Origin of the sequence: Corynebacterium sp. HMSC14H10 (genome assembly GCF_001807105.1) — a bacterium.
GTDB classification, from domain to species: domain Bacteria; phylum Actinomycetota; class Actinomycetes; order Mycobacteriales; family Mycobacteriaceae; genus Corynebacterium; species Corynebacterium jeikeium_D.
In genome coordinates this window covers 1-57,671 of sequence record NZ_KV787451.1, presented here as the reverse complement: position 1 = coordinate 57,671, position 57,671 = coordinate 1, and the positions used below count along the sequence as shown (strand labels likewise).

50 protein-coding genes and 2 tRNA genes are annotated in these 57,671 nt (G+C 58.1%); 17 read left to right on the top strand and 35 right to left on the bottom strand.

Going from position 1 to position 57,671, the window contains the following annotated elements; all coding sequences use genetic code 11:
- Positions 1-70 precede the first annotated feature (70 nt).
- The 5 genes from HMPREF3135_RS10205 to pgm all read right to left on the bottom strand — a co-directional run bounded on the left by HMPREF3135_RS10205 (position 71) and on the right by pgm (position 3,906).
- Entirely contained in the window at positions 71-505 is a 435-nt protein-coding gene (locus HMPREF3135_RS10205; protein ID WP_070439561.1) for a pyridoxamine 5'-phosphate oxidase family protein, read from the bottom strand.
- 134 nt (positions 506-639) lie between these two features.
- Positions 640-715, bottom strand: a tRNA-Ala gene (locus HMPREF3135_RS10200).
- A 175-nt stretch (positions 716-890) separates the two neighbouring features.
- Entirely contained in the window at positions 891-1,622 is a 732-nt protein-coding gene (locus HMPREF3135_RS10195; protein WP_049182178.1) for a DsbA family protein, read from the bottom strand.
- Between the two features lie 133 nt (positions 1,623-1,755).
- Positions 1,756-2,196 carry a MauE/DoxX family redox-associated membrane protein gene (locus HMPREF3135_RS10190; RefSeq protein ID WP_038627975.1) on the bottom strand — a complete coding sequence of 147 codons (441 nt, stop codon included), beginning with the start codon at positions 2,194-2,196 and terminating at the stop codon, positions 1,756-1,758.
- Positions 2,197-2,250: 54 nt separating this feature from the next.
- Positions 2,251-3,906: a phosphoglucomutase (alpha-D-glucose-1,6-bisphosphate-dependent) gene (gene pgm, locus HMPREF3135_RS10185; protein ID WP_070439557.1), complete on the bottom strand. Its 1,656-nt coding sequence runs from the start codon at positions 3,904-3,906 to the stop codon at positions 2,251-2,253.
- A 289-nt stretch (positions 3,907-4,195) separates the two neighbouring features.
- Here pgm and HMPREF3135_RS10180 point away from each other — a divergent pair, with 289 nt between their 5' ends.
- From HMPREF3135_RS10180 to HMPREF3135_RS10170, 3 genes are all read left to right on the top strand, one after another.
- Positions 4,196-4,615 (top strand): fluoride efflux transporter FluC, encoded by a 420-nt coding sequence (locus HMPREF3135_RS10180; RefSeq protein ID WP_224792265.1) that lies wholly within the window; start codon positions 4,196-4,198, stop codon positions 4,613-4,615.
- Positions 4,612-5,037: a fluoride efflux transporter FluC gene (locus tag HMPREF3135_RS10175; protein ID WP_038627971.1), complete on the top strand. Its 426-nt coding sequence runs from the start codon at positions 4,612-4,614 to the stop codon at positions 5,035-5,037. The genes HMPREF3135_RS10180 and HMPREF3135_RS10175 overlap by 4 nt, the downstream gene beginning before the upstream one ends.
- A gap of 69 nt (positions 5,038-5,106) precedes the next feature.
- Positions 5,107-6,534, top strand: a complete 1,428-nt coding sequence (locus HMPREF3135_RS10170; RefSeq protein WP_038627968.1) for an alanine/glycine:cation symporter family protein — start codon at positions 5,107-5,109, stop codon at positions 6,532-6,534.
- A gap of 37 nt (positions 6,535-6,571) precedes the next feature.
- Here the strand turns inward: HMPREF3135_RS10170 and HMPREF3135_RS10165 are convergent, their stop codons facing one another.
- A complete protein-coding gene (locus HMPREF3135_RS10165; RefSeq protein WP_038627965.1) occupies positions 6,572-7,645 on the bottom strand; it encodes a YlbL family protein in 1,074 nt (357 codons plus the stop codon).
- A gap of 139 nt (positions 7,646-7,784) precedes the next feature.
- On the opposite strand from HMPREF3135_RS10165, the gene HMPREF3135_RS10160 reads away from it, so the two are divergent.
- On the top strand, positions 7,785-9,287 hold the full coding sequence (locus HMPREF3135_RS10160; protein ID WP_038627963.1) for a zinc-dependent metalloprotease: 1,503 nt from the start codon (positions 7,785-7,787) through the stop codon (positions 9,285-9,287).
- Positions 9,288-9,291: 4 nt separating this feature from the next.
- On the opposite strand, the gene HMPREF3135_RS10155 is transcribed toward HMPREF3135_RS10160, so the two are convergent.
- Positions 9,292-9,822 carry a YgjP-like metallopeptidase domain-containing protein gene (locus tag HMPREF3135_RS10155; RefSeq protein ID WP_016422236.1) on the bottom strand — a complete coding sequence of 177 codons (531 nt, stop codon included), beginning with the start codon at positions 9,820-9,822 and terminating at the stop codon, positions 9,292-9,294.
- A 68-nt stretch (positions 9,823-9,890) separates the two neighbouring features.
- On the opposite strand from HMPREF3135_RS10155, the gene HMPREF3135_RS10150 reads away from it, so the two are divergent.
- Positions 9,891-10,826 carry a TOMM precursor leader peptide-binding protein gene (locus HMPREF3135_RS10150; protein ID WP_224792266.1) on the top strand — a complete coding sequence of 312 codons (936 nt, stop codon included), beginning with the start codon at positions 9,891-9,893 and terminating at the stop codon, positions 10,824-10,826.
- Positions 10,827-10,852: 26 nt separating this feature from the next.
- Here the strand turns inward: HMPREF3135_RS10150 and HMPREF3135_RS10145 are convergent, their stop codons facing one another.
- The 7 genes from HMPREF3135_RS10145 to HMPREF3135_RS10115 all read right to left on the bottom strand — a co-directional run bounded on the left by HMPREF3135_RS10145 (position 10,853) and on the right by HMPREF3135_RS10115 (position 23,169).
- Positions 10,853-12,922 (bottom strand): ATP-dependent DNA helicase UvrD2, encoded by a 2,070-nt coding sequence (locus tag HMPREF3135_RS10145; protein WP_052155631.1) that lies wholly within the window; start codon positions 12,920-12,922, stop codon positions 10,853-10,855.
- A 119-nt stretch (positions 12,923-13,041) separates the two neighbouring features.
- Entirely contained in the window at positions 13,042-14,109 is a 1,068-nt protein-coding gene (locus HMPREF3135_RS10140; RefSeq protein WP_049182182.1) for a potassium channel family protein, read from the bottom strand.
- Between the two features lie 115 nt (positions 14,110-14,224).
- Complete coding sequence (locus HMPREF3135_RS10135; protein ID WP_038627960.1) at positions 14,225-17,719, bottom strand: ATP-dependent helicase; 3,495 nt, start codon at positions 17,717-17,719, stop codon at positions 14,225-14,227.
- 2 nt (positions 17,720-17,721) lie between these two features.
- The gene (locus tag HMPREF3135_RS10130) at positions 17,722-21,072 is read right to left on the bottom strand and encodes an ATP-dependent helicase (protein WP_246818341.1); all 3,351 of its coding nucleotides are present in this window, start codon (positions 21,070-21,072) and stop codon (positions 17,722-17,724) included.
- A 103-nt stretch (positions 21,073-21,175) separates the two neighbouring features.
- The gene (locus tag HMPREF3135_RS10125; protein WP_038627955.1) at positions 21,176-22,027 is read right to left on the bottom strand and encodes a TIGR02569 family protein; all 852 of its coding nucleotides are present in this window, start codon (positions 22,025-22,027) and stop codon (positions 21,176-21,178) included.
- A 9-nt stretch (positions 22,028-22,036) separates the two neighbouring features.
- Positions 22,037-22,945, bottom strand: a complete 909-nt coding sequence (locus HMPREF3135_RS10120; protein WP_038627952.1) for a DUF3152 domain-containing protein — start codon at positions 22,943-22,945, stop codon at positions 22,037-22,039.
- Positions 22,945-23,169 (bottom strand): DUF3107 domain-containing protein, encoded by a 225-nt coding sequence (locus HMPREF3135_RS10115; RefSeq protein ID WP_246818340.1) that lies wholly within the window; start codon positions 23,167-23,169, stop codon positions 22,945-22,947. Before HMPREF3135_RS10115 ends, HMPREF3135_RS10120 begins: the two co-directional genes overlap by 1 nt.
- Before the next feature lie 94 nt (positions 23,170-23,263).
- Here HMPREF3135_RS10115 and HMPREF3135_RS10110 point away from each other — a divergent pair, with 94 nt between their 5' ends.
- A complete protein-coding gene (locus tag HMPREF3135_RS10110; RefSeq protein ID WP_070439547.1) occupies positions 23,264-24,628 on the top strand; it encodes a DEAD/DEAH box helicase in 1,365 nt (454 codons plus the stop codon).
- 69 nt (positions 24,629-24,697) lie between these two features.
- Positions 24,698-26,029, top strand: coding sequence for an Rv3212 family protein (locus tag HMPREF3135_RS10105; RefSeq protein WP_070439544.1), 1,332 nt, complete (start codon positions 24,698-24,700; stop codon positions 26,027-26,029).
- Here the strand turns inward: HMPREF3135_RS10105 and HMPREF3135_RS10100 are convergent.
- A complete protein-coding gene (locus HMPREF3135_RS10100; RefSeq protein WP_224783785.1) occupies positions 26,026-26,484 on the bottom strand; it encodes a hypothetical protein in 459 nt (152 codons plus the stop codon). The two genes, HMPREF3135_RS10105 and HMPREF3135_RS10100, sit on opposite strands and share 4 nt — an antisense overlap.
- A 100-nt stretch (positions 26,485-26,584) precedes the next feature.
- On the opposite strand from HMPREF3135_RS10100, the gene HMPREF3135_RS10095 reads away from it, so the two are divergent.
- From HMPREF3135_RS10095 to HMPREF3135_RS10085, 3 genes are all read left to right on the top strand, one after another.
- Positions 26,585-27,691, top strand: coding sequence for a diacylglycerol/lipid kinase family protein (locus HMPREF3135_RS10095; RefSeq protein ID WP_224783784.1), 1,107 nt, complete (start codon positions 26,585-26,587; stop codon positions 27,689-27,691).
- Between the two features lie 485 nt (positions 27,692-28,176).
- Positions 28,177-28,446, top strand: coding sequence for a WhiB family transcriptional regulator (locus HMPREF3135_RS10090; RefSeq protein ID WP_016422223.1), 270 nt, complete (start codon positions 28,177-28,179; stop codon positions 28,444-28,446).
- Between the two features lie 515 nt (positions 28,447-28,961).
- Positions 28,962-29,034 (top strand) — tRNA-Ala (locus HMPREF3135_RS10085).
- 150 nt (positions 29,035-29,184) lie between these two features.
- Here HMPREF3135_RS10085 and rsrA read toward each other — a convergent pair.
- Both rsrA and HMPREF3135_RS10075 read right to left on the bottom strand, forming a co-directional pair.
- Positions 29,185-29,469 carry a mycothiol system anti-sigma-R factor gene (gene rsrA / locus HMPREF3135_RS11670; protein WP_038629430.1) on the bottom strand — a complete coding sequence of 95 codons (285 nt, stop codon included), beginning with the start codon at positions 29,467-29,469 and terminating at the stop codon, positions 29,185-29,187.
- A gap of 20 nt (positions 29,470-29,489) precedes the next feature.
- On the bottom strand, positions 29,490-30,119 hold the full coding sequence (locus HMPREF3135_RS10075; protein WP_016422221.1) for a sigma-70 family RNA polymerase sigma factor: 630 nt from the start codon (positions 30,117-30,119) through the stop codon (positions 29,490-29,492).
- A 98-nt stretch (positions 30,120-30,217) separates the two neighbouring features.
- Here HMPREF3135_RS10075 and ybaK point away from each other — a divergent pair, with 98 nt between their 5' ends.
- Positions 30,218-30,730 (top strand): Cys-tRNA(Pro) deacylase, encoded by a 513-nt coding sequence (ybaK, locus tag HMPREF3135_RS10070; RefSeq protein WP_070439541.1) that lies wholly within the window; start codon positions 30,218-30,220, stop codon positions 30,728-30,730.
- Positions 30,731-30,769: 39 nt separating this feature from the next.
- On the opposite strand, the gene HMPREF3135_RS10065 is transcribed toward ybaK, so the two are convergent.
- On the bottom strand, positions 30,770-31,465 hold the full coding sequence (locus HMPREF3135_RS10065; protein WP_070439538.1) for an SOS response-associated peptidase: 696 nt from the start codon (positions 31,463-31,465) through the stop codon (positions 30,770-30,772).
- A gap of 71 nt (positions 31,466-31,536) precedes the next feature.
- Between HMPREF3135_RS10065 and aroA the strand changes: the two genes are divergently transcribed.
- Genes aroA through HMPREF3135_RS10050 form a run of 3 tightly spaced genes read left to right on the top strand, consistent with a single transcriptional unit; the run spans position 31,537 to position 35,436 of the window.
- Positions 31,537-33,015 carry a 3-phosphoshikimate 1-carboxyvinyltransferase gene (aroA, locus tag HMPREF3135_RS10060; protein WP_070439535.1) on the top strand — a complete coding sequence of 493 codons (1,479 nt, stop codon included), beginning with the start codon at positions 31,537-31,539 and terminating at the stop codon, positions 33,013-33,015.
- Between the two features lie 2 nt (positions 33,016-33,017).
- A complete protein-coding gene (gene rsgA / locus HMPREF3135_RS10055) occupies positions 33,018-34,064 on the top strand; it encodes a ribosome small subunit-dependent GTPase A (protein WP_049172822.1) in 1,047 nt (348 codons plus the stop codon).
- On the top strand, positions 34,051-35,436 hold the full coding sequence (locus tag HMPREF3135_RS10050; protein WP_070439532.1) for a chloride channel protein: 1,386 nt from the start codon (positions 34,051-34,053) through the stop codon (positions 35,434-35,436). Before rsgA ends, HMPREF3135_RS10050 begins: the two co-directional genes overlap by 14 nt.
- Here HMPREF3135_RS10050 and HMPREF3135_RS10045 read toward each other — a convergent pair.
- From HMPREF3135_RS10045 to HMPREF3135_RS10030, 4 genes are all read right to left on the bottom strand, one after another.
- Positions 35,433-36,773, bottom strand: coding sequence for a fatty acid desaturase family protein (locus HMPREF3135_RS10045; protein ID WP_070439529.1), 1,341 nt, complete (start codon positions 36,771-36,773; stop codon positions 35,433-35,435). The genes HMPREF3135_RS10050 and HMPREF3135_RS10045 overlap by 4 nt on opposite strands.
- Before the next feature lie 69 nt (positions 36,774-36,842).
- Entirely contained in the window at positions 36,843-37,907 is a 1,065-nt protein-coding gene (locus HMPREF3135_RS10040) for a flavin reductase family protein (protein WP_070439526.1), read from the bottom strand.
- 329 nt (positions 37,908-38,236) lie between these two features.
- Positions 38,237-38,728 (bottom strand): DUF6912 family protein, encoded by a 492-nt coding sequence (locus tag HMPREF3135_RS10035; protein ID WP_070429792.1) that lies wholly within the window; start codon positions 38,726-38,728, stop codon positions 38,237-38,239.
- Positions 38,728-39,138 (bottom strand): HAD-IA family hydrolase, encoded by a 411-nt coding sequence (locus tag HMPREF3135_RS10030; protein ID WP_038627918.1) that lies wholly within the window; start codon positions 39,136-39,138, stop codon positions 38,728-38,730. The genes HMPREF3135_RS10035 and HMPREF3135_RS10030 overlap by 1 nt, the downstream gene beginning before the upstream one ends.
- A gap of 287 nt (positions 39,139-39,425) precedes the next feature.
- On the opposite strand from HMPREF3135_RS10030, the gene HMPREF3135_RS10025 reads away from it, so the two are divergent.
- Positions 39,426-40,049 (top strand): hypothetical protein, encoded by a 624-nt coding sequence (locus HMPREF3135_RS10025; protein WP_070439523.1) that lies wholly within the window; start codon positions 39,426-39,428, stop codon positions 40,047-40,049.
- Between the two features lie 3 nt (positions 40,050-40,052).
- Here the strand turns inward: HMPREF3135_RS10025 and secA are convergent, their stop codons facing one another.
- The 9 genes from secA to HMPREF3135_RS09980 form a co-directional block, all read right to left on the bottom strand.
- A complete protein-coding gene (gene secA, locus HMPREF3135_RS10020; RefSeq protein ID WP_070439520.1) occupies positions 40,053-42,755 on the bottom strand; it encodes a preprotein translocase subunit SecA in 2,703 nt (900 codons plus the stop codon).
- A 161-nt stretch (positions 42,756-42,916) separates the two neighbouring features.
- Positions 42,917-43,576: a ribosome hibernation-promoting factor, HPF/YfiA family gene (gene raiA / locus HMPREF3135_RS10015; RefSeq protein ID WP_016422210.1), complete on the bottom strand. Its 660-nt coding sequence runs from the start codon at positions 43,574-43,576 to the stop codon at positions 42,917-42,919.
- A 161-nt stretch (positions 43,577-43,737) separates the two neighbouring features.
- Complete coding sequence (locus tag HMPREF3135_RS11235) at positions 43,738-43,995, bottom strand: hypothetical protein (RefSeq protein WP_141737802.1); 258 nt, start codon at positions 43,993-43,995, stop codon at positions 43,738-43,740.
- Between the two features lie 493 nt (positions 43,996-44,488).
- Positions 44,489-46,330, bottom strand: coding sequence for an LpqB family beta-propeller domain-containing protein (locus tag HMPREF3135_RS10005; protein ID WP_070439517.1), 1,842 nt, complete (start codon positions 46,328-46,330; stop codon positions 44,489-44,491).
- Positions 46,331-48,004, bottom strand: coding sequence for an MtrAB system histidine kinase MtrB (gene mtrB, locus HMPREF3135_RS10000; RefSeq protein ID WP_070439514.1), 1,674 nt, complete (start codon positions 48,002-48,004; stop codon positions 46,331-46,333).
- 78 nt (positions 48,005-48,082) lie between these two features.
- Complete coding sequence (mtrA, locus tag HMPREF3135_RS09995; protein WP_048731669.1) at positions 48,083-48,757, bottom strand: MtrAB system response regulator MtrA; 675 nt, start codon at positions 48,755-48,757, stop codon at positions 48,083-48,085.
- A 54-nt stretch (positions 48,758-48,811) separates the two neighbouring features.
- Positions 48,812-49,441, bottom strand: a complete 630-nt coding sequence (locus HMPREF3135_RS09990) for a dTMP kinase (RefSeq protein ID WP_070439509.1) — start codon at positions 49,439-49,441, stop codon at positions 48,812-48,814.
- A gap of 45 nt (positions 49,442-49,486) precedes the next feature.
- Positions 49,487-50,941: an adenosylhomocysteinase gene (ahcY, locus tag HMPREF3135_RS09985; protein WP_070439506.1), complete on the bottom strand. Its 1,455-nt coding sequence runs from the start codon at positions 50,939-50,941 to the stop codon at positions 49,487-49,489.
- 67 nt (positions 50,942-51,008) lie between these two features.
- The gene (locus HMPREF3135_RS09980; protein WP_038627901.1) at positions 51,009-51,383 is read right to left on the bottom strand and encodes a DUF4259 domain-containing protein; all 375 of its coding nucleotides are present in this window, start codon (positions 51,381-51,383) and stop codon (positions 51,009-51,011) included.
- Between the two features lie 350 nt (positions 51,384-51,733).
- Between HMPREF3135_RS09980 and HMPREF3135_RS09975 the strand changes: the two genes are divergently transcribed.
- Entirely contained in the window at positions 51,734-52,492 is a 759-nt protein-coding gene (locus tag HMPREF3135_RS09975) for a hypothetical protein (RefSeq protein ID WP_070439503.1), read from the top strand.
- Here the strand turns inward: HMPREF3135_RS09975 and manA are convergent.
- The 4 genes from manA to HMPREF3135_RS09955 form a co-directional block, all read right to left on the bottom strand.
- The gene (gene manA, locus HMPREF3135_RS09970; protein WP_070439500.1) at positions 52,489-53,691 is read right to left on the bottom strand and encodes a mannose-6-phosphate isomerase, class I; all 1,203 of its coding nucleotides are present in this window, start codon (positions 53,689-53,691) and stop codon (positions 52,489-52,491) included. The genes HMPREF3135_RS09975 and manA overlap by 4 nt on opposite strands.
- A gap of 86 nt (positions 53,692-53,777) precedes the next feature.
- Positions 53,778-54,794 carry a hypothetical protein gene (locus HMPREF3135_RS09965; protein ID WP_049193299.1) on the bottom strand — a complete coding sequence of 339 codons (1,017 nt, stop codon included), beginning with the start codon at positions 54,792-54,794 and terminating at the stop codon, positions 53,778-53,780.
- Between the two features lie 38 nt (positions 54,795-54,832).
- Positions 54,833-56,212 carry a phosphomannomutase/phosphoglucomutase gene (locus tag HMPREF3135_RS09960; protein WP_141739593.1) on the bottom strand — a complete coding sequence of 460 codons (1,380 nt, stop codon included), beginning with the start codon at positions 56,210-56,212 and terminating at the stop codon, positions 54,833-54,835.
- A gap of 117 nt (positions 56,213-56,329) precedes the next feature.
- Positions 56,330-56,737 carry a DUF3499 domain-containing protein gene (locus HMPREF3135_RS09955; RefSeq protein ID WP_005509890.1) on the bottom strand — a complete coding sequence of 136 codons (408 nt, stop codon included), beginning with the start codon at positions 56,735-56,737 and terminating at the stop codon, positions 56,330-56,332.
- Positions 56,738-56,909: 172 nt separating this feature from the next.
- Here HMPREF3135_RS09955 and HMPREF3135_RS09950 point away from each other — a divergent pair, with 172 nt between their 5' ends.
- Entirely contained in the window at positions 56,910-57,392 is a 483-nt protein-coding gene (locus HMPREF3135_RS09950; protein WP_070439494.1) for a metallopeptidase family protein, read from the top strand.
- The last annotated feature ends 279 nt before the right edge of the window (positions 57,393-57,671 follow it).

Below are 57,671 nucleotides of genomic sequence, written 5' to 3'. Positions count from 1 at the left end.
TTGCACGCTGCTAGCTTTGCTTTACGACGGAGCCTCCACCGTCGTAAAGCAAAAGCACCGTATGCCGCCGCTACACTTCGTAGCGATTCGGCTCCTCACCGAGGTGGAAATGGCGACCGGAAACATTGTTCGGGGTAATGCGCACGTAGTTGTACTTCAACGTCGGCAGCCAGGGCTTCAGTGACAGCTCGTCTGCAGCGTTAATATCAGCGCGGGAGGTGAGAACCTCTGCGTCACCCTTTACGATGACCGACCATGCCTTCTGGGCATCCTTGTCCACAAAGTCGGCCTCAAAAAGAACATCGTGGTTCAGAGAAACAGTAAAGAGCTTCGACCCCTCGGCAGTGCGGAAGTAAATGCTCCCCTCATGAACGACGTAGTTCAGCGGGAAAAGATCCATATCATCTTTACGACGAACAACCAGGCGCCCAAAAGTCTGCGTAGCCAGCAGCTCGAGGGATTCTTCGGTGGACAGTTTCTGGATAACGGAGTCGTTGTGTGCCATACCCCCAGTATTCCACCGTTTAGACAAAGTTGCTACAGCCATACGGATTACCAATCACTGAGGTAAACGGCGAGCACACTACCCAGGGCAGATACAAGAAAACCCCCGGCCATTTCGACCGAGGGATTTTCTACTGGTGGAGCTAACGGGACTCGAACCCGTGACCCCCACACTGCCAGTGTGATGCGCTACCAGCTGCGCCATAGCCCCAGAATCAACATCGAAGTGGCTTTCACCCTCCGCTGTGGACTCCTCAAAGGCTACATGGCACTGTCATGTATCACCAAATCCGCATGTAGAACACTCTTTTACGCATTCGCCGAGTACCCCAAAGCGGATCTGCCGAACATGAACTGAAGATGAATCGTGTGAGCGTGCACGGATCCTAGCGCAGGGCCACCTTGACCCACTGCCCCAGTCCGCCATCACCGGAAATGTTCTCCAGAATATCCTTGCCATCGACAAAGACATGCGGCGAGGAAACCTTGCCCAAGCGCTTCTCAAGGTCATCGAAGTTAGCGTCTGCGCTTGCCTTGGCCTCGGTGGTGTCGATGCCGGAGCGGACTTCGCTGACAATTTCGTCAGCGACACCGAGCTGCTCCAGGCGGTCAGCCAGCTCGTCATTGCTCCACGTGACGGAGTTCTGCTGGTCAACCATCATCATTGTGCGGAAGTTCCAATATGCGCGAGCATCCCCGGTCTCAGCAATCTTGCGGGCAGTCGCGTAGATGCGAGTGGAGTGACCGTCACGCTGCTCCTTCTCCTGACCATCCAGGAAGTTCAGCGTGCGGTATTCAGCGACTAGCTTGCCGTCATTTAGCGCCTTGAGCTCATCATCGTGGCCCTCTTCGCTCATCTGAGCACAGTAGTGGCACGAGAAGTCCTCAAAAATCGTGGCTGTTTTAGCCCCTTCGGCGCCGTCCTTGCTTAGCCGGATGACATCACCGTCGAGTGCGACGGAGAAGTCGACGTCCTCATCTGGAAGTCCCTCAATCGGCTGCGACCGGCCGATGTAGATAACTCCGCCGATAACAACAACAACGACAGCAAGAAGGGCAATCAGGCCAACGACGAAGCCACTGCCCTTTTCATTTGGGTTCTTAATCTTCTGACTCACACCGCTTACGATAGCGGTGTTTTCTTGCCAATGACACAATTGTGCCTGAGAAAACGGGAATGGTTGCTAGACCCCATCGCCTTACTTCAGCCCACTTGCCCTATTGCTTAGGCTTAAAAATCTAGCGGGCGGGCTAGGCGTAAATGGCAAACTTCTTCCACGGCCATACGTACACAAATACAGCCAACGCCAAAAAACCTATGTCTCGGGCAATTGACTTGAGATATGAAACTGCGTCAGCGTTCTCGTCGTAGCCACCGCCACCAAAGCAACCGCAGTCAATCTGCAGTCCGCGCGCCCACGCCGAGATAATGCCTCCGACGAACACCAGCAAGAGCGCTCCTGACAATACTGCTACCGGACGCAGGAAAAGCCCCAATACCAGTAAGAGTCCAAGGATGACTTCGAAGGCGGGCAGCGCAACCGCTACCATCGGCACCAAGTCGCTCGGCAGCAGTTCATAAGCTTGCACTGCCTGACGCGATTCCAGCGGGTTCAGCAGTTTGATAAGACCCGAGTACAACCAAACTGCAGCTAGGCCGAATCGGGCCACCACGCCTACGAAATTCTTCATACACAGAAATATTAGTACAGGTTAACTGCTTACAGTTAGCCCAACGGCTACCGATTATCCGTTCAGAACTGCCGCGACCACGTCCTGTGCCTCAACCTGAACCTGTGCCAGGTGATCCGCTCCCTTGAAGGACTCCGCGTAAATCTTGTACTTATCTTCAGTGCCCGACGGGCGTGCTGCGAACCAAGCGTTCTCCGTAACCACCTTGAGGCCACCAATCGCAGCGCCGTTACCCGGCGCTTCAGTCAGTTTGGCTGTGATGGTCTCCCCAGCCAGGGTGTCGGCCTTGACCTGCTCCGGCGAGAGCTTCTTCAGGATTGCCTTCTGCTCACGGGTTGCGTCCGCATCGGTGCGGGCGTAAGCCGGGGCACCGTACTTATTGGCGAGCTCTGCGTAGAGCTGCGATGGAGTCTTCTCGGTCACGGCCTTGATCTCGCTGGCCAGGAGGTCCAGGATGATGCCGTCCTTATCGGTAGACCACACAGTGCCGTCGTGACGCAGGAACGATGCGCCGGCGGATTCTTCACCACCGAAACCGATGGTGCCGCCGAGCAAACCCGGGACGAACCACTTAAAGCCGACTGGAACTTCCACTAGCTTGCGACCCAAATTGGCGACGACGCGGTCAATCATCGACGAAGACACCAGCGTCTTACCGACCGCGGTGTCCTGCGACCAGCCCGGGCGGTGTGCGAAGAGGTAATCAATGGCAACGGCCAGGTAGTGGTTCGGGTTCATCAAGCCTGCGTCCGGTGTCACAATTCCGTGACGGTCCGAGTCCGCGTCATTGCCGGTGGAGATGTCGAACTTATCGCGGTTACCAATCAGGGACGCCATCGCATTCGGTGAGGAGCAGTCCATACGAATCTTGCCGTCTGTATCCAGCGTCATAAAACGCCAGGTCGCATCAACCAGCGGATTGACCACAGTCAGATTTAGGTTATGCGCATCGCCAATTGCACCCCAGTAATCCACCGACGCACCACCCATTGGGTCAGCGCCGATACGCACGCCGGCATCACGGATGGCGTCGAGGTTGACAACATTCGGCAGGTCCGACACGTATGCGTTGAGGTAGTCGTGCTTTACGACGAGGTCAGCGGCCTTATCCACCAGCTGGCGCTTAACCCCATCCAGGCCCTTAGCCAGGTATTCATTGGCACGAGCTGCAATCCAGTCCGTCGCATCCGCGTCCGCCGGACCACCGGTCGGCGGGTTGTACTTAAAACCACCATCTCGTGGCGGATTGTGGGAAGGGGTAATCACGATGCCGTCGGCACGCGCGGAGCTACTACCCGTCGGACCGCCCTCCACGTCGCGGTTATACGTCAGAATCGCGTGACTGACGGCCGGGGTCGGCGTGTAGCGATCCTGAGCGTCAACCATCACGGTAATGCCGTTGGCCGTGAGCACCTCGAGGGCGGAAATCATTGCCGGCTCGGACAGGCCGTGGGTATCGCGGCCAACGTACAGTGGGCCTTCAATGCCCTGGCCCTTGCGGTAATCCACGATGGCCTGAGTAGTGGCGTGAATGTGGTCTTCGTTGAAAGCGCCGTCGAGGGAGGAACCGCGGTGACCGGAAGTACCGAAGACGACCTTCTGGTCGGGGTTATTCGGGTCCGGGTGCTTTGTGTAGTAGGCAGTGACCAGTTCCGCGACATCGATAAGGTCGGATGGCTGGGCCAATTGCCCGGCGCGCTCATGAGCCATTGTGGGTATCCTCCTGCTAAATCGGCGAACTGCGCAACCGCCGATTTCATTGCCGACCAACCGGCCGAGACAAAGAAACCGAACTTAGATGCGCTTCCTCCTCTCCAGTGTCCCCGTTTTAGGGACAGCGCGCATGGCAAGAACCACTCGGTAAGGCAAACTCGCCCCTGCAATAGGGTGCATCAGATAGATTGCCGCGTGCCGACGGGAGCACCTTCTCGAAAGGATTCCGGGCTGCCGGCACCTGTCTCCTGTCCCCCCCTTTAGCCGCTGTGCTAGCGTTTTCACCGTGAATGAGGAATCTGTTGCTCCGAAGCTGCCATCAGCAGGACGAGCGCAGGGTCTGACAGCTCTGGCCGTGGCCGGCGGCGCCGCTGTTGGCGCAGTAGGTCGCTTTCTGTTCGGAGCGGCGATCGATGCAATCGTTGGCTCGGGAATTAGCGCAATCTCGACGACTGTCATCAACTTACTGGGCTGCCTTCTCTTCGGCCTGGTCAGCAGTATCGCGTTTGCTAATCCTCGGCTTTCCGCTTTCTGCGGTACTGGCTTTTGTGGCGGCTTCACCACTTTCTCCGCCTTTGTCATTCTCCTATTGGCACAGGCGGACACGTCAGTCGTGCTGATTGTGAGCGTTGGGCTTATTCACCTGCTGTGTTGTCCCCTCGCCTACTGGTTGGGAACCAAGTGTGCGCGGGAGGTTGCGGAATGACCGGCGATCTCCTCAGTTCTTTTCCCTCGGCGCTCTCTGCCATTCTCGCTATCGCAGTTGGCGCCGCAGTAGGTGGAGCGCTGCGCTATACGCTGGCCGAACTTGCGGTGAAGTGGGCTGATTCCAAACTGCCCGGAACGTGGACCGCGAATATGATTGCCTGCTTCGTCGCCGGTGCCGCTGCTGTGGTGTGGTCGCGGGGAACGTCGACAAGCGACGGCATGACCCCTGCCCTGGCCTATGCGACGGTGATGATTGGCTTCGCCGGCGGCCTGTCGACGTGGTCCACACTCGCCGGAGAGATCACACGCCTTAAAAACCAACACTTTTGGAGGGCATGTGGGTACGTTGCTCTCACACTGATTGGCGGAATGATCTTTGTTTTCGCCGGAATGCGTTTACCCCCACTTGTGGCGAATTAGTAGCGCAATAATCATTTTCTGAGAATTTAATGATTGGGTTTAGGCTTTCTACCAGTAAAGTTCCACAGCATGGAAAGCTTCAGCGATTTTGTCTCAGCGGCGGATAGTTTTATTTGGAGTCCGTACCTCCTCATCCCCGCGCTGATCGGCACCGGAATCATCTTGACCATTCGCCTGGGCGCAATTCACCTGGTCAAACTCGGCTCGGCACTGCGCCTCGGACTCATCGACCGTAACGACGACGACGCCGAGGGAGATATCACCAACTACCAGGCGCTGGCGACGGCTCTCGCGGCAACTGTCGGTGTCGGCAACATTGTCGGTGTCGCTACCGCAATCGGCTTAGGTGGACCCGGTGCGCTGTTCTGGATGTGGGTAACCGGCCTGCTAGGTATGGCATCGAAGTACTCCGAGGCATTCCTGGGCGTGAAGTACCGCCAGACCGATGCAGCTGGCGAACAGTCCGGTGGTCCGCAGTACTACCTGCGCAAGGCCATCCCGAATGGTTTTGGTAAGACGCTGGGCATTCTCTTCGCCGTCTTCGCTGCGCTGGCGGCGTTTGGTATCGGCAACCTAACCCAGGGCAATGCCGTGGCCTCGAACCTGGAAAACAGCTTCGACATCGATCCGACGCTCTCCGGCATGATTATGTTCATCCTGGTAGGTGCAGCTCTGATGGGTGGCATTAAGTCGATTGGCCGCATCACCGCCAGCTTTGTGCCGATGATGATTGTGCTCTACATCGGTGCGGCCGTGTGGGTGCTCGTCGCCAATGTCTCGGCGCTGCCCGAAACCTTCAAGCTCATCTTCACCGATGCTTTCACCGGCACCGCGGCCGTTGGTGGGTTCGCAGGATCCACGCTCATTCTCGCCCTGCAGATGGGTGTTGCCCGCGGTCTGTTCTCCAACGAGTCGGGCCTGGGTTCCGGTGCTATCGCCGCTGCCGCCGCATCGACGACTCACCCAGTTCGTCAGGGTTTGGTCTCCATGACTCAGACCTTCATTGACACCATCATCGTCGTGTCCTTCACCGGCCTGGTTATCATCAGCACCGGTGTTTGGCAGGATGGCAACGTCGACACTGGCGCTCTGACCGCTGAGGCATTCTCCCGCGGTCTGCCGGGCCACTGGGGTGGCACCATCGTCACGCTGTCGGTTGTCTTCTTCGCATTCTCCACCATGCTGGGCTGGTCCTACTACGGTGAGCGCGCCTTCGAGTCCCTGGTCGGTCGCCGCGGCACCGGCCTCTACCGTGCGGTCTTCACCTGCGTGGTCTTCGTCGGCGCGGTAACTCAGCTGGAAACCGTCTGGTCCGTCGCCTCGGCCCTCAACGGCCTGATGGCGCTGCCGAACCTCATCGGTCTGATTGTCCTGTCCGGGCTCATCGCGCGTGAGACAAAGGCATACCTCGAATTTGACCCTCAACTTCGCGCAACGGCTGCGGAAATCGACAAGTGGCAGTCTCAGCAAGACTTCGAGGCTTTCAGTAAGAACTAACTGAAACTACCTGCTGCCCGTAAGGGCTACGGCAAAACTACGAGCAGGTCTGCGCGGTCTCCGGCTTTTCGATTGCCGCAAGCGCGTCGTCAAGCACAGAGACCTTTACCAACTTCATATCGCCTCGGTCGGCAGTCACAGCTTCTGCGCAATTGCCTTCCGGCACGAAGAACATCTCGGCGCCCTCATCTCGGGCAGCCGAGATTTTGTGTGTAATGCCACCGATTTCGCCCACGTTGCCGGCAGCGTCAATAGTGCCAGTGCCAGCGAGGTGCTGCCCCTCGGTCAGATCGCCTGGACTCAGCTTGTCAATCACTCCAAGCGTCATCATGAGACCCGCCGACGGACCTCCAATGCCGCTGAGCTGGTACTCAACTTTGGTGTCGTCCGCGGATTGCGCCCCCATCCCCACGCCGAGCAGCGCGGCATTCTTTTGATGCGGGTTTTCCGCCAGTGTCACAGAAATATCGACGGCTTTCTCGGGGGCAGAGTCCTCGCCCTTAGCAGCCTTCTGCTTATCGACGGTCGCAGGCTTGACCCTCAACGTGACAGTATCGCCCGGGTTGCGTCCGGCAATAATCGCCTTGACTTGCTCGGGCTTGCTTACTGCCACCCCATCCACTGCGAGAATCACATCGTCTTCATGCAGTCGCCCATCGACGGGACTATCCGGCACTGTGTAGGCGACGGTGACTTCCATCGGCAACCCGAGATGTGCCAGTGCAGCGGAGGTGGCGTTGGCCTCCGACTCGGTGAATGCAGCCTTGTTCTCCTCTTCCACCTCGTCCTGGCTCTGGCCCGGAGGGAAGACCGCCTCAATGGGGACGATATCGTTGTCACGATCAAACCACAGGCCAATGACCTGCGGCAATGTCAGGTTATGCCTGACTGCGACGGTTGTCATATCCAGCGTGCCCTTAGAGCGTTCGGAGTCCGCAGCACTGCCGCTGACCGAGATAATGCTCTTTCCCTCGACATCGCTGAGGACGTCGAAGACCGGGCCAGGCCCCTGCGCGGCATAGGGAACTGTCAGCGTTGGCAGCGAAAGCACAGTTGCCAACGCGGCGATGGGCACAGCGCCCGCAACAAGAGTTTGGGTACGACGATTCACAAATAACACCCTACATTCTCGCTATCTGCCTACTGGACACCTGATGAATGTTGTTCGTGTCTGTTCGCTGGGCGCGAAGTTGCCAATAAAGTGGTGCTTTTAAGTACTCACGCGGGTCATTGCCCGGTACGGTGGGAGCATGAGTTCTAACGGATTTGGCTTTGGTCCGAACGACAATGATGACGATCGTGACGACGCTGGCAACAATGACTCCGGCCAGGGCGGTCAGGGCGGCCAGGGCGGTCCTTTCGGTTTCTTCGGGTTCCCCTTCGGTGGCATGGGCGGCGCCGGTGGCTTCGGTTTCGGCGGCCCCGGGCAGCCCGGCAGCGGCGCCTCTGGCAAAGGAGAACAGCCGAACTTGGGCGATATTCTCAACCAGTTCGGCGAGATGTTCTCCGGCATGGGGCAGCGATTCCAGGAGTCTAACTCTGGCCCTGTCAACTACGACGCGGCCGAGCGCGTTGCGCGGACCCGTCTTGGTAACCCAGCTCCGGTGAAGGACTCGGCCCGCGAGGCGCTGGCTGATTCCTTGCGCCTGGCCGAACTGTGGCTAGATGACGTCACCTCCCTTCCCGCTGGTGTCAACCGCGTAGAAGCGTGGAATAGCCTGCAGTGGTTGGAGAACACCAAGTCGACATGGACTCGCCTTGTCGATCCCGTCGCCAGCCGCATGAGTGATGCCTCCCTCGAGGGCGTTCCAGAAGAAGCTCGCGAGATGATGGGCCCGATGCTGGGCATCATGCGTCAGATGAACTCGATGAGTTTCGGTACTCAGCTAGGGAATGCGCTGGCTGAATTGGCACAGACGAGCCTGACTGGTTCTGACCTCGGGCTGCCGCTACACACCACTGGTGCGGCGGTACTGCTGCCAACACATCTAGTTACTCTCGCAGAGGAACTCGAGGTTCCAGCGCGCGATCTGTTTATCTACGCCACTGCCCGCGAAGCTGCACACCAACGTCTTTACGACCGCGTGCCATGGCTGGCTGAACGCATGATTTCCTCTGTCGAGGAGTACGCCGCTGGCATCGTCATCGACTACTCCGCGATCGAAGAGGCCGCCCGCGGTCTGGATATTGAGAACATGCAGGATCCGCAGCGTATGCAGGAGGCTATGAGTCAGCTGCAAAATATGGATCTGAGTCCGAAGATTCGTTCTCGTAACGAGAATGCTCGTACTCGTTTCCAGACGCTGCTAGCACTGGTCGAAGGGTGGGTGGACATGGTTGTCACCGATGCCCTCGGTGAGCGTCTACCGGGTGCCGCACAATTGGATGAAGCCTGGCGTCGTCGCCGCGCCACCGAAGGTGCTGAGCAGGCGCTGGAGAAGGCCACCGGCATTGACCTCGGCTCCCCCAAGGTGCGTGAGGCAACCAACTTGTGGCACCGCCTGACCACCGCTGTGGGCATCGAGCAACGTGACAAGGTCTGGGATCACCCGGACTTCCTGCCCGTAGCAGAAGATTTGGATGAACCCGCGGCCTTTATTGACTCGGTTCTTGGCGGTTCGGACAACGATGACTTCGACCCGATCGCAGAGCTTGAAGAGCAGCTGCGCAAAGAAGCCGAAAAACGCGCGGCTGAGGGCAAGGACAGTGACACCGACGAGGACAATTCTGGCGACACCGATGACGATAAGTAGCTAGTTAGCTCTGGGTTCCCCAGCGCTGATACGCCTCTAAATAGCCCCGTGCCCGTTCGTGGTACGGGGCTTTTGCCGCCCAATACCAGAACTCTTCGGTATGACCCCCGTCGACGAAAGTGTGCACCAGTTCGTGCACAATGACATCGTCGAGGACGTACCCCGGGACGTCGGCAAGCCTGTGCGAAATGCGAATACGTCCCGGACTATCGACGCCGCCGGTGACCGATGCCCACCTGCGCGACATGTTCTTGACCCATTTGATTGACTCAAACCGCGGGCGATCTTCCAGCACCGTACGCGAGAGCAGCCGTGCGCGGCGCTCCAGCTCGGAATTATCCAGGTTGCTGCCAACTTTCTTCCGCACTCGCGCCACAATTTCATTGACCTGCTGTTTTTCCGCAGCGGCGCTGAGGTCGTCCGGAACCATGACAATGATTCGGTTTCCCTCCGCGCGGGCGGACACAGTACGGCGGCGGCGCTTCGAGCGCCGAACCTCAACATCCGGGCCGTACTCAGGTCGCTTGGTGCTCATGCTTTTTAAGCGTATATGCTCTGCCCTGCGATTGCGTAAAAGCTGGCCCCGGGGTAAAAGATATTTTTATGGGGGAATACAGGGATACGTCTCGGGGGCGGGATGGTACGGCTGGCGTAATAGGTTCGGACGCACCCGCAGCACAAACGCTTGCCGCGCCTACCACGGACTACGCGCTGCGCCCGGAGATACCGATTATCATGCGCCCAGGCGCGCGGATTCAGTTCGGCGTGGAACCGGAGCGCAGCATGATTCTGCCGCTTTCCGACGGCACCCCGCCGGGGCCTGTCTTCTCGGCACTTCTTGCAGCTCATAGAGGTAGCACCTTAAGCGAGGCCTTTGCTGACAGTCACGACAAACTGTCACCGCAGTTCATTACAGCACTTATCTCCGACCTTCACCGAGCAGCACTGGTCCAAAAACCACCGACACGACGGAGGATTACGCTGATCGGTCGGGACAGTTTGCGCACTGGACTTTTAAAAGAGCTTCGTCGCACGGGTTGCGGTAGTTGGACGAAGGCAATGTCGCCCACTCGCAATGCGACGCTGAAAATATCTCAATCCACGCCGGAAGACATCGGGCTCGCGGTGGTCACGGGCATGGAAGTACCGAGCATGCCCTTGGTTCGCGCTCTGTTTCATCGTGGAATTGAGCATCTGCACACGCATTTCCGCGATGGAGCACTGATTCTTGGGCCGCTTGTTCAGCCAGGTCAAGGGCCCTGCTCGATGTGTTTCGAAGCTTATCGACGAGACCGCGACCCCGTCCGGGCACTGATTGCGCTGCAGCTTCGCACTTTTACGCCCGTGACCGCACCGGAATGGCTGAACACAGCGGTGCCGCTGTTGGTTGGGCAGCTGCGGCGACCGGACCTCTCAGATCTATGTGCGACAGAGGTGCGCATAGATCTGGAAAGCCTCGATATCACCCGCACTACGGTTGCTCCCCACCCGCAGTGCCCAGTGTGTGGTCATGGCAACTCGCAGATGCAGTTCATGTAATTCGAAGTTCCTTGAGCAGAATCTGACTAGGAATTCACAAAAGAATTGACGATTCCCAAGATGCCTTCGCCGAAATGATTGAGCTTCGCCTCTCCAATTCCGGGAATCTGCAGAAGTTCCTCCGGCGTAGTCGGTTGCTGCTCACCGATGGCCAGAAGGGTCGCATCGGAGAAGATCACGAATGCGGGGACAGTCATTTCTCTCGACATTTCCAGGCGCCATGCACGCAATGCTTCCAGTAGCGCAGGATCCGCACTGACCGGGCACTCTTCACAGCGCCCTGAGATCCGCTCCGCATCGGTGTGCAATGGCTTAGTGCAGCCCTTGCACTGTTTGGACTGCTGACGCTTACCACGGGAACTAGAGCTCCTTGAGCTTCGCTGTGCCTCCGCCGAGTAGTCAGAGACATCAATGTCGAGTTCATCGAGGAATCGTGTGCGGCGACGTGACCTGCGGCCGCCTTCTGTCCGCGACAATGACCAAGATAGCTCCAGATGTTCACGGGCTCGAGTAATGCCGACATAGAACAGACGGCGCTCTTCTTCGATGGCTTCCGCTCCCTGTGCAGGAGATCGGTCGAATTTATTCAGCGAATGTTGGATAGGCAGCGAACCGTCGGTAAGCCCAACGAGGAACACCGCATCCCACTCCAGCCCCTTGGCTGCATGCAGGCTAGCCAACGTCACGCCATCCAGCGTCGGCGGATGCTTGGCCTGCTGCCGAGTGTGCAATTGGCCGAGGAGCGCCTGGATATTGACCTCGGTGTTGGCATGAACGATGTCCTTACACAGGTCGAATAGGGCGCGCAGTGACTGCCAACGTTCCCTGGCACCAGTGCCTTCCGGCTCTTGGTCAGTCATGCCAAGACCCGCGAAAACCTGCTTGACCAAATCCAACAGATTCGTGCCCTGCAATGTCGGAACAGTCCGTGAGGAACGGGAAACTCGCACAAGTGCTGCGATGGCATCGCGGATCTCGGGACGCTGGTAGAAACCGTCCCCGCCACGAACCTGGTAGGCGACTCCTACCTCGGACAAAGCCTGCTCAAAAACTGCGGACTGTGCGTTAATCCGGTACAAAACGGCAATCTCCGATGCCGGCGTACCTGCGTCGATAAGTCGCTTGATGCTGCGCGCGGTCGCGCGAGCTTCCATTGGCTCATCGTCGTACTGATTGAAAGTCGGCTCCGGGCCGTCTTCACGCTGCCCAATCAGCTTCAGCCGCGAGCCGGCGATACGTCCCTGCGCACGGCCGATGACATTGTTGGCCAGCCCGACGACCTGTGGGGTCGATCGGTAGTCCCGCTGCAGGCGGACCACTGTGGCTTCCGGGTAGTCCCGAGAGAAGTTCATCAGGTATTGCGGAGTCGCGCCTGTGAAAGAGTAAATCGTCTGGTTGGCGTCCCCGACAACTGTCAGGTTGTCACGGTCTCCCAGCCAGGCGTTGAGAACTCGCTGCTGTAACGGGGTGACATCCTGGTACTCATCGACGACGAAGCACCGATACTGGTTGCGGAATTCCTCCGCCACTGCACGGGAATTCTCCATCGCACCGGCGGTGTGAATGAGTAGGTCGTCGAAGTCGAGCAATAGCCCGTCCGGGGTGGTTTTTATGTCCTCGTAAGCGCGATAGCAATCGACAATTTTCTCCGCGGACAACGGCGCCGTGCGCCCATGCTCCCGCAGCGCGGCTTGGTACTGATCCGCACCGGCCAGAGTGGCCTTCGCCCACTCAATCTCGCCCATGACATCTCGGATTGTTTCCTTAGAGGTGTCCAGGCCCACTCGACGTACTGCTTGGGCGACAACACGGAATTTCTTGTCATCCAACAGCTGCCAGGGCATATCACCGGCGACTTGGGGCCAGAAGTAGCGCAGCTGGCGAAGTGATGCCGAGTGGAAAGTGCGCGCCTGGACTCCAGGCGTTCCCATCTTTGCCAGGCGGTCGCGCATCTCCCCTGCGGCACGCGAGGTAAATGTCACCGCTAATACCTTTTGCGGCTGCACAAACCCCTGGTCAATGAGGTACTTGATGCGATGAGTAATTGTTCGGGTCTTACCTGTACCGGCTCCGGCAAGAATGCACACCGGCCCCATCGGAGCCGTGGCTGCCTCACGCTGATCTGGATCCAGCCCAGCTAGATATTCCGGCTCGTTCACATCCGCCTCTGAGTAAGTCAAAAGTTGTTAGACCCCATTTTTAAACTTGTCGAGTGCTATTCGTCATTGCTGTAGACACGGCGGACGTACAGCAGCCGGTCGCCTGGCTCCACCGATTCACACTCCGGTGAATCAATTCGGTACAGCTCACCCGAGCGCACCACACCGAGTGCAATATCCGCGAGGTGCCGTGGGCTGGCACCGATTTCCTCTTCGGTGACGAGCCTCTCTGCAACAGAGAATCCTTCATCCGGGCTCAGGAGGTCTTCCATCATCTCCACCACCGAAGGAGTCACCGTGGCCAGCCCCAGCATTCGGCCGGCGGTTTCAGAAGAAATGACCACTTGGTCTGCACCTGACTGCGTCAACAAGTGGCGGTTTTCTGATTCACGCACTGAAGCCACAATTGAGGCACCCGGTGCCAACTCGCGGACAGACAACGTGACCAGCACCGCTGTGTCATCTTTGTTCGGTGCAACGACTATAGAGCGGGCACGCTGAATACCAGCTAACTTCAGCACATCAGATTTAGTAGCCGACCCATGCACCGTCGCCAAGCCTTGATTCGAAGCGTGGTCGAGTGCTTCCTTGTCCGTATCAATAACAACGATTTCTGCCGGATCTACGCCGTCCGCGAGAAGAGCTGCAATGGCAGAACGACCCTTGGTGCCGTATCCGATAACGACGGTGTGGTTGCGCAACTGTCTCCTCCAGCGCTGAATTTGCAGGGTTTTCCGAGACTCTTGGGTCAAAACGGTCAGAGTAGTACCGACCAAGAGAGCAAGGAAGGCCACACGCAGTGGCGTAATGATCAAAATATTGAGTAATCGAGCCCTCTGTGTGACCGGCGTGATGTCACCGTAGCCCGTCGTCGACAGGCTGACAGCCGAGTAATACACCGCATCGATGAAGGTGAGAGGCTCCGTGTATCCGTCGTGATCGTAGTAGACCACGACGGATGCAATCAGCAGCAAAAACACGGCGTAGTTCAAACGACGTATGATTAGCCGCCAAGGATTCTTCGGCGCGGACTCAGGCAGACCAATGACTCCCAGCAGTGCATGCCCGGGAAGATCATTGAGCCCGGTTTCGTATCCCGAAGATTTCCGAATTGGATTACGCAACCGCTCCTCGCCTGCCTTTCATGAAAACTCCTCCCGGTGAAAAATAGCGCATACAAACTGCTGCTTTCACCTGGATAACTGGCCACGGCCACGCGGCAGTTACATACGTAGATGATTATCCAATCAGCTCGCGCATTTTCCTGTCCAACTCTATCCTGCTTGGCAGTAGCGCTTCATCTGGTATTAGCGTTCGTCCTGCCGAAACATAGAAGAACCCGGCTTCAATGTCTTCGGGGGCCGTTTCCACTCCCATCTCACGCAGCCTATCCGACCACGCCAAGCGGTAAATCGCCAGCTGTAGCGCCGCTACTTCCCTTTCCTTTCCGCGCGGCATCTGGCCTGTCTTCCAGTCAATGACGCTCCACTTCCCGTTGTCCTTAAACACCGCGTCGATTCGGCCGACGACCCGCCGTTGCCCAATGGCAATTTCAAACGGCACTTCCACATGCACTGGCGTGCGGTCAGCCCACTCGGATGCCTCGAAATTCGCCTTCAACTTCTCAAGTTCGCGTTCGGACGCGACTTGTTCTGTGCCGAGGAAGTCATCCAGTTGATTCCCGAAGAGATCCTCATCGTCCAGCAGGCTGTGTGCACCGAAGCGATTCTCCAACCAAGCGTGGAATGCCGTACCTCGGCGCGCGAATCGGTTTGGCTTAAACGGCACCGGGCGTGCTTTCCGACGAGCAAACGCGACCGGATCCGCAATCATGGCTTGGTATTCGCTAGTGGACATGCTTGTCGGCATTGGTAGATGAATCTCCGCGGCCTTAGCTCGACGGATTTCATCCACGAGAATGGTCGTTTCCGTTTCCCATACCTCAGACAGGTCACCTGCAATGGGGCGCTCATCCTGGTCTTCGCCCATGTAGCGCATGACGCTTTCGGCTGCTCGCTGCACACTATCTCGGCGGTTGCCCAGGGTATCGACGGGCCAGACCACCCCATCAACCGCAGTGTCGCAGTCCAGATCGACTTCGGTGTCCTCTACCTCAGGGTCCTCCCCATCTGTCCACGACACCACATAGTCGCTGAATTGCGTGGCGATGGCTGCGAAGTCCGCCGACACGTCGGTGGGTTTCTTCAAGCTCGGATTAGGCCGCCTGCTTGCAGTGACAATGAGCTTTTTCGCGGAGCGAGTCATGGCAACGTAGAAGAGGCGCTGTTTTTCTTCCCTCTCCACTTCTCGCAGCTCTTCCTTGTAGGCTTTGATTACCTTGTTGAGGTCGGTTTGGTTATCTGCGCCTGATATGTCCAGTTCGGGGGCATTGCTATCGACAGAATCAGCGACGGGAGCCCAATCGCCTGCTGCAAGCTGTGTTGCATCCCCTGTTGTTTCTGCACTAGCCGTTAGCGGATCCACTTGGGTAATTGCACCAGGAGGAAGCTGAACTGAATTGGTGAGCCACGATGACAAATCAACTCTGTCGAACTTGCTGGTGGTGATGCCCGGGACAGCAACCGTTTCCCACTCCAACCCCTTTGACTTGTGCATAGTCATGATTTGGACGCAGTTTTCCGGCATGTTCATAGGTGCCCGTTCCAAACCATCATCGTGTTCGACAGCGAACTCCAAATAGTTCAAAAACCCTGTCACATCGTCCGAGATATTTTGCGAATACGTCGCAGCGATATCGACAAACCTATCCAGATGCGCAGTCGTCGGCCTGGTTATCGCGGTAGCGGAACCGTACTGTCCAGCCGCTGCTTCTACGCGAATTCCAAACTCAGTAGCGATGTCCTCGACCAGTTCCGGTAGAGGCTTATTCAGCGAGAACCGACGTAGTTTTCGTAGGCTTGCACCCAACTGTGCGATGCGCGCCATTGCTTCATCTGTGTAGTTCAGTGACTCGCTGCAGACCAACCGCCCATTTTTTCCCACACTGCCGCGCGCTAGCGGGGTGCCGTCGTAAAAACGAATATCCGGGTCGGCGATGGCGTGCCCCAGCCCCACCGCGGACGATGCTGCTTCGGCATCTTCCACGAGCTTGTCATACTGGCGAGCGAGCTGGGAAAGCGGTGAGGAGTCTGAAGTCTCTTCGAGGTTGCCCTTCTTTCGGGCCAACTCGTCCTTGCCTGCCATTGCCAGCTGGTCTACACGAGTGCGAAGTGCCTCCACGTCTGCGGCACCCAAATTGACCTGTGGGCTGAGCAGCAGACGCAGAGCATCCTGGTCTGAACTGGGGTCGACCAATATCTTCATCACCGAGGTGATATCCATGACCTCGGGCAAATGCAGCAATCCAGCGAGTCCCACGATGATTGCAGGCACACCCCGCTCAGACAGTGCATCTAAATAGACAGCCGATTCAGCATTTGTCCGAACCAGGATGGCGGCATCGAGCTTGTTGCCAGCTGCTTCACATTCGCGTAATTGCGCCTCCATGCAATCTGCGATGTATGCAACTTCTTCCTCACCGGTTGCGGTGAAAGCAAGCTGCACTTCGCCCTGACCTGCTTTTGGACCGGCATCCAGTGCCTCTACTGTACGAGCCTGCCCCGCGAAAGCACGGTCGGAGACTGCGTTAGCAAGCTGCAGCACTGACTGCGGATTTCGCCAAGAAATGGTCAGTTGCTTTTTCTCCGCTGGCTTCCCATCCGACCGCGGAAAATCATTGACAAACTGCACAAGGTTTTCGGCAGTTGCTCCTCGCCAGCCATAAATTGCCTGCATCGGATCGCCGACAGCGGTGACACAACCACCGGAGAACAGCGCACGCAGGAACAGCCGCTGTGTGTGCGACGTGTCCTGGTACTCGTCGAGCATGATGATCTTAAAGCGACGCCGCTCCTCCTCTCCGACTTCCGCGAAGTCGGTGGCTAGTCGGGCCGCACGAGCCATCTGCATACCGAAAGTGGCGACATTTTCTTCATTGCACCGAGCTCGAACCTGTTCTACCAGCGGCAAAATCTCTAATCTCTCTCGCTGCTTATCGACGATGCCCTGTAGATCGCCAATTAGCCCCTCGCGTTTACCCTTCTGCGGGGTCTGCTCAATATTGCTGATGAATGCTTCGGTTTCCTCGCGAATCGCCTGCGGTGAAGAAAGGTTTGAGTCGATGTTCGCCCCCAGCTCAATAATGCGACTGGCCAGAGTCGATGGCGCAATATCGACATCAATTTCCTTCACATTACGAGCGGTTTCCCAGGCCAACTGCCACTGCGTCGCGCCATCCATAATGGTGACCCCCGGCTCCGTCGGCAGCAAAAGACCATAATTGCTAACGACTTCAGAGGCATAGGCATCGTAAGTAAGCGTGGTTGGGGCAATGACCTCGAGGCTTGCTAGTACCTTTGGTGAAGCCTGTGCACGAAATGCGGCAGAGGAAGCAAGCGCATTGAGCTGTTGTCGGATACGGACGCCGAGCTCGCGCGCTGCCTTCCTGGTGAAGGTCAAACCTAGAACTTCTTCTGGGCGGATAAAGCCATTGGCGACCAACCACACGACACGGGAAGCCATTGTCGCTGTTTTACCAGCACCGGCACCGGCGACAACAAGCATTGGTTCCATCGGTGCACCGATTACCGCCGCTTGTTGCGGGGTGGGCGGAAAGTCCTGGCCCATCATCTCCGACAGGATGACGGGATCAATGATGGTTCGTTCCTCCGACATGGCTACCGATTCCCTTCTGCTGCCGGGCACGCCTTCGAAAGCGTGCAGAACTTGCAATGATCACCAGCGAGCGCCAAGGCACGCGGGCCAGACGTCGCACGTGCTACCTGCTCCACACGACGCTCCCAGTCAGCCAACTTGTCTTCCGTGAGCTTTGACTGTTCTCGACTAGTGATAATGGTCTTATTGTGTGACTTTCGCGGAAATACCAGGTATGCCCCTGATTGTTCAATGCCTTCGCCGTTGTCCACAGCAAGCCCATCTCCGCTTTCAACGAGCTTCCCCTTCGACAACGCCAGCTGATATGTAGCTAGCTGTGCATGTTCTTCTACGTCTTTACCGGAGGGCGCTGTCTTACCGGTTTTAATATCGACGATTTGAACTGCACCATCAGCGTCTTCAATCAATCGGTCGATTCGTCCGACAATCACGATGTCATCGTTGATGGTGACTTTTACCGGAACCTCGGTCCCGATATCTTTCTTAGTCTCAATCCACCGCTGCCAATCCTCCAGCGCTGTCAACCAGGTGTCTTCCTCAGTACGCTTACGCCACTCCGGATCATCGGACAGGTCACCAAAAACACGCCGGATTTCGGACTGCGCCTCAGGTACAGTCACTCCCTTGGCTACGGCTTCTACCGCCTGATGAAGTAGAGAGCCTAAATACATGGCCGATGTCGGTGCTGATTTATCCAGCATGGCCTTCAGCGGGCAACTCAGGGCTGCTTCCACCTTGGAAGGGTTGATTCTCATCGGCTTCTTGTCATTTACCGGCTTCGAGGTCGACGGTGCACGGAGCCCCCACCAGGTGTCTGGATGTGCGCCAGCAACCTCAACCTGCGCCAATCGCGCGAGTTGACGTGCAGCTTGTCGACGCCGCGTCTCAGTCTCCGCATCGTCTACAACGGCTGCACGCAGTTCTGCCAGCAGTGACTCCACAGAGAGCACCCGTGGCAGGCCTTCACCGGCCCATTTGGATTCTTCTGCCTCTGCAACATCCGGACTGCCGGTGTTTGCTTCATTAGCCGTAGCCCCGACTCCGTTCGCAGCCGAAGAGGCTTCCGACTGCTTCGCCAGCTCCGTCCCCGAATTACCGAGCTTTTCAACGAGCTCGATAACAAACGGACTGGGAACTCCAACATCATCAGGAGAATCGACTGCGGTCAGCAGTACCCTGTCGCTAGCCCGTGATACCGCGACGTGCAGCAAACGACGTTCCTCCGCTAGCGCATCCGCCATGGAATTGATGTACTCCCGCGGTGCAATCCCGTGGTCGACGAGACCGATGAACTCGTTCTGCTTCATCACCGAGCCAGTTACACCGAGGCTGGGCCACTGGCCTTCCTGTACTCCGACAACTGCTACTGCCTTCCACTGCCTGCCCAGAGCCGCATGCGCTGAGAGAATGCGCACGGCGTCGCGCTCTACCCCGCTACGGTCACGTGCGCCGATGGGCAGCTCCTGTTCTTCCACAGAAGCGATAAAACCGTCAACCGTCAGCTTTGGATTCAGCTCCACACGGTCACCAGCAAAGTCGAACAGTGCCATCACAGCATCCAGGTCGCGGTCAGCCGATGCTCCAGCTGTACCGCCGCGCAACGATGCCGCCACCAGATGGTCTGCCAAACCAGTGGACTGCCAAATTGCCCACAAAGTTGCTTCCACACCATCACGCAACGCTTCACGCGCTGCGCTCAATAGATCCAGCGGCACCTGCAGCGCCTGACGTTCACGCTGCGACAGAGACTCAATAAGTTCCAGCTGCTCTGTTGTGAGTCCATCTGCTTTCAAGATTCCGATGAGCTGAGTCATCGCGGCCCCGCCGAACAGGTCGGCCTTTCGGATTCCGCGCAGCAGACGCTCTTTGACAATCGGATCCATGTTGACCAATGGGCCGGAGAGGAACTCGTCCCACTCCACGTCATCGAGCTGGTTCATAGTTGCCCGCAACGCCACCATCAGCGCTCGCACCAATCGCTGATGACTTAGCACGATGTCCGTTGGGTCAATCTGCACAGGCACACCCGCACGCGACAATGCACGGAACAGAGAGGACTCCCCTGCACCGGACCGGACAATGACCGCCATATCCTTCCATGCCACCCCCTCGTCAATATGAAGGCGCCGGAAGTAGTCCGCGACTGTGGCTCGCTGTGCACGTTCAGAGGGATGAATAGCTATTTTTACTGCACTTTTCGCTGCGTACGAGTTTTCCGCTGCGACGGTCTCACTGTTGTTTCCAACGTCGGATTCACTAGCTTCTTGTGTTCCAACTGAACCAACAATGCCGCGGTATGCAGGAGCCTTAGGCAAGCGCTGAGAAACTGCGTTGACTAAATCCGCGATATCAGCGTTACAGCGGTAAGACTGCTGCAAGTGGATTGCCTTGTACTCGACCTCACCAATCCCCCGGAGATAGTCATTATTAGCACCGCGGAAATGGAATACCGATTGATCTTCATCACCAGTAATGACGGCTACGGCCGCCTGCGACACAAACCGATCCACAAGACGCGCAGCCTCCGGCGATAGGTGTTCAGCATCATCGACCAGCACCCCCGACTTCCCCCCCCGAGCCAGTGCTTGCGCGTCTGTATCCAGCTCCATCAATGCCGCAGAGACAATCTCTGCAGCGTTCAAGCTGGGCTCCCACGCCAACCGCATAGTCTGCTGATACTCCGCCATAAACTTGCCAGCCGCACACCACGACTCAATGCCATAGTCCACGCCGAGCTGCTGAAGCCTCGGGGCATCAATCCCCCGCTCAGCTGCACGCAGCAGAAAGTCACGAACCGCACGGGAAAAACCGACTAATGGAAGAGCCGGGCGCAACCGCTCTGGCCAATACGCACCACCATCTTCCGCATGACCAGCCAAAAGCTGCCGCACGACAGCATCTTGGCGTGCACCAGTGGTCAACGATGGTTCAGGCTCTCCCCGACTGACAGCGGCATCACGTACTACTGCATAGGCAAGCGAATGCACGGCACGCACCATGCCACCTTGACCTGCCCCGAACGAACCGCCTTCCCCCAGTTCAGAGGAAAAACGCCTGTCAATATTCCGCCTCAATTCCGCGGCGGCCTCTTTTGACTGTGACACCACCAAAATGCTGTCCGCCGGAATGCCCGAGTGTATGTAGTCCACCGCGAGATCTGCCAGCAGCGAACTCTTGCCAGTCCCTGGGCCGCCTAAAACGCGCACAACAGGCTGGTTTACAAGCTTGTTCGCTACCACGAGCGCCCGATTATGGGAAGGGAAAAGCGCCTCTACCGCAGTACCCAACCACTGCCGACGACGAGGCGGTTCCTCCTGGACGAACCGAACCTTCGGCATTCCATCTACGTTCATGTGCACCATTGTGGCACAACCTCCGGACAGACACTCGAACACCCATTCGAAATAGAGGTAAAAATACCCCCGCCCCAAAAACTCCCGTGAATACTGCCAGGCGTTACTTAGACACAAACGCGCGGACTAGCGAAGCCGCACGGAACAGGCCACGATACGCACCCGGCTGCGATTCTGGACTAACAGCGTGGACAAAAAGTCGATAGCACATCGCACGAACGAGCAACTGACCGAAATCCGGCAAATGATCGAAGCGTCGCAGTAGCTCTTCATCAGCACCCATCATGGACAGACAATCCACTGCCGCTAAGGCAGCTGTCCAACCACGGACACGCCATGCTGGCACGATATCGGTGAGAACGGGGGCGGCCGTGCCGTCGTAAAGCAGCGTGCCGACGAGGTCTGCGTGACAGACCTGCAGAAGCTCCGTTGGCACAACCATCTCTGCCCGCAACTGGAGAAGATCACCGGAGATCGTGAGAGCCTCGGCACAATCGGCGCGGGGGACGCTATCCGCGTCGAGAAGCTGCTCGAGGATGCCGATTGGGTCAGATTCCCAAGCTGCGCGATTACACATGACAAAGTAATCGGGCTCCTTATCAAGGAGGAACTGTGGCCGTTCAATACTGGCAAGCGACTCTTCCACGCGACCAGCGGCAACAATGGTTTCATCGGCACGTGGCGCGAATCCCCCCGGAATGAAATGACGGGCTTGCCACCCAGCAATGACCAAGCGGCCGTCACTGGTACGCACAGATTTCGCTACTCGGACGCCATCGACATCTAGCGCGCTGCGAACCTTTGCAGACCACAGCGCCTGCGCCGAATTATGTACCGGCGAAAGGACAATGGAATCGTCGTAGACCCAGCCATTGTCCCAAGCTCGCCCGGCACGATGCGGCTCACCCTCGGCACCAAAGGCCTCCAAAACACGGTCGGGAGGAGTGGCAATCATAATCTGCTACTACCTTGCTTTCTGAGTCGGTGCGGCCGTATCGTCGTCCGCCCCAAATGGATACGGCCAGCCGTTGACAGAACACGTCTTGCCATCGGTCTGATAGACCTCGCTGCTGTCGATTTCATGCAGTTCATCGTTCGACACGCTCAGGGTCTGCTGCATCATGATTGGCGCGATACCGCCATCCCTCGGGCAGGGCTCGTGAACCGCGTACCCAAGTCCGTGCCCAACCTCGTGATTAATAAGGTATTGGCGATACAATCCCAGGTCCCCCTCAAAAGGCAGGGCACCTCGAACCCACCGGGCGATACTGACGACCACGCGCCCAGGCTCACCTTCCCGCTGCCCAGACAGGTAACAGGAGGTCTCCATTCCCAAGGTGTTTCCGCACAGCTGATGTGCGGTTCCAGTCGCGGAAAGCTGCACGACAATCGTCGGATCCTGATCGCGAGGCACTGCCTCGAAAGAAAAATCTGGATTAGCTGTCCAGCCACGTGGATCGGCCAGAATCGAGTTCACCGTCTCCGCAAAGGCGCGCTCGCCACCAATTGAAGGAACATCAATGTTGTCTTCAATTTCCACGGAATACCTGATCGCATTGCGGCGCCCCTCCCCGACACGGGGATGCGCCACGGTGACATCTTTAAAATTTCCCGAGGGTTCCGTGGCAAAGGCCGGACCAGGTGGCAACTGTCCTCCCTCGTAACCATCACCGTACCCCTCACCGGGCACCGGACCAGGGCGACTGTTACCACTCTGCGAGGTGACAGTGCCATTGCCGGAACCTGGAGAATCATCTTCAGCAGTGAAGATGTCGAAGAGAATGATGACTGTGAGCACCACAAGTACGGGGATGGCATAGGCTCGCCACCCCCAACTCCTTGCAATGCGTACGAGAAAGGGTTCTTGCGTCATTAGGCGAAGAAGCCAACCTTACGGTCTGCGTTATTACCGGTACGGACGTAGGCGACCTTGGCAGCATTAATCAGGTACTCCTGACCAGCGCCGTCACTGAGCTCAATCACACCTTCGCCAGCAGCCAGCTTCTGGGAGATCGCAGCCTTGACCTCCTCACCACCAGCGACGTTTTCAATGCTCAGCTCACGCGTATTGTCTGCAAATCCAATAGTGATGTCCATAGGTGACATCATAACCATTCCCAAAGCGGCTAGGATTAGAGAGACCGATTAAGCCGTCGTGTCACGTGAGGTTACAAACAGCAAAGGAGTCGCCGTGGCAGAGTCCCAGTCCCCGACATTCGTCGAATTGGGGGTCGCCGCGGAAATCTGCGACGCACTCGCCGACGAAGGAATCAACCGCACATTTGCCATCCAGGAACTGACGCTGCCCTTGGCGCTCGACGGCACGGACATCATCGGCCAAGCCCGTACTGGCATGGGAAAAACCCTTGGGTTTGGTGTCCCCCTCATTGACCGCGTCTTTGATGACGCCCGCATTCCAGAACCGGATGGCACTGCCCGCGCAATCATCATCGTCCCCACCCGTGAGCTATGTGTGCAGGTCGGCGAGGATTTGGCCCGCGCTGCGCACTCAACCAATCTGCGTGTATGCACCATTTACGGTGGCCACCCCTATGAGGAACAGATTGAACAGCTAGACCGCGGCGTGGACATCATCGTCGGCACTCCGGGCCGTCTCATCGATCTTTACCAGCGCAATAATCTAGAGCTGTCAGGCGTAAAGATTTTGGTTCTCGACGAGGCCGACGAAATGCTCGACTTGGGTTTCCTGCCGGACATCGAGAAGATTCTGGCTGCGGTGCCGGATGAACGTCAGACCATGCTCTTCTCGGCAACAATGCCGGGCCCAATTCTGACTCTCGCACGTACCTTTATGAATCGCCCGGTGCACATCCGCGCTGAATCAGGCGAGGAAGAGGCCACAGTCCATGAGACCACTAAGCAGATTGTTTTCCAATCGCACCAAATGGATAAGGTTTCAGTCATTGCCCGCATCCTGCAAGCCAACGGTCGTGGTCGCACCATCATTTTTGCTCGTACAAAGCGTGGTGCCGCTTCCGTTGCTGAGCAGCTCGGCGAGCGGGGCTTCCTGGTCACCGCCGTCCACGGCGATATGGGCCAGCCTGCACGTGAGCGCTCACTGACGGCGTTCCGCAATGGCGACGTCGACGTCCTGGTCGCAACCGATGTCGCGGCTCGCGGTATCGACATCGACGATGTCACCCACGTCATCAACCACCAGGTGCCCGATGACGAAATGACCTATGTCCACCGCATCGGCCGTACCGGACGCGCGGGACACAGAGGTGTCGCCGTTACGCTCGTCGGCTGGGATGAGACCGCAAAGTGGAAGGCTATTTCAGATGCTCTCGACCTGGACATGGCCGAGATTCCGACGTGGTTTTCCACCTCCCCCGAGCTCGCCGAAGCTCTAGACATCCCCGAGGGAATCGATGAGAAGGTCGGGCCAGCCCGTCCGGTATTGGGTTCCCGACCGCCTCGCGGGCGTGGCGGAAGAGGTCCGCGAAACAACCGCTCACAGCCTCACCATCGCAATCGCGGCCAAGGACGAAACTCACGGCGGGACGGCCACTCCAATTCTCATCGCCGCCGCTAAACTGCTGCGCGTGCCAACTCCCCCGCCTCACTTCTCTCCACGACCACTCGTCGACAGGACATTCCAACCGTGCTGCAGTCACCACAAGCCAACGCTGAGCCCACCACTGCAGAGACCCGACTGCGTCGAAATCGAATCGCATCAGTCATTCTCATCATCGCCGTAGTGCTAGTCATCGGTTGGACATGGGTCGCTTCCCCGGCCCGCAAGGTCGATCGCACTGAAACGACGGCTTCTGCCGGCTCGGCAATGCAAGCCCCGGCTGCGAACGATCCGGAGGCAATGCCACATACTCTCCGGCCGGTGTGGTCCACCGAATCGTCGGCAAGCACAAGCACGCACACCATCTCCCCGGCGCCACTGGTGATGGACAACTCCCTCATCGTTGCTGAGGACCGGGGCGTGCGTGCTATCTCGCTTAACGACGGCACGGAGCGATGGCACTATCGACGAGATATTCCGCTGTGTGCGCTCTCGGGCAGTGATGGCCAAGTTTTCGCGACTTTTCGTGGGGCAGCTGGCTGCGGTGAGACCGTTGCACTCAAGCCCGACTCGGGGCAGTATGTCGCGACCCGTAAATCGATTGCGGCTGACAGCCCTGCCGCCGTGCGCTCGAACTCATACGCGGGTGTCTACGACTCTGGATTCCTGGAGCTGTGGCGCTCTGACCTGGTCCGAGTAGTCGAGTACGGCAAGATTCCAGCGTCTCCAGAACCGAAGATGCAGCCGCATCCGGAGTGTTCGATTATCAGTGCGCTCACGCGCGTGGAGCTGCTGGCCCTCGTAAACAACTGCGATGGTCACGGACGCCTGGTCATGCAGGCAGCAAATCCGGAGGAATCTCGGAAGCCGGAGGTCAAGAGCGATATTGACCTTGGTCCGGCAACTGCAGATATGTCGCTGGTATCGATTGGCCAGGACACGGCGGCGGTACTGTCAGACAATCGCATCCGAGTTTTTCGTATGGACGGCACGATGCTGACTGAATTGGCGCTGGATGAGACTACCCTGCGCCCAGCACCGGCGGAAGCTAACTCCGACGGCGATGCCCCGCGTGCGCCTTTTACGACGGATCTTCCCCATCACATGACGTGGTGGTCGCCGCGTGGTTTACTGGGCTTCCGCCCGAGCACCCTGGCGCCGGATTTCGAGTTTCCTGAGGCCACAGGAACCCCAGCTCCATGGGGTGAGCATGTTTTCATGCCAGTCACTGACGGAGTCGCGGTATTGAATGCCAAGACTCTGGAGATTATCGGCACACTCCCGTTGCCTGCAGCTGCGAAGTCCACTCAAGCAAATAATGCGGACAAGCCGGAAGTGCCCGTGCGCCTTGCGGTTGTCGGTGACACGCTACTAGTTCAGCGCGGTGAGTCAGTCGACGCGTTCGCCATCGAAGCTTAGAAAGAGCGGGCAGCCCAATCAATCGCCTTCGGACTAAACATACAGGCCAGCGCAGCAATTGAAGCTGCCGCCGTCGGTAGAGCGAGCAGAAAAGCGCTCGAGCGGAACATGTAATAGGCCACGCCCAGCAAGCAGAGGTTGAGCATAATAATCGGCCCGCGCCCCCATCGGGCGCCACGCAGCAACATAATCGCACCAGCGAGAACAGCGCCGAAAATGAGAAGGAACCACAGCGCGGTACCCCAACCGGAAATGACCGCGGCCTCGTCGCGGTACCCCATCAAATCACGAATGAGAAGGAAGATCCCGTAGCCCAGACCGAGGGCACATTCGGCGACACCAATCCACGCACCGACCATAACAACCTGAGGTGCGGCAATCGGCCCGTCGGCTGCCGCAAGCTGGTCGGTAGTACGCGATTTGGGCGCATTGCTGCTGTTTTTCTGGTTACTCACGCCCTACATGTTAGCCCGGTGCGAACCGATGAATACACCCTGGAGGCATACCGGCTAATGCGCCCATCACAAGTCTGCTCATGCACTATTCTTGGTGCCTGTGCGTGCGTTGCTAATCTCCAATCCGAATTCGACCAGTAACACTGCTCGACGTATGCCCGGCGTTGTGCGGGCGCTTCGCTCGGTCGAGGGGATTCGCTTGACATCCATGTTTACCGCCTACCCTGGCCATGCTGCGGAAATGGTGGCGGGTAAAACGGTTCGCGATTACGACGTCATTATTTCTCTCGGCGGCGACGGAACCATTAACGAGATTGTCAATGGGCTCATGAACTCCAACCCATTCTCCGCACTGTCTGCCACTGACCTGCCTGCCATCGCGACAATTCCCACCGGCAGCGCCAACGTTTTGGCAGGTGCGTTGGGTATTCCCCGCGACCCCGTAGATGCCGCGTGGTACATCGCAAGTCTGCTGCGCTCCCGAACCCGCAGCACTATCAGCGTTGGACATGCAGCGGAGCGATGCTTCGTGGTCAATGCCGGTATCGGCATCGATGCGGAAGTCATTTCCACCATGGAACAGCTCCGACAAAACGGTACCCGCGCCAAAGCCGTGCGCTATTTGCCGGCAATTTTCACCGCATGGAATCAGTTGCGCAAAAGCCCGCCACAAATCACCGCAACTATCGACGGCACGGAGTTTGGCCGTGATCTCGCAATGGCCGTGGTGTCCAACTCCAATCCCTGGACATTCCTCGGCGACCTCCCCATCGTCACCAACCCCACTGTGTCCCTACGCAGAGGCCTGGGCTTTTATGGCTTCACTTCCCTGAGGGGAGTGACGGGACTTGTCGCCGCAGCCAATTTGGCCGGTTTCTTCACCCGACTGCGTTCCCCCTTCCACGTCGAAGCCCGCGAACGACGCGTCGACAACGCCCAGCACATCGAGCTCACCGCTACTGCCCCACTTCGTCTCCAGTTGGACGGCGAGTACATCAATCAGTGTGAGTCCCTCAACATCCGTGTTAAGCAAGGCGCTATCAATTTTGTGGCGCGTGCCGACGATTACACCGAGGACCAGTTCACCAAGAAAGTCGCTACCCGCCCCGTGGACGAGCGCTTGCTCGTTGTGGTGACCAAAAAGGTCATGGATCGCACACGCCGACTGTTCAGTACTAGCCAAAAGACCGAGGCAAACCCGGCTTAAACTGCAACTGTTTACTGACAAGCCAACAAAAATGCGCCATACACCCTCACTACTGCAATTACCAAAACTAATTTTACCCCCACAAAGGGCTAGTTTTGACCTGGCGTTTTAACCAAAACTTCACTTTTCTGTGAGGTTTGGCACTTTTATTCATTTTGCTCTTTACGAACCGTCCCAGTCGTGAAAACATGTAAATCGTCAGCGAGACAGGCACGCAGTTCACTGGTTGTGTAACCATGCAAGTCTCGCCTTTTTAGGCGCAAACTCTTTGGTGAGTCCCCACTACCTTTCACGCCGTATAGGCGATGGAACAGGTGGCCCCTCCCAAGATGCCTAATACCCCTGGGCAACCGGGAATGAACCCCAACCTTCGTTGAGATACGGCGATTTGTCGTGTCTGACGAAATCCATTTCCGGAGCTGCCTTCCCGCAAGGAAATTTAACCCTGCCCTCACCCGGGGCTCGTAATGTTTTAGGAGTTTGTCATGGATTGGCGTCACAAGGCCGTTTGTCGTGAAGAGGATCCGGAGCTGTTCTTCCCGGTCGGTAACTCCGGCCCGGCCCTCGCCCAGATTGCTAAGGCCAAGGTCGTTTGCAACCGTTGCCCCGTTACTGCTCAGTGCCTGGCCTGGGCACTTGAGACCGGCCAGGATGCAGGTGTCTGGGGCGGCATGAGCGAGGATGAGCGTCGCGCACTGAAGCGCCGTCGCAACCGCGGCCGCACCCGTCGCACTCGCACCAGCACCACGGTCTAATTAAAGGACTTACCCTCGTACCGTGTAATCTATACCGGTTGATACCTGTTTAACCCGATAGAAAGAGAGCCCAGCTATGAGCAAGCGTGGCCGTAAGCGCAAGGACCGCCGTAAGAACAAGGCTAACCACGGCAAGCGTCCGAACAGCTAAGTTGCCCTTAGTTGCAGCAGTCTTAGCCATCACCGGCTAAGACATCTCACTCCACTCCAGCACAACTCGGTATTGCACCGAGGGACGGGGTGGAGTTTTTTAAGCCTCCAGCGGATACCTCAACGGGTAGCAGGTCTGAAAGTGACTAGGTTCATGACACATGAATTGAATTCACCCGCGGTTTTTTGTCATAAACCTAGTCACTTTCAACACCTTTTCGATGCCTCGTCGATACCGCATCCTCGCTTTCCGGATTAACCATCCGCCAGAACCTTACCAGCGAGTTTGGAGCCCAAACCCCACCGGAGTAACGTCTGAAAACAGAGCTTTTACAGCAGCTCCAGCTAGGTTGCTCGAAAGCAATGGGGCTATAGCTCAGTTGGTAGAGCGTCGCGTTCGCAATGCGAAGGTCAGGGGTTCGATTCCCCTTAGCTCCACAAATAGCTCCACAAAAATATCCCAGGCCACATCACCGTGACCTGGGATTTTCCCATTACGCATTACGCATTACCGTATTACGCAACATCGCATTAAGCATCAAAGGAATACGCGCCAAAAGATGACGCACCTAACCTAGCCGCCAGCAGCTACCTGCGATACTCCACCCGCGTATAGGACACACGAATCCGAGTGGTAATGCGCTGACGGAGGTCCTCAGGGGCAGGTTGCTGGCAGCACCGGCGCAGCAGCCGTCGTATAGCTTGCTCGGAACCGAACTCTTCCAAGCACTGAGGGCATTTGTGAATGTGTTCCTCGAGAAAGCGGCGTTCCTCCGAATCACACTCTCCATCCAAAAATGCGTGTAGGCGCGAGTGGACATCCTGACAGAAAGCATCTTCACAGGCGTGCCCGCGCTCTGGCGTCTGCTCCATATCTTGGCTCGACTCTCGGCTCATCGCGGAGAATCTCCCTTCTCTTCTTTCAAGAATCCACGTTCCACGGCTACGTTGTGCAACGCGTCTCGGAGCTGTTTTCTTCCACGGTGGAGCCGACTCATCACAGTTCCGATGGGCGTGCCCATGATTTCGGCGATCTCCTTGTAGGGCAATCCCTCGACATCGGCGTAGTAGACCACCATCCGGTAGTCCTCTTTGAGACTCATCAAAGCGTCACGAATTTCCTCGTCAGGAAGCTTTTCCAGCGCTTCAACCTCAGCAGAGCGCAGCCCTATCGAAGTGTGCGACGCGGTTTCCGCGATCTGTGAATCCGTGATGTCATCGGTGGCGTACTCGGCAGGACGACGCTGCGCCTTGCGGTAGTTGTTGATGTACGCATTCGTCAGAATGCGGTAGAGCCACGCTTTCAGATTCGTGCCCGGTTTGTAGGAGCGGAAGCCCTGAAAAGCCTTGATATAGGTCTCCTGCACCAGGTCTTCGGCATCGGCGGGGTTGCGCGTCATCCGCAGCGCCGCTCCATAGAGCTGATCCAAAAGCGGCATGGCGTCACGCTCAAAGCGCTGCGCAAGCTCCTCATCCGACTCATCAGTCCGGATGGCCGATGTTCCTGTCTGATCACCTGACATGCTACCTATCCTAAAACATCCGCACCCACGAGTCGGCCAGACCCCCGTCACCAGGCATTTCGTAGCGTGGCGGCACTGGTGTGCAACGATGGGAAATTATGTCGAAGAAGTCCGCCAAGAAATCCGCTGCCGCCACCCCGGCAATCGCCGTCTGTCAGAACGCCGGAATCGACTTCCACGTTCACCAATTCCCCCACGGCAGCGACAACTTCGGCGAAGAGGCCGCCTCTTGGCTACTAGAGCATCTCGGAGTCGAGCCCGAACGCATCTTCAAAACTCTCATTATCGAGCTATCCGGCAAACGCACTGGGCTGGCCATCGCCGTCGTCCCCGCCACCGGAATGCTCAACCTCAAGGCCGCCGCCGCGGCTGTCGGGGCTTCCAAGGCCATGATGGCCGACCCCCATGACGCGTCACTTGCCACCGGCTACGTTCCCGGCGGCATCTCCCCGCTTGGCGGTCGCCGCAAGCTCCCGACTGTCATTGATGAGACAGCTACTCTCGCCGACACGGTGTTCGTCTCCGGTGGTCGCCGCGGGTGGGACATCGAACTGTCACCCGCTGATCTGGTTTCGCTTTGCGACGCCACGGTCGCCGACATCGCCCGCTAACCCTGCGGCTACTCCTGCAATCTCCCCGCTGATACGGCCTTAAAACAGCTCCTCGTTGTGGCCGGGTGCTGCTCCATCGGGCCCATTCAGCAGGTGCGGCCCTTCATTCGCAACATTGCCGACGGCGCGGTTGACCGGCCGGATAGTCAGCTTGTCCACCACTTCTGCGCTGGTCATGCCAACATCTCCGTCTGCTGCCCAGGCCGAGAGATCCAACCAGTCACTGACTTCGTCGTCGGCAAGCACGCGCGGCATACGATGATGAAGATCCGCGAGCTGTCCCACGGCGTCGGTGGTGAGAATTGTGGCGGAGACGATATCGCCCCAGCGCGCCCACAGCCCCGCGATGGTGAAAAGCGGTGCGTCATCGCCGAAGCTGACGAAGTAGGGCTGGCGATTCTTCCACTCATACCAACCGTTCATGGGGATTGCGCAGGGCAGGCCGTCCCGGAAAGTCGGTTTGGACTGCCAGGTTTCCGCACGAGCATTGAAGAAAGGTGTTGTTGGCACTTCGCGGGCCCACTGCGGAATTAAACCCCAGCGCACGGTGGCAGCAATGGTTCCTGTGCGGCCGGGGTGCTCGCGGGCAAGAGCAACTATTGGCATGGTCGGGCCGATGTTGTAGCGGGAGGTGGGCAACGGGCCGTCGGCACGCACGGGCACCAAACCGGGAATCTCAGCCGTGGTGCTGAGCAGTTCTTCGGCGACTGTGAAATTGACGAAACGACCACACATACCAACTGATTGTGCCGTTGACTCCCCCCTCTAGTCGAGGTATGGAGTGAAAGTGTTCCATAATTGGTTGTGTGTGTTCCCAAAATCAGAATTGGTCCGCCCCTACTGTAAGTGTCGACGGTGCCGATGCCGGTCGACAGCCTTTTAACGCCACGGTGCAGATTGCCGGCTCGAAGTCGATTACGAACCGTGCCCTTGTCATCGCGGCGATATCTTCGACACCATCGGTTATCCATGGTGCTCTGCGCTCTCGCGATACCGATCTTATGATTCGCGCACTGCAGGCCCTGGGAACTGACATCAGTGCCGACTCGACATATTCGGGTGCCCCGAACCACACGCTCCGCGTCACTCCACGCATGCTTCGCGGTGGTGTCGTGGAATGTGGTCTCGCAGGTACGGTTATGCGCTTCGTGCCACCTATCGCAGCTCTTGCGCAGGGGTCGGTGTTCTTCGAAGGCGACGTAGAGGCCAAGGCTCGCCCGATGTCGGCCGTGCTGGATGCCCTGCGCAGCCTCGGTGTGAACATCGCGGGCAATGGGCTTCCCTTCACGGTCAATCCGCAGGGCCCGAATCAGGGCAACCGCCTCGGTGACTCGGTTCAAGAGCAAGATCTGCCGGACATCGGCGGCGAAGTGGAAATTGACGCTTCGGCTTCGAGCCAGTTCGTCTCTGGTCTGTTGCTGTCAGCACCGCGCTACGGCCGTGGCCTGGTACTTCGCCCGACCGGTGAGATTCCTTCCCGCCCGCACATTGACATGACCCTGGACATGCTTCGCGAGGCCGGTGTGCAGGTCGAGGAGACCACGGCCGACACACCTGAGGGACCACGCACAACGTTCACCATTCACCCGACCGAAATGATGGGTCGTATTTGGCAGGTCGAGCCTGATCTGTCCAACGCCGCCGCCTTCCTGGCCGCTGCGGCTGTCACTGGTGGCAGCGTCACCGTGCCCGACTGGCCAGAGCACACCACGCAGCCGGGCGACCGCATCCGCGAGATCCTCACCGCTATGGGCGCTACCGTGACGTTCAACCGTCACGAAGGTGGCCACACCAGCCTCACCGTCGTGGGCCCAAAGCCGTCGGAGCTGCGCGGAATCACGATGGACATGTCCGAGGTTGGCGAGCTGACCCCCACCGTCGCGGCCATCGCCGCCTTGGCCACTACCCGCACCGAGCTGACGGGTATCGCACACCTGCGCGGTCACGAAACCAACCGTCTCGCCGCGCTCACCACGGAAATCAACCGTCTCGGCGGTCGCGCGACCGAGCTTGACGACGGCATTGCGATCGACCCCGTTCCGCTCCACGGTGGTCTCTGGCACAGCTACGCCGACCATCGAATGGCCACCGCTGGTGCCATTGTTGGCCTGCGCACGGAGGGCGTGGAAGTCGAAAATATCGGTACCACTGCTAAGACCATGCCTGGATTCGATCTGCGCTGGCTGGAGATGCTCGGACTGGCCTCCCCCAGCCCTAGTTCGTTGGAAAAGTCAGTCGAAGCTCGAATTGATGGTGTGGACAACGGAACCGAGGCAGGGAAATAACAGTGGCGGCACGCAGGCGTGGACGGCAATGGGACGAGTCCGATGTACGCATCCGCCCCGGTAAAGGGTCGCGACCACGGACGAAGGATCGCCCCCGCCACGCCGATGCCCACTGGGGCATGGTGGTGACCAAGGATCGTGGTCGTTGGGGTGTAGTCCTCGATAACAACCCTGATGTTGCAGTGACATGCATGCGTGCCCGCGAGCTCGGCCGCACCAATATCGTTGTCGGTGACCGTGTCGGTGTCGTAGGCGATGTCAGCGGCCGTGCGGGCACACTGGCCCGCATCGTCAAGCTGGCAGAGCGCAGCACGGTTTTGCGTCGCACCGCCGATGACAATGACCCGTATGAGCGCATCGTCGTGGCCAATGCCAGCCTGCTGCTCATTGTGTGCGCAGTCGCCGATCCTGAACCTCGCACCGGTTTTGTCGAACGCGCGCTGGTCGCGGCCTACGCCGGCGGTGTCCGCCCCGTGCTCTGTCTGACTAAATCCGATCTGGCCGACCCAGAGGAATTTGCCGGGGAGTTCTCGGCACTCGGAGTGGATGTCGTTGTCTGCGGTATTAATGATGACTTGGCTCCTCTGTCAGAACTCATCGATGCCCCAGGACGAGTGACAGCTTTGGTTGGGCATTCCGGCGTGGGGAAATCGACCCTCGTCAACCGGATTGTTCCCGAAGCCAACCGTGAGACCGGCGAAGTTAGTGGTGTGGGTAAGGGCCGCCATACCTCCACGCAGTCGGTGGCGCTAATGTTGCCGTCGGAAAGCGATGACGATGCGGCGTCGTGGATTATTGATACCCCGGGCATTCGTTCCTTTGGTCTGGCTCATGTGACACCGGAGACGCTGCTGGCGGCGTTTCCAGATATCCAGGCAGCGACAGATGAATGCCCACGTGGTTGCACCCATTTGGGGCCGCCCGCGGATCCAGAGTGCGCCCTCGACAAGCTGGAGGGAGTTCAGCACCGTCGAGCGATGGCCGTGCGTCGCCTGTTGAGCGCCATCAGCGACAACGAGGATTGGGAGCTGGACATTGAAAGAGACTAGCCACACCGATTCTGTGGAGACGCCCGCTGAAGCCTCGGCTGGAGCTGAGGCGGACAACGCGGGCTCCGGTCTCTACCCCGCTCCCGGCAGTTGGATTCGGCTGTGTATCTACACGCTTATCGTGGGTCTTGCGACGGGGCTCGGAGCTGCCGGGCTCGCGCTGATCATGCACGGCATCGAGTACGCAGTTTACGGACAACATGAGGGCGACGTAGCCGTCGTGACCGATGGCACCACTGGCCTCCAGCGCTTTGTCGGAATTGTGTTGGCGGGACTGATTGCAGGACCGGTGTGGGCAGCGCTGCGCACAAAGGCCACGCCCATTGAGAGCGTTGAGGCAGGCATGAACGGTCGACTCATGCCGGTGTGGTCAACTCTTGTCAATGTGTTTTTGCAGATGGCGACCGTCGCTGCAGGTGCATCCATGGGACGCGAGAATGCCCCGCGTGAGCTCGGTGCGATGGTGGCTTCACAGATGTCGCATCGACTGCGCATCGATCCGCTACACCGCCGTATTCTGGTCGCAGCAGCAGCCGGTGCCGGCCTGGGGGCGATTTATCACATCCCGTTGGCTGGAGCGGTTTTCTCGTTGGAGATTCTGCTGGGCTCACTGAGCATTACCGCGGTGATGGTGGTGCTGGCGTGTTCAGCCATCGCCACGGTGACGTCGGGCATCGTGGTCGGCAGTAGCCCGCTCTACAGCCCAATTAATCTCTCAGACGGCTGGGGCAACCTCGGGGCAGCACTGCTCATCGGTGTTATCTGCGGTGCCATTGGCTACGCATTTCGCATTCTCAGCTCTCGAATGTCGGACACAGCACCGACTGGCTGGCACTCTGCCTGGGCCATCCCCCTCGCATTCACACTGGTTGGTGTGATTTCACTGTGGGTTCCAGAAGTATTGGGCAATGGCCGTATCGCTGCGACCACAGTTCTCATGGACCGCCCGCTGCTGGGTTTTGCAGTCATCCTGCTGATTGCGAAAGCTATCGCGGTTCTCGTTACTTTCCGTTCTGGTGCCGTCGGTGGTCTCTTGACTCCCGGCTTTGCCCTTGGCGCGCTCAGCGGTTTCATCGTCGGCTGCTTCGTACAGCCATTGATGCCCTCAGTTCCGCTGAGCGACTTTGCGATTCTCGGCGCGGCGGCCTTCCTGTCGGCATCCATGGCAGCTCCGCTTTTCGCATTAATCGTGACCGTGGAGTTCACCGGCCAGAATTCCTCGGCTTACTTAGCGCTCTTCCTCGCTGGTGCAACTGCGACGCTGACCGTGACCATGATTCGCGCCTGGCTACGGCTCCCCCACAAGCAATCAATGCCATGGAACCGCGAACCGGCAGTCGCGGCTGCGGTCCGCAAGCGAGCCGAGGGCTAACCGCGCGCAACAGTGTGCGTCGAGCGACCTGTGTAGGCCCGGACAATTTCCCGGACGCCTGGGCGAAGACGGCGGAGCATTCGCAGGCCCGTCGCTAAGCCCTTGCGTTGCGGGGAACTGGACTGGAGCTCCGCTTCAACCTGCGGATACTTCTTGAACGCCGCCTCCGAACGTACCTCTGGGGCGTTGTCCGGGTCAGCGACTAAGAAGCGATCCGGCAGCGACAACTTCAGCAGCGTGCGCTGGACCTGGAAGAACTGTTTCGGGAACGACCCCGTGTTGTATGGCAGGTCGTATTCCCGGCAGATCTGCTGAACCTGCTTCGAAATCTGCGCAAGCCTGTTGGATGGCATGTCCGGGAAGAGGTGGTGCTCAATCTGGTAATTCAGATTTCCCGAGAGCACCGACAGCGCCAGCCCACCGTGGAAGTTCGCCGAGCCCAGCATTTGGCGCAAATACCACTCGCTCTTGTCCTCGGTGTTGTACTGCTCCTTGGTGAAAGTCTCGGCATCATCCGGGAAGTGTCCGCAGAAGATGACCGCGTAGGCCCAAAGATTACGGGCGAGGTTGGCCATCATGTTCGCAAAGGCCACCTCACGGTAACGCGGACCCGCCATCGCCGGGAAGAGAACGTAGTCCTTGAGCACCTGGCGCCCCGACTTGTTGAGCACCTCCATGAGCTGCGGCCGAGCCTCATCCCAGGATTTCTTGCCTGCGAACACGCGCCCGAGCTCGACGTCGTAGAAGGCCACTGCCCATTGGAAAAGGCTGGCCAACACCACGTTTGTCACCGGCTGCAGCAGCGTCGAAGGCTTCCAACGGCGGTCACGAGTCACCCGGAGAATGCCGTATCCCACATCGTTGTCCATACCGAGCACATTGGTGTACTTGTGGTGGACAAAGTTGTGGGAGTGCTTCCACCCGCTGGATGGGCAGGAATTGTCCCACTCCCAGGTGGCCGAGTGAATCTCGGGGTCATTCATCCAGTCCCACTGACCGTGCATAGTGTTGTGGCCGATTTCGAGGTTTTCCAAAATCTTTGCCAGCCCCAGCGCTGAGGCACCCGCCCATTTGAAACCCCAGTGCGCGGTGTTCTTCCACGACTTCGGCAGCATCCCTAGTTTGTTTAGGGCCATGCCTGCGGTCGGCACCATCAGCAGACCTCGACCAGTCACCTCAAGGGTGCGCTGAATGCGGATGAGCGTGCGGATGTAGCGAGCATCCTTCTGCCCCAGCGAATCGCGGTGTTGCTTTTCGATTTCCGCAAACCGACGCCCAATCTCTGCGACGTCTTCTTCGCTCAAGTGCGCATACGATGCGATATCGGAAATTGCCATGGGAAGGGTCCCAACTCCTTTAGGTAGTTTCTCCTGGTTAATGTAGGTTGAGATAGATGTGGGGCGAACTTACAGTTCGATACGCGCGTGCCCCGCCGGCGCACAGACGCACGTTCGGACCCGCTCGCCCGCCACAAACGTCGCACCGGTGCGGATGTCCCGCGCTGTGCCGTCGGAGAGTTGCTGCACGCACGTCGCACAAATTCCCATCCGACAGCCGTACGGCAGGTCGACCCCGACGCTCTCGGCCGCCTCCAGGATGGTGGTTGCACCGTCTACGTCGATATCGCCTCGGCTGCCGAAACTCACCGTGCCGCCGACCTCCCCCGCCGCCGAGCGGTCAACGGTGAAACGTTCCGTCCGCAGCCCGGGAAACTCCGGCTCAAGGTTTTTCAGCAGTTCAACCGGACCACAGGCATAGGCGCTTGCCGACGATGCCAGCGCTCCAAAGTCAGCAATGATGCTGGTAACCGCCGCAGCGTCAATCCGCGGCTGCGTCTCCGTATTCCGGGCATGCAGGCGATACTTCAACGCGCTAGTGGCGCTGTGCTGTTCCAGCTCGCGAAGTTCGTTGACAAACACAGCTTCTTTCTCGCCGCGGTAGGAGTGAATATGCTCGACTTCCACCGAGGCATTGCGAGCTGAAAGATCACGCAGCATCGAAATCACCGGAGTGACGCCGGAGCCTGCGGTAACAAACGCAATGCGGGCTGGGAGCGGCTCCGGAAGATAGAAGTCTCCAGCCGGGGCAGCGAGGCGGACGACAGTACCCGGCTTTACATTGGCGACGAGGTGTTGGGACACGTAGCCGTCGTTGAGCGCACGGATGTTGATAGTCAGCAGCCCGTCATGAGGCCGCGGCGCATTTGTCAGCGAGTAGGAGCGCCACAGGTATTTCCCCTTGACCTCTACGCCGACTCCGATGAACTGGCCTGGCTTGAAGTCTGTTGGCATCCCCCAACCCGGACGGATTATCAACTCTGCTGAAGTAGGAGATGTGGGATTAATGGCCTCAATCTGACCGCGCAGCTCGCGACTTGACCACAGCGGATTTAGCAAATGCGTGTAGTCATCGGGCAAAAGTGGCGTGGATAAATGCTTGAATACCCGGGAAACTTTGGTCTTAAGTCCCATTTTTGGCCCTCCTGACTATCACGGGCGAACACGCAATAACACTGTTCATCAGCAGGCATGCCCCACCCGATTCATTATTACGTGTCCGTAGGTTACTTAGACGTAGACTACGGAGCGGTAAGTTATTGGTCAAGAGAAACAAATGGTTTTGACACAAATAGCGAAATTGTCATTACCCCCACTCCCGTGCGAAACACCCCCTTTGACATGGAGCTTATCCACACAAAACAATCCCGCCTTTTATACCCCCGCTGAAAACACTTGTGCCATACAAAAAAGGGGCTGGGTTCCTAAACCCAGTCCCCTTCTTTAACGCCGAGCACGCGCTACTACAGGAAGTCGACCACCATGCCGAGCTCAGCTACGTCATACCACGCCAGCGGGATCTCCAGCGCGTCGCCGACAGTGAGCTCCGCATCCTCGTCACCGAGATCTGCCTTATCGACGGCATCAATCGCAGCCTCAACCTTGTTTTCCGCCTCTTTCACATCAATGTGGAGCGCTGCAACGTCGGCAAGCGAAATTGGGCCGCCGACCTTAACCACGGCATCTCCCATATCCGACTGCGGCTCCGCCTCCACATCAACGGAAATGACCACTCGACGGTGCGGGAACTTCTCTTCTGCGGCATCGAGCAGACGGAGCGACGCACGCGCAGCCTCATCAAAGGCTACGTCTGCCAGTTCCTCATCATCGCCCTCAGTAAAGAAATCGCGCAGCGATTCAGTGACAGCAAAGCCCCAACCACCGCGGGCGTGGAAGAGCTCATCCTCCTTCAGCGCCTCAAGCATGGAGAAAGTCGCTGGGATATAGACGCGCATTAGAACTCGCCCTCGAGACCCAGTAGACCGGCAATCTCGACCACTGCGCGGTCGAACTGCTGATAGAAGACTCCCACCATGCCGTTAGAGACGGCCGCATGGATGTTCTCAATCGAATCATCTACCAGCACGCAGTCCCGTGCCGGCAGTTCAATAGCCGCAGCGGCTGCATTAAAAGCCTCTGCCGAAGGCTTCTCATGGCCAATTTCACCAGAGAGCACAACTGCGTCTACCAGGCCCTCATCTTCGAGCTTGCGAATCGGATCCGCCGATGGGCCACCTGGGTCATTCGACAGGACTGCCAGGCCAACACCATTTGCACGCGCCTCTACCAGCAAATTACGCCAACGTGCCTGGTCTTCATCCGTGCCGTCAAGGACACCACAGTAATCGATAATCATTCCGCGCATGGCCTGTAGTTTATCGCATGACCTGCACGTTTGCCTTTTTTCCAGTTCAGCGTGTTAATTGGCTGTTCGTTACGCCCATTTGTAGACGACCAGAACGGCCTTGACGGAAACCGATAGGACCATTAACAGCGAAACACTCAGCCCATTTCGCGACTGCGCCTTCTCCCCAATCCCCCCCACGCCGGCCGTGAATTCCCCTTCACAAGCTGCACACTTAAAGCACTTGTAGGACAATGGTCTTCAGCAAGGGGGAACTTGCCAATGGAGCGTTTTAGGGGGATTAATCCATGGCACCAACGTCTCACGTACCAAAATCTCAGACACCGATGCCTTACGCGCTGTCGCACGCCGCTGAGCACCGCTCCAGTGGCAGGGAATCCATTGAACCGGCAACGGGCTTTTCGCTTCTCCACACAATTCAACTCGGCCAGTCAGCTAATGCCGCCGCCTCTCAAACCGCAAAAGTGGCACCGACCTACAGCGGATGCTCGGCTGCCACCGGGACCGCTGTCATGACGGCATTACCGCCCGTCGCGGCCGCTCCTGCTGCAAAAAAGACGCCGCAAACACCGCACGTCGTCCAGCACTGTGAACAGAATCTGAGACAGGAGCTTGGCACGATTACTCGCCGCGTCTTCGACATCATCGCGGGTCGCAGGCGAGTCAACGATCTACGTCGCATCAATATCGACCCGATTATTCACGCTGCGATACTCACGCTGTCGAAGAACACCAGCCTCAAGGGTGTCGCGTTGCAATCCTTTCACGCCAGCGCTTCCGCGGACGGCAAGAAGGTCGAGTTCCTGGGTAGTTGCCGTGTCGGTCCGCGCGTTCGCGCGTTCACGGGCACTTTCCGCCGCGGAACAGCAAAAACGCGGCCATGGACCATGACCGCGTTTCGGGTGCTTTAGTGCTTAGCGACGGCGCTTGCGAGCCGCCTTCCGACGCTGCGCTCGGTTGCCCTCAGACTCTTGATCCACGCGCTGCTGCTCTGCACTGCCGTCCTCGCTGGGGCCGGAGTAAGTCATCTGCTGATTTTGCTCAGCAGCTTCCGTTGGCAGAGCTGGAGCCTGGTTCTCCTGCCCCTCGGCGTTTTCCACTGCGGGCATAACCTGCTTACGGATCAGGAACAACTGACGAACCGATTCTTCCTTGATGCCGTCCATCATCGCGGTGAACATGTCGTAGCCCTCACGCTGGTACTCCACCAGCGGGTCAGCCTGGGCCATGGCGCGCAAGCCAATGCCCTCCTTGAGGTAGTCCATCTCGTAGAGGTGCTCGCGCCACTTCTGGTCCATGACGTTCAGGATGGTGAAGCGCTCGATGTTGCGCATCTGGTCGTCGCCGCCAATTGCGGAGACCGCATCCTCAAGCTGGTCGTAGCTGGCCGAGATGTCCGTGTGCAGAGCCTTGGACAGCTCATCGGCCGAGAGGTCACCTGGGGTACCGAAGTCAGAGCCATCAATAAGCTCTTGCGCCGTAAACGTCGGGCTGTAGAGCTGCTCAAGGGCATTCCACAGCTCGTCGAGGTCCCAATCCTCCACGTAACCGTCAGCGGTGGCACCGTTGACATACGCATCGACGACGTCGTCCTGCATGTCACGGACCTGAGTCTTCAAATCCTCACCTTCGAGGATGCGACGGCGCTCAGCGTAGATGACCTTACGCTGCTGGTTCATAACCTCGTCATACTTCAGAACATTCTTACGGATTTCGAAGTTCTGGCTTTCCACCTGAGCCTGAACGCTCTTAATGGAGTTGGAAACAACCTTGGAGTCAATAGGAACGTCATCCGGGACATTCAGAGTGTTCATCAGCGCTTCCATGCGCTGACCGTTGAAGCGAACCATGAGATCATCGCGCATGGACAGGTAAAAGCGGGTAACGCCCGGGTCACCCTGACGACCGGTACGACCACGCAACTGGTTGTCAATGCGGCGTGACTCATGACGCTCAGTACCCAGGACGTAGAGGCCACCGGCCTCACGTACCTTGTCAGCTTCTTCCTTCGACTGCTGACGAACACGCTCAATCTCAGCGTCCCACGCCTCTTCGTACTCTTCCGGAGTTTCCACCGGGTCCAGACCACGAGAGCGCAGATTCAGGTCAGCGATAATGTCCGGGTTACCGCCCAGCACGATGTCAGTACCACGACCGGCCATGTTAGTTGCCACGGTAACGCCTCCGAGACGACCCGCCACTGCGACAATCTCAGCTTCCTTCTCGTGGTGCTTAGCGTTCAGCACAGAGTGAGGAATACCTTCGCGCTGCAGGAGCTTGGAAAGGTACTCGGATTTCTCGACTGACGTCGTACCAACGAGAACTGGCTGCCCCTTTTCATGGCATTCGCGGATGTCTTCGACAACAGCGGCGAACTTTGCCTCCTGCGTCTTGTAAATCAGGTCGGGCAGATCCTCACGCTGCTTCGGGCGATTCGGCGGAATCGCCATGACATTCAGCTTGTAAATCTGGTGCAGCTCAGCCGCTTCAGTCTCAGCCGTACCGGTCATACCGGACAGCTTGTCGTAGAGGCGGAAGTAGTTCTGGAGCGTAACGGTTGCCAGCGTCTGGTTCTCGTTTTTAATCTCCACCCCTTCCTTGGCCTCAATTGCCTGGTGCATGCCCTCGTTATAGCGACGGCCTGCCAGCACGCGACCGGTGAACTCATCGACAATGAGGATCTCACCATTGCGGATAATGTAATCCTTGTCGCGGGTGAACAGCTCCTTGGCCTTCAGGGCATTGTTCAGGTAGCTGACCAGCGAGGAGTTTTCCGGAGCATACAGGTTGGCAATACCCAGCTGATCCTCAACGAATTCAACGCCCTCTTCACGAATACCGATGGTGCGCTTACGCTCATCGACTTCGTAGTGAATGTCGCGCTTCATACGCGGCACAATCTTGGAGAACGCCAGGTACCAGTGCGGATCGCCATCTGCCGGACCGGAAATGATTAACGGGGTACGGGCCTCGTCAATCAGAATCGAGTCAACCTCATCGACGATGGCAAAGTGGTGCCCACGCTGCACCAAATCGTCGAGCGAATGCGCCATGTTATCGCGCAGGTAGTCAAAGCCGAACTCGTTGTTCGTGCCGTAGGTGATGTCGGCAGCATAGGCCTTGCGGCGCTGGTCCGGACTGAGCTCAGAGAGAATCACGGAAGTCTCAAGCCCCAGGAAGCGGAGGACTCGACCCATCCACTCCGCGTCACGCTTAGCCAGGTAGTCATTAACCGTAACGACATGAACACCCTTGCCTGCCAACGCATTGAGGTATGCGGGCAGCACACAGGTCAGGGTCTTACCTTCACCAGTACCCATCTCGGCAACGTTGCCGAAGTGCAGTGCCGCACCGCCCATAACCTGGACGCGGTAGTGCTTCTGCCCCAGCACGCGCCAGGATGCCTCGCGCGCCGTGGCGAAAGCATCCAGAAGCAAATCGTCTACATCGGCACCGTCAGCCAGCTGCTTCTTAAACTCCTCGGTCTTGGCACGGAGTTCATCGTCTGAAAGAGCTGCGTACTCGTCTTCCTTGGCGATGACCTGATCTGCAATATTGCCAAGCCTCTTGACAGCGCGGCCTTCACCAATGCGGAGCAACTTGCTGAGCGAAAACACTAAATTGGGACCTTTCCGGCCGATTCACGTCGAACTTTAATGTGCAACGGTTGATTATACGACGAACCCGTCTTCCCTTCTAAGAGAAGACGGGCTCATGTGAGCAATTACTTACCAATACACAGCTCTGCGCGGTATTGCGTGCTCTTTTTGGTGAAGACTTACTTCTCGTCTTCGTCTGCCAGCTCAATCAGACCGTAGTCGTATGCGTGACGACGGTAGACCACGGACGGACGAGAGGTTGCCTCGTTAACGAAGAGGTAGAAGTCGTGACCGACGAGCTCCATCTCAGACAAAGCATCTTCCACCGTCATCGGAGTTGCGGAGTGCTGCTTGGTACGCACAACCTGACCCGGGGTCACGTCCTCAACCAGATCCTCGTACGGATCAGCCTTTTCCGGAGCCGCTGCCTCAGCCTCTGCAACCAGCGAAGCAGTTGCCTCGCCGACGGACATCGGTGCACGGTGGCCAGAACGGCTAATCTTGCGGCGAGCCTTCACCTTACGCAGGGAGCGCTCCATCTTGCCCAGAGCAGACTCCAGTGCAGCGTAGAAGCTATCTTCCTTGGCTTCCGCACGAGCCAGGTGACCCTTGCCAGTAGCGGTGATCTGAATACGGTCAGAGCGGTCTGCACGGCGCGGATTCGGCTCGTGCTGGAGCTCCACGTGGAAGAAGGTCAAAGTCGGGTCGAGGCGCTCAATCTTCGCCAGCTTCGCCTTAACACGATCTGCGAAGTGCTCTGGAACCTCAACATTGCGCCCGGTGATGGTCACCTGAGCGTTCGGGCTGAGTACCTCGTTGTTGTCAGCAGGTGTGGACACTTGCTACCTACCTCCCGGTATGGCCACCGCCCTTCCGTGAGCGGGATTACTCACGGCGTCTACGGTGACGAGTCTTTCTGCACCCCCAGGATACAGTTCCGGGGGTAACCAATGCCACGTTCCCCTCGTTTATTTTTCGCTTGCCGACGACACCCCTGCGTCTACGCCCGGGCGAGCACCAACACCATGTCGATGCGAATCCCCAATGACGCTGCCACCAACTCGGTTTCCGCTGCAGTGGCACCAGTAGTGGCCACATCATCAACCAGAATTACTGTCGCCTGCGCACAGCGTTGTCGCAGCTTGTCGCTAATTCCGCGCTTGAATTGCGTCAGCGGCACAATGTGGCCAGAAAGATTTCGTCTGCGTTGAGAAGCCCCCAGCTCCGCGGAATCCCGCGTGCGCCCGCCAATGCGCACCAGGGGCAATACCGAACTGGAGGGGAGCTGACTGCAAGCAAAGTCGCAGGCAATTGTTACCGGGTCCCCACCCCGTTGTCGACGGGATGACGATCTTGTCGGCGCGGGAATCAAAATGACGGGGGTAATTTTCGGGGGCATTATATGGCCATCAGAGGCTAGCCTTCGTACCGCAGCGGCGAACACGGCCCCCATGATTCGTCTGGCTTCACCACTGCCCCGTTCTTTGGCCGACAAAATGAGATGTCTCCTCGCACCCGAGTACGGACCGCAGGTCCACGCTGCTGCGCGTAACGCAGCCCGCGGTGAAAACCGCACTGGAGGTTGCTGAAGATCGTCCTTGCAATCGCGACACAGCGTCCCGGAGCAGCCGCACACCGGACAGGTTTCCGGTATCACGAGGCCGATTGCATCGCGGGTAACGTCGTAAAGCACGCGCAGAAATTCCTGCGATGACCTCCCCTGCGCCATTAATCCCCTCCCCGATTTGCGCTTATTCCACAGACACCGGAGCCATTCGACCATGCGCACCCGGAACCTGGCGCCAGAACTGCTGCTGCCCCTCGCTGGAGATCAGCTCCATGACACCGGTGGCATCCAATGCGTAACGCTTCGAGGAGGTCGCGGTAACCACAGGAATTGGCGGTGTCAGGTTGAGCTTCGGCAGAACGGAGCTGGTCGCACCGTCCGGGAAGGCACTCCACATCGGGGTGTCTCCGCTGTAACCGCCCACCGTGACCGTTTGATTCGGCGACCACGTCAGCGACACCGGGGAAACGTTTTCAGGGAGCGGCAGAGCGCGCGGATGCGTCAACTTCCACGGTTTGTCGTCATGCCTTTCGATGGTGGCGATATAGACCTCACCAGCGATAATCATCGCTACCTGCGTGCCCGAAGAATCGACGCGGAATTCAGAAATACCGGCGCTTGGGTGCCCCGTGTCTTCGCCGCCGTCAAGAAGGTGACTGAGCTCAGAGGTATCAACCTCCTCCTGCTGAATCCGGGACGACGTCGACTGCCGAACCAGGCGTACGACGGTTGTACCGTCCTTCACTGTCCAGACCGCCTCGGCATCTGGCGACCATGTCGGACGGGTGAGACTCTCGCCAGTCAGCACAGGAACCGGCTGATCTTGTATTCCGCCGAGCATCAATGTGGACTCCCCAAGGTCATACGAACCGGTACGACCATCCACAGCCGAGCGGAACACGGCGGCAATAAGCTCGCTGCCATTGGGGTTGATGCCCACTGCCGCGGAAAACACCGCAGTGCTGCCGCTGGCGGTCCAGCCGCGTCCCACAGGTGTGGCGTGGCCGTCAGCAATCTCGTAGATACCGCTGCGGTCGACCGTCCGCAACGGCGCGTTATCAGCCGGTAGATGATTCGGGTCGTAGAGCTGGATTGCGTCGGTATCCTTCGTCCACGGCTCGTCGTGGCTGGCAATTAGTGGTTCGCCGTCGGCCATGAGGATCCACGGACCACGGAAATCTGCCGAGTCGAGAGTCCAGATAATCTGTGCCGCAAGCATGACACGCAGTTCCTCGGAAACATCACCCAATCCGGTGATTTCGACCCTTCGACCGTCCGAGTTGGACACAGGTCCTGCTTCCACCGCAATTGAGGCATTGGGCTTGAGCACTGTGGTGACGCCCGGTCGCAGTGGTGCTGATGGTCCGTTCTTCAGCTTTGTCAACAGATTGGTCGCGCCATCGGTGACGCCACGATAGAGCCAACGACGATCTGTGACCAAATGATTACCGGCCGGGTCGAGGAAATAGATATTGCGAGGCACATTGTTTTCCAGGAATGCCTGACGCTCCATGACAACACCGTCGGGCAGCGAGGAAATGCGCCACTGCCCATCCGAACCGAGCTTCATCTCCACGGTTTCCTCATAATCACCGGACTGGGGCTCATAAGCACCACCAGTACCAAATTGACCAACGCTGCGACCTCGGGCAACGAAGGACTGTCGAGAACCTCCTTCATCCCGTTGAGCGATGAGGTTGACACCGTCAAGAATGCGGGCGCTATCATGCGGCTTCCAACTGGCCGCAAGTTCCGGGGTCATGAAGGCACGCATAGCTTGAAAATCATCAACCGGATGCGCGGCCGCGGCGAAAAAGTCGCGCAGGACAATGTCTGCATTGACATTCGGTCGTGGCTGAGGAACTTCAATACGAACTTGGGGCGGCTCAAACGGACGCAGCACCTGGGGGCTGGTGTTTCTCGGAATGGTGGTACATCCTGCGGCCGTGCCCAAAATGATCACTGAGCTAAGCGCCACTGTCTTACGCAGGACGCGACGAGCCTTTGACTGTTGCTGCGCCGTCATTTAAATATCCTCCTCTCGTGCCTGTCGGGATTCGCTATCGCTAGTCGGCTGCCCCTTACCCTGATCCTGGCTCTTGACTTGCGGTGCAATCGAATCCGATTCCAACTCCCGTGCACCAATTTCCTGCTGATGCGGAATCTGATCGGGCAGCGGCGGAACTTCCAGGCCGAGCGGATGCTCACCGAAGCTCGCATCAGGCTCCAGTGGCACAGTCAGGCGGAAACAGCTACCGACCGTCGGCACGCCAAATGCCTCCAGTTCCCCACCATGCAATTGTGCGTCCTCACGCGCGATCGCCAAGCCAAGTCCGGTACCGCCGGTGCGTCGGACACGCGAGGGGTCAGCGCGCCAGAACCGGTTAAACACCAGCTCTTGCTGCTCCGGCTTTAGCCCCACACCGTGGTCAACGACCGTAAACGAGACCGCGGAATCGCTCGCCCGCACTGTGACATCCACCGGATTGCCCTCACTGTGGTCAACAGCGTTGGCCATAAGATTGCGTAGCACGCGCTCGATACGACGCGAGTCGACTGTTGCCATTACCGGTTCATCGGGCAGGTGGAAGCGGATGGGTGTACCAGTCTCCTTAGCCACGACCGTTACCTGCTGATAGGCAGCATCCACGCAGCGACGGACATCGACCTTTTCTGCGGACAGGTCAGCAACGCCAGCATCGTGGCGTGAGATCTCAAGCAGGTCATTGAGAAGCATCTCAAAACGCTCAAGCTCCTCATTCATCAGCTCAGCTGCGCGGCGAGTCGCCGGATCGAGGTCCTCAGCACCGTCAGCAATAAGATCGGCGGCCATACGCACCGTGGTCAGAGGCGTCCTCAACTCATGCGAAACATCGGAGGTGAACTGTCGCTGCAGACTGCCGTATTCCTCCAGCTGTCTAATCTGCGTCGACAGCGATTCGGCCATCTTGTTAAAGCTCATGGCCAGTCGCGCCATGTCATCTTCACCCTGCACGACCATGCGTTCGCGCAAGTGGCCGTCGGCAAAGCGCTGGGCAATCTGGGCGGCGGAACGCACTGGTGTCGTCACCTGATTGGAGAAGAACCAAGTAATACCGCCGAGAAGCGCCATGATGACTACTGTCGCACCGGCGAGCAGACCACGAACCAACTTAATAGTCGATTCCTCTGCAGCCATAGAGGTGACCAGATAGAGCTCGAGCCCATCAACCGAGGTAGAAGTAGGGCTACCGATAATTAACGCCGAGTACGTATCGCCGCGGTTATCAGTGACTTGGCGTACCTGATACGCAATTTGCCCTTGTCGGACTACTTCATGCAATCGTTCTGGGACATCGGCCTTAATCGGCGATGAAGCCAACACCGTGCCTCGTGGCACCGGCGCCACGAGCAACGGTTCATAACTTGTCAGTGGCGCAGCACCGGAACCGGCTGCACGGTTCACAAGGGCATCGCGCCCCACGTTGAGCAGGGCTTGCAGCTCGTTGGACGAAGAGTTCTCAATCGCCTGCTCCACCACCGCGCGAGCACGGTCAATTTCCTCGTCGGCAGCGGTAACCTTTGCGTCGATAAGCCGCTGGGTAACAATAGTCGCCAGCGCGAAACCGAGTACCGCAATCACCATCGCGCTCAGTACCACCACAGAGGTCAGAATGCGCGCTTGGATAGACGTGCGCCAGAGCGTAACCGCCCAGGTCACTCCCCTATTGGTGAAGTCTCGAAGCTTCGTTATTAATCGACGCAAGAATCGGCTCCCACTAAAGCTGACTGACCTTGATTAGTCACCCGTCTTGTACCCGACACCGCGGACGGTCAGCACAATCTGGGGGTTTTCCGGATCCAGTTCAATCTTCGAGCGCAGACGCTGAACGTGAACGTTGACGAGTCGAGTATCCGAGGTGTGCTGATATCCCCAGACCTTTTCCAACAACTCATCACGGGAAAAGACCTGCTTCGGACGGGATGCAAGAGTGTGCAATAGGTCAAACTCCAACGGGGTCAGAGAAATCTCCTTGCCATCGCGGAACACGGCGTGACCGGGCACGTCGATAGTCAGGTCGCCGACCTCGAGGGTCTCACTCGGGCTGTCCTCTTGACGACGCAGCCGAGCGCGCACACGCGCCACGAGCTCCTTCGGCTTAAAGGGCTTCGTGACATAGTCATCCGCACCGGATTCCAGGCCGAGGACCACATCGACCGTGTCGGTCTTCGCAGTCAACATGATGATCGGCACCGCCGATGTCTCTCGCACAGTGCGACAGACATCGACACCACCCATGCCCGGCAACATGAGATCCAGCAGAATCAAATCTGGATTCTCCCGCTCTGCTGCCTTGACAGCTTCGAGGCCATCGTCGACTACTACTGTGTCGAAGCCCTCGCGCTCCATCACCATCGTGAGCATTTCGGCGATGGCCGGATCATCATCAACAACCAGGATTTTTGAGCTCATGCGTCATATTCTAAACGTAAAGCTATCTAGTTCTGTAGTTTCCAGTTGAGGTGGCTAGCGCAGCCGTGCACTAATCCATTCCACAAGACGGTCCGCCCCATCATCCCCCGTAAGCATCAACCATGGTGACTGCCACGAGCCCCCCGCGAACTTCTGGTACGCTGCCAGCGTGCGCTCCTGCAAACCCGCGTCTTTTTCGTAGGTATCCCTAGTTCGCTGCACATCAGAGGCTTCCCGATTGCGTGCGCGGTCGGCTGCCACTCCCACCGACGTGGCCAGACAGACCTGAACGTCGGGAAGCGGAAGCTGGAAATCTCCGAATTCGGTCTTCTCAATCCACTCGACGATCGCCGGATCCTGCGTGCGAGCCAGGGAGTAGGCCGCGTTGGACCCGACGTAGCGGTCGATGATCAGAACATCGTTCTCGCGTGCTGCATCAACAATCGCTTGACGACGTTCTTTGCGGTCCAGAGCGAACAGGAGTGCCATTGCCCAAGCGGAGTCCGCAGTGTCGCCGAGCTGACCGTGCAAAGCTTGATCGGCGAAATCAGCGAAGATCGTCTGCCGGTACGCCGGAAAGGTCATCGATGAAACGGAGTGCCCTTGACTTCGGAGTTGATTGGTAACAGCTGTGACAAGCGTGTTCTTGCCAGCACCGTCGATTCCTTCGACTGCGATAATCAAATTTTTCTCCTCGCACACATGGCTACGACCTAGCCTTGGCTAGAACTAGTAGCGGTAGTGCTCTGGCTTATACGGACCCTCGACATCAACGCCGATGTATTCGGCCTGTTCCTTGGACAGCCGGGTGAGCTCGCCGCCAAGTGCCTCGACGTGAATGCGAGCGACCTTCTCATCCAGGATCTTCGGCAGACGGTGGACAGAGTTGTCGTACTTTTCGCCGTTGCAGTAGAGCTCAACCTGAGCGATCGTCTGGTCGGCGAAGGAGGTCGACATTACGAAGGACGGGTGTCCGGTGGCATTGCCCAGGTTGAGCAAACGCCCCTCGGAAAGCACGATCAGAGAGCGCTCTTCGCCGTCTGCATGCGGGAAGATATACTCGGTGACCTGCGGCTTGATCTCCACACGACGGACATCATCGCGATGGTGCAGGCTGTGCATGTCAATCTCGTTGTCGAAGTGCCCGATGTTGCCCAGCAGCGCGTGGTTCTTCATCTGCTGCATGTGCTCGAAAGTAATGACGTCCTTGTTGCCTGTGGCGGTGATGACAATGTCGACATCTGCGATGACGCTCTCAGTAGCGACAACGTCGAAACCGTCCATCAAAGCCTGCAATGCGTTAATCGGATCGGCCTCGGTGACCTGAACGCGAGCGCCCTGGCCAGCCAGTGCCTCTGCGCACCCCTTACCCACGTCACCGTAGCCACAGACCAGTACGTTCTTGCCGCCAACCAGCATGTCGGTACCGCGGTTGATGCCGTCCAGAAGGCTGTGACGGGTGCCGTACTTGTTATCGAACTTGGACTTGGTGACCGCATCGTTGACGTTCATGGCCGGGAATGGCAGCACTCCCTGCTCTGCGAAGTGGTAGAGGCGGTGGACACCAGTGGTGGTCTCCTCTGTGACACCCTTGACCGACTCTGCAATTCGGTGCCAACGGCCGGCATCCTTCTCCAGGCTGGCGCGAAGCATGTCCTTGAAAGCAATAAACTCATCCGAATCCGACTCTTCTGCAGGCGGCACCAGGCCAGCATCCTCGAATTCCATGCCCTTAATGACAGCCATGGTGGCGTCGCCGCCGTCGTCCAGAATCATGTTGGCATCTTCATCGCCCCAGTCGAAGATGCGGTCGAGGCACCACCAGTACTCTTCCAGTGTCTCGCCCTTCCAAGCGAAAACCGGAACACCCTGCGGGTCCTCCGGAGTGCCGTTTCGCCCAATGACGACTGCCGCAGCGGCCTCATCCTGGGTGGAGAAGATGTTGCACGAGGCCCAGCGGACCTGTGCGCCCAGCGCCGTCAACGTCTCGATGAGCACTGCGGTTTGAACCGTCATGTGAATGGAGCCGGAAATACGGGCACCGGCCAGTGGCTGCTGCTCCGCGTACTCTTCGCGCAGCGCCATTAGACCTGGCATCTCGTGCTCAGCCAGACGAATCTGGTGACGACCGGCCTCAGCCAGGGAGAGGTCTGCAACCTTGAAATCAATGTTCTTCGAGGACATGTAACGCTTTCTCTAGATTCTTTGACGTGAGATTCTTCTTAAAGAATTACTACTGGGGACGCGAGAGTTACTCTACCGCTTCGACGCAGTTTTCAAGCGCCGCCTGGTCAGACTCACTGAGTTCCCCCAGAAGACTATCGAAGACCTCGGATGCGATAGCCAACGCATCTTCCTCGCTGCCGTGCGCCTCGGAGATTCCCTCCCGGATGAAGCTGTAGTCCTCCACAATGTCACCGCCGCTAAATGGCGCACCATTCCAAATTGCAATGATCACAGCCGCCGCGAGTGCGCATGCTTTCTCATCGCTATTTTCGGAATCCACCCCAATGCGGCCAGCATCAATCAATGCACCAACACGATCCTGTGAGTCGAGATCCTGAACCTCATCGAAGAGTTCAATGACCGAATCGCTACCAAAAATCTCAGTATCCCAGATGGACATGATAGGTGGCCACGCTCCTTTCGCGCTTCGAACCAATAGCCAGTTTTCGCCTATCGACGAGCGCTTTCCAAAGAGCGCTTTTCGACGAGCCCACGGTAATCTGGCCGCCGACCTAAAAGCTGTCGCCTGCACGTACCGCTAGCCGGAAAACCGCATGTGGCCTTACCGAAGTTCTACCCGACTTTTCGTCACTTTTACAGTTCGAGAGACATATTTAATCCCTTCAACACAATTTTCACCCTAGAGAGAAGATAACGGGCATGTTAAGTTAGTTCCCAGACCTCGTAATGCAACTGTTGTCTTTTTCGTTACAGGGCGACCTCACGCATGACACGAAAGGAGTACCTACCATGGTGAAGAAGGCTTTTGGAGCTCTTCTGCTTGCAGCCCTTCCCCTGAGCGCTTCGCTCGTAGGCTGCTCCGATAGCAATGCCGCCAAGGGTGCAAATCCGGAAAACGCCGGCTCTCAGTCGGAAATGGAGACCTCTGCTCCACTGCCTCCAGTTCCTAGTGATGCCGAGCTGCAGCAGACCACTGAACCGAATTCAGATTCCTCGCTGACTGAGACGAACGACAGTCTAGTATCTCGTCCGACCACGTCATCGAGCACCGAGATCGTTGAGGATCCGTACCTGCCACCGCAGGCGTACATCCCCCCGACTTCCACAAGCTCAAGTGCGACAACTCCGACGTCGACGACATCGACACCTCCGACGACCACGGAGACCACAGAGCCCACCTCTGACGACATATCTTCGCCGACGCCCAGCAAGCCGGTGCCACTGCTACCGGAAGATAACTCGGAAAAGCCGAACGACAGTCTTCCGGAAGGCGATGGTGGTGCAGCAGCTGAGCCGAAGCCGCCTTCATCGCAGGCGCAGTCCCAGTCGGGTACGCAAACCACAACTCCGTCCGAGACTCCTCAGAAGACTCCTTCGAAGGAGCCGACATCCCCGAAGGAGCCGACACCTCCGAAGGACCAGACCCCTTCGACGGAGAAGGACACCACTGGCGGCAATGGGGCTAGCAATAGCAAGATTTCCCCAATCCCGGAAAAGCCGAAGGACTCCGGATTCCTGGGAAATCTCTTCGATAACGACGAGGACTAACCCACCCGCGGGACGGTCGCGACAAAGACGGTTGCCCCGTCTTGGCGCGCAGTCAGCTCAATATCGACTGCGTCGACAGCCGGAACCCAGGCCGCATGGCCGCTGGGAACCTCAACCACGGAGTCGTCGTGACGCAACGCCACCGTGCCCGCTGTAGACAACACAACCGTGGCGGATTCTTCGTCGAGCAGAACATGTTCGCCCGGCTCCAGATCCCGCGAACGAAGGCGAAACTCGCGCACCGGCGCGTCATAATCATTCCAGCCATCATCGGTCAGCCGCGACTGCAGCACCGGATCTGGCAGCGGTCGGAAAGAGAGCACGCGCAGTAGCTCCACGACATCGACGTGCTTAGAGGTCAGCCCTCCGCGCAGCACGTTGTCGGAGTTGGCCATGATTTCCACGCCCATGCCATTGAGGTAAGCATGCAGCTGTCCAGCACCAAGGTAGATGGCTTCACCCGGCTGTAAGCGAAGGCGATTAAGCAGCATCGACCCCAGGACTCCCGGGTCCCCCGGATACTTTCGAGCCAGTTCGCAAGTGGTCTCGGCTACTCGCGAGAACTCCTCGTCATCGCCACTGTAATCCGCGCACTTGGCAGCCACGGCCTCGACCAGCTCATCGAGGACATCCTGGGGCAACGTCAACCACGTTGTAAACAATGCCCGCAGAGCACTCTCGTCATCGGCGGCATCGAGCAGTCCCATGTAATGGTCGAGCTCCGGTACCGCCAGCGTCGCGAGCAACTCCTTCGTGCGCTCCACCGGGCGGAATCCGGCCAACGCGTCGAAGGTAGTCAGGGCGACAATAAGTTCCGGCTTGTGGTTGTTGTCCCGGTAATTTCGGAAATGTGCAATGGCCGGAATGCCCTCCGCATTTTCGCGTGCAAATCCCTCCTGAGCTTCTGCCAAGGTGGGGTGTGCCTGCAGCGATAACGGCTCATCGGCTGCGAGCAGCTTCAACAGGAACGGCAGCCTGCCGTTGTCGGTGTCAATTGCATATCCGAGCGCAGCTGCCGGATCCTGCGCAATGAGCTCATCCAGCGGCGTGCCGGCTACGGTGGCCGATGCCAGTGCATGCGCACCAAACCACAGTTCCGCCCAGGGCTTCGATGTGGGAGCGTCCGCACCGGTGATTCTCGCCAAATGTGTACGAGACCCCCAGGGGTACGACTGCAGCACGGGGTCCAACAGCTCCATGCCCGTATCACTCCTCTAATAGTCACTACTGGCGCAAGCACGCCAATCTCACCGAAGCCCCAAAAGCCTTCGGTGACACCCGGCGATTACGCAGAAAACGCCGCAATCGCACCAACTCTGGCTGCAGTAACACATACTTCAACCAGTGGATGATGAGTCTCCGCATCGAGCGCAGGGCACTCCACACGAGCCCATCCAGCTTCGCCGTAGTGGTCCCGGTAGTGGCTCACATTGTTCGGCGCAGCTAAAACAATCGCCCCCAACGGTAGCACTGTCGCCCCTTCATCCCCACCATCAATGAACGGGTCATAGAAAATATCCCGGCTTGCCTGGGGTTCTGCAGCGAGCAATGCGCCCACGCTAAGAGACAATTCGCTTATCGACGACGCTGCCGAGACCACGCCTGCCTCGAGCATCTGTAACGATGCCAGCTCCGCTACCGGCGCCAGCGCCGAGGTCGTCGACACTGCAAGCATTCTGCGGCCTGCCACCCACTGCGCTACCTGCCGCGCGGGGTTAACTGTTTCATCTCGCTGCGGAGCACAAGCGGCAATATCGGCGTCCACCGCATCGGCGACTTCCTCGACTATCCCAGCCGGAGCCAGAGCGGTGGCGCCACATTCGGTGAGCGCGCTGGCGATGGCACCGACATAGGCGGTAAAGGACGCCGACTCCGCCATCGCCGGGCGCGGAACCACAACCGTATCGGGGCTACCTGCGGCACGCAATGGCCCTTCACCGGGATCCACCACGACCGTGGCTGCTCCTCGCCTATGAGCTTCAGCCAGAGCTGCACCGAGTGGGCTGCCGGGGTTGTCGTCACAGACGATGACCAAATCGAGGGCGCCGACATAACTGGGCAACTGACGCGCAATTACGACCGGGCAGCGGATGTCGTCGGCAAGCGCGCGCACGGATTCGGCGGCGAGCTGCGCCCGACGATTTCCCACGAGGATGACCGCGCTGCGCGGCAGTGGAAGTTGAGCAAACGCTCCCCCGCGAGTCGCGGAGGCAGCAGCTCTGAGACCTGCGCCGGCAGTGGCCATACGGTAGAACAGGGCCTCTTGGCGCGGGTTATGGGAGGAGTCGAATGACGAGGTCATACTCCCAAGCATGCCTGAAAACGGGCGTGTGGGGTTGATTAACCGCGGATGATGCCGAGAACTTCGTCGACAAGCGCATCGACCTCAGCACGCGTCGGCGCCTCGACGTTCAGACGCAGCAGCGGCTCCGTATTGGAGGCCCGGACGTTGAACCACGCCTTGGAGTCCGCCAGCTCAATGGTCAGGCCATCCATCCAGTCCGAGGACTCGGTGCGATCGGCAAAGGCAGTCTCGATTTCCTTCTGCTTTGCCTGCTGCTCCTCTGCGCTGCCCAGGCGGGAATTAATCTCGCCGGAGGCCTCGTAGCGGTTGTACTCGGCCATGAATTCGCTCAGTGGCTTATCCTGCTCTGCCAGTGCGGCCAGGACATGCATGGCGGCGAGCATGCCGGAGTCAGCGTTGAAGAATTCCTTGAAGTAGTAGTGCGCCGAATGCTCGCCACCAAAAACAGCACTGTGCTCGGCCATTTGCGCCTTAATAAAGGAGTGCCCAACACGGGTACGAACCGGGGTTCCGCCGTTTTCCACAATCATCTCCGGCACGACGTGTGAGGTAATCAGGTTATGGATGATAGCCGCGCCCGGGTTCTGCTCCAGGTAGCGGGTGGCCACCAACGCACAGATGGCCGATGGGCTGACCGGGTTGCCCTTCTCGTCGACGACGAAGCAGCGGTCAGCGTCGCCATCGAAGGCAATACCGATGTCTGCGCCCTGCTCCACCGTAAACTTCTGTAGGTCAACGAGGTTGGCGGGCTCCAATGGATTGGCCTCGTGATTCGGGAAGTTGCCGTCGAGCTCAAAGTAGAGATCAGCAACATCCATGTCTTCTCCGAGCACTGCCGGAACTGTCAGTCCCCCCATACCGTTACCGGCATCGACTGCAACCTTCAGGCGACGGCCGGAGCGAATGTCGACCAGCCCATGGAGGAACGCCGCGTAATCCTGCAGAACATCCTCACGATCAATTTCGCCCGGAGTGCCGGTGTACTCCGGGATTCCGTCGACAAGCAGATCCTTAATCTGAGCAAGCCCTGTCTCCTGCCCGATCGGGCGGGCGAGCGAACGGCACATCTTGATGCCGTTGTATTCAGCTGGGTTGTGGCTGGCAGTGAACATCGCGCCCGGGCATTCCTTTACTCCGGAGGCGAAATACAGCTCGTCCGTAGAGGTCAGGCCGAGCAGGGTGACGTTGAGCCCCTGTGCAGCCGCGCCGTCGGCGAAACTAGCCGCCAACTCCGGTGAGGACTCACGCATATCGTGGCCAACTACGGCACGTGTTGCGCCCTCTGAACGCATGATGTGTCCGAAGGCGGCGCCGATGGCTCCGACAAGATCCGCGTCGATGCCCTCACCGACAACACCGCGCACGTCATAGGCCTTGATGACGGCATCCAAATCGGAACGATTGTAAGTGCCCACGAAAAACCTCTCTGTGGCTAGTATCAGTTTTGTGAAAAATGATACTAGCCACAGAGAGGCTCTCACAAAGAAATGCCGCGGCAAGATGGCATGAGCTGGGGCACGGCGCCCGACCCGTTAGTCGTCCGAATCCTCCGGATCGCGAACTACATGCAGGTGACCGCGCGCGGATTTCCGCGTCGACGGGTGGCGGCTGGAATCAATCTTGTAGGTCTGCGGACGGTTGTCGACCTCATCCCGCAGCACCAGGCCAGTCGCGTTGCGGCCAGCTTCACGGACGGCTTCCGCCAATGCGGTCAAATCATCATCGTCCTGGGCGGGCGTCGGCACGTCGTAACGCACGAGCTCCCAACCCAGCGGTGCGGTGATGGAACGCGCGTGCTTCTCACAGAGATCCCAGCTATGCGGTTCGGACGCGGCGGCGAGCGGCCCCACCACAGCCGTCGACTCCGCGTAGGCATACGTCAACGTAGCTACGGCAGGTTTGCCACAGCCGGGCCGGCAACAACGTCTAAAAACACTCACGGCATCAAAGTCTAGACCCTAACTTTAAGTTTCGATAGTTTTTCTCCCACTCCGGGCGTTTTTCGCTTTCCGACGCTCCCCGGGGCACCCCAGCCTTACCCAGCAAACCCGCGACATGGCCGAAAGTTGACCTCACCCACGTTGACAGGCCGACCGATTATGCTCAACAAATATGAATTCATCGGCTTATACTCCGCGCTCTTTGCGACGCTCACTGCGACGCGGTCGCGGACCTCGGGGACCTCTGCTGCCGCCGGAAGTACCTCGTTGGAAGAGCCGTTCAGAAGCTTTTGACCAGGCGGTTATTGACGCCTATGCCCCATTGGATCAGCGCTGGTCCCGACAACTGTCGCACCTGGACATCGCCATCGACACGATTCCTCGCATGCAGTTGCGCCCGGACATGTACTTCCCGGAAGAGATTGTCGCTGATGGACCTGTTCCGCTGGGACGACTTATCCCTGCTGGCATTGACCGCGTAGGCAACCCCACCCGCCCCTGCGTAGTAGTGTTCCGCCGCCCCATTGAGCGCCGTGTCTCGGGCCGAGTGGAACTGGACCAGATGCTGCAATATGTACTGATCCGCCTGGTGGCGGTATATCTGGGCATTGATCCGGTTGAGGTGGACCCTAGTTTCGACGAGAACTTCCTGTAGAAAGCTTTCTTCTAAGGAGCTCCCTAGAGACCGGGTTAATAGACAAACAGTGTGTGATTCTCAAGATAGTAACTGGTCAGGCCCCATAAATTACCGGCTGCACGCGTGAATACGGGCTGCAAATGTGAAACTGTGCAAGTTTATGACACTTTCAGGCCATTTTTCGGGCGATTTTTGTCATAAACGCAGTCAGTAACTCGCATTAAGAACTAAGCGACAAAAGGGCCCACCCAGCGACATGCTGAGCGGAGGGTTAAGTGACAAAAAGTGTGTCTGATT

Coding starts and splice junctions, on each gene's coding strand:
- HMPREF3135_RS10205 (WP_070439561.1), bottom strand. CDS start 505: ATGGCACACAACGACTCCGTTATCCAGAAACTGTCCACCGAAGAATCC.
- HMPREF3135_RS10190 (WP_038627975.1), bottom strand. CDS start 2,196: ATGAAGAATTTCGTAGGCGTGGTGGCCCGATTCGGCCTAGCTGCAGTT.
- pgm (WP_070439557.1), bottom strand. CDS start 3,906: ATGGCTCATGAGCGCGCCGGGCAATTGGCCCAGCCATCCGACCTTATC.
- HMPREF3135_RS10175 (WP_038627971.1), top strand. CDS start 4,612: ATGACCGGCGATCTCCTCAGTTCTTTTCCCTCGGCGCTCTCTGCCATT.
- HMPREF3135_RS10170 (WP_038627968.1), top strand. CDS start 5,107: ATGGAAAGCTTCAGCGATTTTGTCTCAGCGGCGGATAGTTTTATTTGG.
- HMPREF3135_RS10160 (WP_038627963.1), top strand. CDS start 7,785: ATGAGTTCTAACGGATTTGGCTTTGGTCCGAACGACAATGATGACGAT.
- HMPREF3135_RS10155 (WP_016422236.1), bottom strand. CDS start 9,822: ATGAGCACCAAGCGACCTGAGTACGGCCCGGATGTTGAGGTTCGGCGC.
- HMPREF3135_RS10150 (WP_224792266.1), top strand. CDS start 9,891: ATGGGGGAATACAGGGATACGTCTCGGGGGCGGGATGGTACGGCTGGC.
- HMPREF3135_RS10145 (WP_052155631.1), bottom strand. CDS start 12,922: ATGGGGCCGGTGTGCATTCTTGCCGGAGCCGGTACAGGTAAGACCCGA.
- HMPREF3135_RS10135 (WP_038627960.1), bottom strand. CDS start 17,719: ATGTCGGAGGAACGAACCATCATTGATCCCGTCATCCTGTCGGAGATG.
- HMPREF3135_RS10130 (WP_246818341.1), bottom strand. CDS start 21,072: ATGAACGTAGATGGAATGCCGAAGGTTCGGTTCGTCCAGGAGGAACCG.
- HMPREF3135_RS10125 (WP_038627955.1), bottom strand. CDS start 22,027: ATGATTGCCACTCCTCCCGACCGTGTTTTGGAGGCCTTTGGTGCCGAG.
- HMPREF3135_RS10120 (WP_038627952.1), bottom strand. CDS start 22,945: ATGACGCAAGAACCCTTTCTCGTACGCATTGCAAGGAGTTGGGGGTGG.
- HMPREF3135_RS10115 (WP_246818340.1), bottom strand. CDS start 23,169: ATGGACATCACTATTGGATTTGCAGACAATACGCGTGAGCTGAGCATT.
- HMPREF3135_RS10090 (WP_016422223.1), top strand. CDS start 28,177: ATGGATTGGCGTCACAAGGCCGTTTGTCGTGAAGAGGATCCGGAGCTG.
- rsrA (WP_038629430.1), bottom strand. CDS start 29,469: ATGGAGCAGACGCCAGAGCGCGGGCACGCCTGTGAAGATGCTTTCTGT.
- HMPREF3135_RS10075 (WP_016422221.1), bottom strand. CDS start 30,119: ATGTCAGGTGATCAGACAGGAACATCGGCCATCCGGACTGATGAGTCG.
- ybaK (WP_070439541.1), top strand. CDS start 30,218: ATGTCGAAGAAGTCCGCCAAGAAATCCGCTGCCGCCACCCCGGCAATC.
- HMPREF3135_RS10065 (WP_070439538.1), bottom strand. CDS start 31,465: ATGTGTGGTCGTTTCGTCAATTTCACAGTCGCCGAAGAACTGCTCAGC.
- HMPREF3135_RS10045 (WP_070439529.1), bottom strand. CDS start 36,773: ATGGCAATTTCCGATATCGCATCGTATGCGCACTTGAGCGAAGAAGAC.
- HMPREF3135_RS10040 (WP_070439526.1), bottom strand. CDS start 37,907: ATGGGACTTAAGACCAAAGTTTCCCGGGTATTCAAGCATTTATCCACG.
- HMPREF3135_RS10035 (WP_070429792.1), bottom strand. CDS start 38,728: ATGCGCGTCTATATCCCAGCGACTTTCTCCATGCTTGAGGCGCTGAAG.
- HMPREF3135_RS10030 (WP_038627918.1), bottom strand. CDS start 39,138: ATGCGCGGAATGATTATCGATTACTGTGGTGTCCTTGACGGCACGGAT.
- HMPREF3135_RS10025 (WP_070439523.1), top strand. CDS start 39,426: ATGGCACCAACGTCTCACGTACCAAAATCTCAGACACCGATGCCTTAC.
- HMPREF3135_RS10005 (WP_070439517.1), bottom strand. CDS start 46,330: ATGACGGCGCAGCAACAGTCAAAGGCTCGTCGCGTCCTGCGTAAGACA.
- mtrA (WP_048731669.1), bottom strand. CDS start 48,757: ATGAGCTCAAAAATCCTGGTTGTTGATGATGATCCGGCCATCGCCGAA.
- ahcY (WP_070439506.1), bottom strand. CDS start 50,941: ATGTCCTCGAAGAACATTGATTTCAAGGTTGCAGACCTCTCCCTGGCT.
- HMPREF3135_RS09980 (WP_038627901.1), bottom strand. CDS start 51,383: ATGTCCATCTGGGATACTGAGATTTTTGGTAGCGATTCGGTCATTGAA.
- HMPREF3135_RS09975 (WP_070439503.1), top strand. CDS start 51,734: ATGGTGAAGAAGGCTTTTGGAGCTCTTCTGCTTGCAGCCCTTCCCCTG.
- manA (WP_070439500.1), bottom strand. CDS start 53,691: ATGGAGCTGTTGGACCCCGTGCTGCAGTCGTACCCCTGGGGGTCTCGT.
- HMPREF3135_RS09965 (WP_049193299.1), bottom strand. CDS start 54,794: ATGACCTCGTCATTCGACTCCTCCCATAACCCGCGCCAAGAGGCCCTG.
- HMPREF3135_RS09950 (WP_070439494.1), top strand. CDS start 56,910: ATGAATTCATCGGCTTATACTCCGCGCTCTTTGCGACGCTCACTGCGA.